The sequence below is a fragment of the Pseudoalteromonas sp. Of11M-6 genome (assembly GCF_022347905.1).
Taxonomy (GTDB): Bacteria; Pseudomonadota; Gammaproteobacteria; order Enterobacterales; family Alteromonadaceae; genus Pseudoalteromonas.
The window spans coordinates 1-57,671 of sequence record NZ_JAKRFW010000018.1 but is presented as its reverse complement, the minus strand read 5'-3'; the positions used below and the strand labels follow the sequence as shown (position 1 = coordinate 57,671).

At 42.1% G+C, this 57,671-nt stretch carries 51 protein-coding genes, 7 tRNA genes and 2 pseudogenes (1 of these 60 running past the window's edge); 54 read left to right on the top strand and 6 right to left on the bottom strand.

Features of this window, described 5'->3' with window-relative positions; genetic code table 11:
* From MHN32_RS11280 to MHN32_RS11245, 8 genes are all read left to right on the top strand, one after another.
* A protein-coding gene (locus tag MHN32_RS11280; RefSeq protein ID WP_239421733.1) for a TIGR03503 family protein crosses the window boundary here: on the top strand, positions 1-676 show its 3' end. The gene continues 695 nt to the left of window position 1, outside the view; 676 of the gene's 1,371 nt are visible here — the last part of the coding sequence; the start codon falls outside the window, past its left edge; it ends in the stop codon at positions 674-676.
* 110 nt (positions 677-786) lie between these two features.
* Positions 787-863 (top strand) — tRNA-Asp (locus MHN32_RS11275).
* A gap of 30 nt (positions 864-893) precedes the next feature.
* Positions 894-970: transfer RNA gene (locus MHN32_RS11270), tRNA-Asp, on the top strand.
* Between the two features lie 32 nt (positions 971-1,002).
* A tRNA-Asp gene (locus MHN32_RS11265) sits at positions 1,003-1,079 on the top strand.
* 32 nt (positions 1,080-1,111) lie between these two features.
* Positions 1,112-1,188: transfer RNA gene (locus tag MHN32_RS11260), tRNA-Asp, on the top strand.
* 49 nt (positions 1,189-1,237) lie between these two features.
* Positions 1,238-1,314: transfer RNA gene (locus MHN32_RS11255), tRNA-Asp, on the top strand.
* A 41-nt stretch (positions 1,315-1,355) separates the two neighbouring features.
* Positions 1,356-1,432 (top strand) — tRNA-Asp (locus MHN32_RS11250).
* A 29-nt stretch (positions 1,433-1,461) separates the two neighbouring features.
* Positions 1,462-1,538: transfer RNA gene (locus MHN32_RS11245), tRNA-Asp, on the top strand.
* Positions 1,539-1,797: 259 nt separating this feature from the next.
* Here the strand turns inward: MHN32_RS11245 and MHN32_RS11240 are convergent.
* Positions 1,798-2,358, bottom strand: a pseudogene (locus MHN32_RS11240) (IS30 family transposase); the annotation flags it as partial.
* 56 nt (positions 2,359-2,414) lie between these two features.
* On the opposite strand from MHN32_RS11240, the pseudogene MHN32_RS11235 reads away from it, so the two are divergent.
* From MHN32_RS11235 to MHN32_RS11115, 25 genes and pseudogenes are all read left to right on the top strand, one after another.
* Positions 2,415-2,831 (top strand): annotated as a pseudogene (locus tag MHN32_RS11235) (IS3 family transposase); the annotation flags it as partial.
* Between the two features lie 317 nt (positions 2,832-3,148).
* Positions 3,149-4,096: a polyprenyl synthetase family protein gene (locus MHN32_RS11230; protein ID WP_010606640.1), complete on the top strand. Its 948-nt coding sequence runs from the start codon at positions 3,149-3,151 to the stop codon at positions 4,094-4,096.
* A gap of 28 nt (positions 4,097-4,124) precedes the next feature.
* Complete coding sequence (locus tag MHN32_RS11225; protein ID WP_102057209.1) at positions 4,125-5,795, top strand: ABC transporter ATP-binding protein; 1,671 nt, start codon at positions 4,125-4,127, stop codon at positions 5,793-5,795.
* Complete coding sequence (locus tag MHN32_RS11220; protein WP_010606642.1) at positions 5,788-6,990, top strand: hypothetical protein; 1,203 nt, start codon at positions 5,788-5,790, stop codon at positions 6,988-6,990. The genes MHN32_RS11225 and MHN32_RS11220 overlap by 8 nt, the downstream gene beginning before the upstream one ends.
* A 27-nt stretch (positions 6,991-7,017) precedes the next feature.
* On the top strand, positions 7,018-7,881 hold the full coding sequence (locus MHN32_RS11215) for a hypothetical protein (RefSeq protein WP_102057208.1): 864 nt from the start codon (positions 7,018-7,020) through the stop codon (positions 7,879-7,881).
* 12 nt (positions 7,882-7,893) lie between these two features.
* Positions 7,894-9,351, top strand: a complete 1,458-nt coding sequence (locus MHN32_RS11210) for a hypothetical protein (protein ID WP_235366642.1) — start codon at positions 7,894-7,896, stop codon at positions 9,349-9,351.
* Positions 9,345-10,928: a carbamoyltransferase C-terminal domain-containing protein gene (locus MHN32_RS11205; protein ID WP_158299122.1), complete on the top strand. Its 1,584-nt coding sequence runs from the start codon at positions 9,345-9,347 to the stop codon at positions 10,926-10,928. The genes MHN32_RS11210 and MHN32_RS11205 overlap by 7 nt, the downstream gene beginning before the upstream one ends.
* Positions 10,921-11,823, top strand: a complete 903-nt coding sequence (locus MHN32_RS11200) for a phytanoyl-CoA dioxygenase family protein (RefSeq protein ID WP_237115882.1) — start codon at positions 10,921-10,923, stop codon at positions 11,821-11,823. The genes MHN32_RS11205 and MHN32_RS11200 overlap by 8 nt, the downstream gene beginning before the upstream one ends.
* Entirely contained in the window at positions 11,816-12,682 is an 867-nt protein-coding gene (locus MHN32_RS11195; RefSeq protein WP_239421732.1) for a phytanoyl-CoA dioxygenase family protein, read from the top strand. Before MHN32_RS11200 ends, MHN32_RS11195 begins: the two co-directional genes overlap by 8 nt.
* Positions 12,683-12,697: 15 nt before the next feature.
* Positions 12,698-13,918, top strand: coding sequence for a glycosyltransferase (locus tag MHN32_RS11190; protein WP_102057203.1), 1,221 nt, complete (start codon positions 12,698-12,700; stop codon positions 13,916-13,918).
* Positions 13,915-14,619: a hypothetical protein gene (locus MHN32_RS11185; RefSeq protein WP_010606649.1), complete on the top strand. Its 705-nt coding sequence runs from the start codon at positions 13,915-13,917 to the stop codon at positions 14,617-14,619. Before MHN32_RS11190 ends, MHN32_RS11185 begins: the two co-directional genes overlap by 4 nt.
* The gene (locus MHN32_RS11180) at positions 14,616-15,548 is read left to right on the top strand and encodes a glycerophosphodiester phosphodiesterase family protein (RefSeq protein WP_010606650.1); all 933 of its coding nucleotides are present in this window, start codon (positions 14,616-14,618) and stop codon (positions 15,546-15,548) included. Before MHN32_RS11185 ends, MHN32_RS11180 begins: the two co-directional genes overlap by 4 nt.
* Positions 15,549-15,562: 14 nt before the next feature.
* The gene (locus MHN32_RS11175) at positions 15,563-16,447 is read left to right on the top strand and encodes a glycosyltransferase (protein ID WP_239421731.1); all 885 of its coding nucleotides are present in this window, start codon (positions 15,563-15,565) and stop codon (positions 16,445-16,447) included.
* A gap of 3 nt (positions 16,448-16,450) precedes the next feature.
* Positions 16,451-17,485, top strand: a complete 1,035-nt coding sequence (locus MHN32_RS11170) for a hypothetical protein (protein ID WP_239421730.1) — start codon at positions 16,451-16,453, stop codon at positions 17,483-17,485.
* Positions 17,482-18,279, top strand: coding sequence for a glycosyltransferase family A protein (locus tag MHN32_RS11165; RefSeq protein WP_102057201.1), 798 nt, complete (start codon positions 17,482-17,484; stop codon positions 18,277-18,279). The genes MHN32_RS11170 and MHN32_RS11165 overlap by 4 nt, the downstream gene beginning before the upstream one ends.
* 11 nt (positions 18,280-18,290) lie before the next feature.
* Positions 18,291-19,289, top strand: a complete 999-nt coding sequence (locus tag MHN32_RS11160) for a hypothetical protein (protein WP_239421729.1) — start codon at positions 18,291-18,293, stop codon at positions 19,287-19,289.
* 3 nt (positions 19,290-19,292) lie between these two features.
* Positions 19,293-20,189 carry an RES family NAD+ phosphorylase gene (locus MHN32_RS11155; RefSeq protein WP_239421728.1) on the top strand — a complete coding sequence of 299 codons (897 nt, stop codon included), beginning with the start codon at positions 19,293-19,295 and terminating at the stop codon, positions 20,187-20,189.
* An 11-nt stretch (positions 20,190-20,200) separates the two neighbouring features.
* Positions 20,201-20,950 carry a nucleotidyltransferase domain-containing protein gene (locus MHN32_RS11150; protein ID WP_010606656.1) on the top strand — a complete coding sequence of 250 codons (750 nt, stop codon included), beginning with the start codon at positions 20,201-20,203 and terminating at the stop codon, positions 20,948-20,950.
* Between the two features lie 11 nt (positions 20,951-20,961).
* Entirely contained in the window at positions 20,962-21,597 is a 636-nt protein-coding gene (locus MHN32_RS11145; RefSeq protein WP_206473386.1) for a sulfotransferase family 2 domain-containing protein, read from the top strand.
* A complete protein-coding gene (gene idi, locus MHN32_RS11140; protein ID WP_010606658.1) occupies positions 21,590-22,156 on the top strand; it encodes an isopentenyl-diphosphate Delta-isomerase in 567 nt (188 codons plus the stop codon). The genes MHN32_RS11145 and idi overlap by 8 nt, the downstream gene beginning before the upstream one ends.
* The gene (locus tag MHN32_RS11135; protein ID WP_010606659.1) at positions 22,150-23,193 is read left to right on the top strand and encodes a hypothetical protein; all 1,044 of its coding nucleotides are present in this window, start codon (positions 22,150-22,152) and stop codon (positions 23,191-23,193) included. Before idi ends, MHN32_RS11135 begins: the two co-directional genes overlap by 7 nt.
* A 225-nt stretch (positions 23,194-23,418) precedes the next feature.
* Complete coding sequence (locus MHN32_RS11130) at positions 23,419-24,462, top strand: SidE phosphodiesterase domain-containing protein (RefSeq protein WP_239421727.1); 1,044 nt, start codon at positions 23,419-23,421, stop codon at positions 24,460-24,462.
* Between the two features lie 661 nt (positions 24,463-25,123).
* On the top strand, positions 25,124-25,810 hold the full coding sequence (gene imuA, locus MHN32_RS11125; protein ID WP_174169974.1) for a translesion DNA synthesis-associated protein ImuA: 687 nt from the start codon (positions 25,124-25,126) through the stop codon (positions 25,808-25,810).
* 2 nt (positions 25,811-25,812) lie between these two features.
* Positions 25,813-27,210 (top strand): DNA polymerase Y family protein, encoded by a 1,398-nt coding sequence (locus tag MHN32_RS11120; protein ID WP_235366645.1) that lies wholly within the window; start codon positions 25,813-25,815, stop codon positions 27,208-27,210.
* Positions 27,210-30,287, top strand: coding sequence for an error-prone DNA polymerase (locus tag MHN32_RS11115; RefSeq protein ID WP_102057193.1), 3,078 nt, complete (start codon positions 27,210-27,212; stop codon positions 30,285-30,287). Before MHN32_RS11120 ends, MHN32_RS11115 begins: the two co-directional genes overlap by 1 nt.
* 97 nt (positions 30,288-30,384) lie before the next feature.
* Here MHN32_RS11115 and MHN32_RS11110 read toward each other — a convergent pair whose 3' ends face one another.
* Positions 30,385-30,855, bottom strand: coding sequence for a hypothetical protein (locus tag MHN32_RS11110; RefSeq protein WP_227386976.1), 471 nt, complete (start codon positions 30,853-30,855; stop codon positions 30,385-30,387).
* A gap of 92 nt (positions 30,856-30,947) precedes the next feature.
* On the opposite strand from MHN32_RS11110, the gene MHN32_RS11105 reads away from it, so the two are divergent.
* The gene (locus MHN32_RS11105; RefSeq protein ID WP_010370975.1) at positions 30,948-31,331 is read left to right on the top strand and encodes a response regulator; all 384 of its coding nucleotides are present in this window, start codon (positions 30,948-30,950) and stop codon (positions 31,329-31,331) included.
* Between the two features lie 93 nt (positions 31,332-31,424).
* On the opposite strand, the gene rpsT is transcribed toward MHN32_RS11105, so the two are convergent.
* Positions 31,425-31,685, bottom strand: a complete 261-nt coding sequence (gene rpsT / locus MHN32_RS11100; RefSeq protein WP_010370978.1) for a 30S ribosomal protein S20 — start codon at positions 31,683-31,685, stop codon at positions 31,425-31,427.
* Between the two features lie 427 nt (positions 31,686-32,112).
* On the opposite strand from rpsT, the gene murJ reads away from it, so the two are divergent.
* The 13 genes from murJ to MHN32_RS11035 all read left to right on the top strand — a co-directional run bounded on the left by murJ (position 32,113) and on the right by MHN32_RS11035 (position 46,828).
* Positions 32,113-33,675 (top strand): murein biosynthesis integral membrane protein MurJ, encoded by a 1,563-nt coding sequence (gene murJ / locus MHN32_RS11095; protein ID WP_343224392.1) that lies wholly within the window; start codon positions 32,113-32,115, stop codon positions 33,673-33,675.
* 67 nt (positions 33,676-33,742) lie between these two features.
* On the top strand, positions 33,743-34,669 hold the full coding sequence (gene ribF, locus MHN32_RS11090; protein ID WP_010606667.1) for a bifunctional riboflavin kinase/FAD synthetase: 927 nt from the start codon (positions 33,743-33,745) through the stop codon (positions 34,667-34,669).
* A 21-nt stretch (positions 34,670-34,690) separates the two neighbouring features.
* The gene (gene ileS, locus MHN32_RS11085; RefSeq protein ID WP_239421726.1) at positions 34,691-37,519 is read left to right on the top strand and encodes an isoleucine--tRNA ligase; all 2,829 of its coding nucleotides are present in this window, start codon (positions 34,691-34,693) and stop codon (positions 37,517-37,519) included.
* Positions 37,520-37,528: 9 nt separating this feature from the next.
* Positions 37,529-38,032: a signal peptidase II gene (gene lspA / locus MHN32_RS11080; protein ID WP_010370991.1), complete on the top strand. Its 504-nt coding sequence runs from the start codon at positions 37,529-37,531 to the stop codon at positions 38,030-38,032.
* Positions 38,029-38,469 carry an FKBP-type peptidyl-prolyl cis-trans isomerase gene (fkpB, locus tag MHN32_RS11075; RefSeq protein WP_010370993.1) on the top strand — a complete coding sequence of 147 codons (441 nt, stop codon included), beginning with the start codon at positions 38,029-38,031 and terminating at the stop codon, positions 38,467-38,469. The genes lspA and fkpB overlap by 4 nt, the downstream gene beginning before the upstream one ends.
* Positions 38,469-39,398 (top strand): 4-hydroxy-3-methylbut-2-enyl diphosphate reductase, encoded by a 930-nt coding sequence (ispH, locus tag MHN32_RS11070; protein WP_010606669.1) that lies wholly within the window; start codon positions 38,469-38,471, stop codon positions 39,396-39,398. Before fkpB ends, ispH begins: the two co-directional genes overlap by 1 nt.
* A 13-nt stretch (positions 39,399-39,411) precedes the next feature.
* A complete protein-coding gene (locus tag MHN32_RS11065) occupies positions 39,412-40,416 on the top strand; it encodes a histidine kinase (RefSeq protein ID WP_102057188.1) in 1,005 nt (334 codons plus the stop codon).
* Entirely contained in the window at positions 40,413-41,099 is a 687-nt protein-coding gene (locus MHN32_RS11060) for a LytTR family DNA-binding domain-containing protein (RefSeq protein WP_102057187.1), read from the top strand. Before MHN32_RS11065 ends, MHN32_RS11060 begins: the two co-directional genes overlap by 4 nt.
* 122 nt (positions 41,100-41,221) lie before the next feature.
* On the top strand, positions 41,222-41,779 hold the full coding sequence (gene pilV / locus MHN32_RS11055; RefSeq protein ID WP_102057186.1) for a type IV pilus modification protein PilV: 558 nt from the start codon (positions 41,222-41,224) through the stop codon (positions 41,777-41,779).
* The gene (locus MHN32_RS11050) at positions 41,776-42,783 is read left to right on the top strand and encodes a PilW family protein (protein ID WP_102057185.1); all 1,008 of its coding nucleotides are present in this window, start codon (positions 41,776-41,778) and stop codon (positions 42,781-42,783) included. Before pilV ends, MHN32_RS11050 begins: the two co-directional genes overlap by 4 nt.
* Positions 42,771-43,232, top strand: coding sequence for a hypothetical protein (locus tag MHN32_RS11045; RefSeq protein ID WP_010606674.1), 462 nt, complete (start codon positions 42,771-42,773; stop codon positions 43,230-43,232). Before MHN32_RS11050 ends, MHN32_RS11045 begins: the two co-directional genes overlap by 13 nt.
* A gap of 25 nt (positions 43,233-43,257) precedes the next feature.
* The gene (locus MHN32_RS11040; protein ID WP_235366650.1) at positions 43,258-46,395 is read left to right on the top strand and encodes a PilC/PilY family type IV pilus protein; all 3,138 of its coding nucleotides are present in this window, start codon (positions 43,258-43,260) and stop codon (positions 46,393-46,395) included.
* A complete protein-coding gene (locus MHN32_RS11035) occupies positions 46,388-46,828 on the top strand; it encodes a type IV pilin protein (RefSeq protein WP_239421725.1) in 441 nt (146 codons plus the stop codon). The genes MHN32_RS11040 and MHN32_RS11035 overlap by 8 nt, the downstream gene beginning before the upstream one ends.
* A 63-nt stretch (positions 46,829-46,891) precedes the next feature.
* Here the strand turns inward: MHN32_RS11035 and MHN32_RS11030 are convergent, their stop codons facing one another.
* Both MHN32_RS11030 and MHN32_RS11025 read right to left on the bottom strand, forming a co-directional pair.
* Positions 46,892-47,398, bottom strand: a complete 507-nt coding sequence (locus MHN32_RS11030; protein WP_239421724.1) for a GspH/FimT family pseudopilin — start codon at positions 47,396-47,398, stop codon at positions 46,892-46,894.
* Between the two features lie 90 nt (positions 47,399-47,488).
* Positions 47,489-48,094, bottom strand: coding sequence for a GspH/FimT family pseudopilin (locus MHN32_RS11025; protein WP_343224390.1), 606 nt, complete (start codon positions 48,092-48,094; stop codon positions 47,489-47,491).
* Positions 48,095-48,162: 68 nt separating this feature from the next.
* Here MHN32_RS11025 and glnB point away from each other — a divergent pair, with 68 nt between their 5' ends.
* Complete coding sequence (gene glnB / locus MHN32_RS11020; RefSeq protein ID WP_010371023.1) at positions 48,163-48,501, top strand: nitrogen regulatory protein P-II; 339 nt, start codon at positions 48,163-48,165, stop codon at positions 48,499-48,501.
* Positions 48,502-48,719: 218 nt separating this feature from the next.
* Here glnB and MHN32_RS11015 read toward each other — a convergent pair whose 3' ends face one another.
* On the bottom strand, positions 48,720-49,484 hold the full coding sequence (locus MHN32_RS11015; protein ID WP_010371025.1) for an outer membrane protein assembly factor BamD: 765 nt from the start codon (positions 49,482-49,484) through the stop codon (positions 48,720-48,722).
* A gap of 123 nt (positions 49,485-49,607) precedes the next feature.
* Between MHN32_RS11015 and rluD the strand changes: the two genes are divergently transcribed.
* The 6 genes from rluD (at position 49,608) to MHN32_RS10985 (ending at position 57,463) form a co-directional block, all read left to right on the top strand.
* Positions 49,608-50,585 carry a 23S rRNA pseudouridine(1911/1915/1917) synthase RluD gene (rluD, locus tag MHN32_RS11010; protein ID WP_010371027.1) on the top strand — a complete coding sequence of 326 codons (978 nt, stop codon included), beginning with the start codon at positions 49,608-49,610 and terminating at the stop codon, positions 50,583-50,585.
* A gap of 1 nt (position 50,586) precedes the next feature.
* The gene (gene pgeF, locus MHN32_RS11005) at positions 50,587-51,303 is read left to right on the top strand and encodes a peptidoglycan editing factor PgeF (protein ID WP_206473404.1); all 717 of its coding nucleotides are present in this window, start codon (positions 50,587-50,589) and stop codon (positions 51,301-51,303) included.
* Between the two features lie 90 nt (positions 51,304-51,393).
* Positions 51,394-53,967, top strand: a complete 2,574-nt coding sequence (gene clpB / locus MHN32_RS11000; protein WP_130163731.1) for an ATP-dependent chaperone ClpB — start codon at positions 51,394-51,396, stop codon at positions 53,965-53,967.
* Positions 53,968-54,096: 129 nt separating this feature from the next.
* Positions 54,097-55,032 carry an NADP-dependent oxidoreductase gene (locus tag MHN32_RS10995; RefSeq protein WP_239421722.1) on the top strand — a complete coding sequence of 312 codons (936 nt, stop codon included), beginning with the start codon at positions 54,097-54,099 and terminating at the stop codon, positions 55,030-55,032.
* A gap of 115 nt (positions 55,033-55,147) precedes the next feature.
* Positions 55,148-56,725 (top strand): glutamate--cysteine ligase, encoded by a 1,578-nt coding sequence (gene gshA, locus MHN32_RS10990; protein ID WP_174169987.1) that lies wholly within the window; start codon positions 55,148-55,150, stop codon positions 56,723-56,725.
* Between the two features lie 129 nt (positions 56,726-56,854).
* Positions 56,855-57,463, top strand: a complete 609-nt coding sequence (locus MHN32_RS10985) for a transglycosylase SLT domain-containing protein (RefSeq protein ID WP_010606683.1) — start codon at positions 56,855-56,857, stop codon at positions 57,461-57,463.
* The last annotated feature ends 208 nt before the right edge of the window (positions 57,464-57,671 follow it).

Below are 57,671 nucleotides of genomic sequence, written 5' to 3'. Positions count from 1 at the left end.
AAAAAGAAGAGTGATCAAATCACCTATTGTTATCGCTGAGCCGCCATTCAACTTTGAATTGATGCTAGCGGGTGAAAACGAGCTTGAACATGGCCTTACTATTACGATAGACGACACGGTTGTGAAACCTGAGACCATATTGCTACAGGGTAAAATCTTTTACCCTAATGGTGAAGAGCAGATGTTTACCTTAGATGCAGAAGAACGGCTTTATCGTCAGCTGCCAATCAAGAATTATGATTGGGGGCGTTATAGTGTAGAAATCTCCGTATTTGGTGAAAATATCAATGGCCGTGAGTTTATGGCAACGTTGCCAAATTACAATTTTGAAATTGAAAGACCCATTGAAAAAGTGCCTGAATTGGAAGCTGCTGCGTTACCAGCAGTGAAACAACCTGAGCCAGAACCAGAGCCGACTATAAGTACAGCTCTTTTAGTCAGTATTATTGTTGCTGGTAACTTAGTTGTATTATTGCTCGGTTGGTTAGCCATTCGTATTCTGGTGCAAAAAAAGCCAATTAGACTAAAAGTACCAATGCCAAAGAATCCATTTAAGAAAACCGAAGAAGTCATTGATCTTGATGATTTAGGAGCATCTGAAAATAACGCAGCAGGGAATGGTTCAAAAAATGATAAATCAGGTGATATTTTGAACCTTTCAATGAAAGATAACTAAAAAACACGGTTTTTTTTCAAAAAACGGTTGACTCATGAGGGGGTCATTCGTATTATTCACGCCGCTGTCAGGGAGCACACCTTACAGCAAACACTGCAAGAATATGACGCGGAGTGGTAGTTCAGTTGGTTAGAATACCGGCCTGTCACGCCGGGGGTCGCGGGTTCGAGTCCCGTCCACTCCGCCAAATTTCTTCGTGGTATCAATAAGTCGCGCTGGAGTGGTAGTTCAGTTGGTTAGAATACCGGCCTGTCACGCCGGGGGTCGCGGGTTCGAGTCCCGTCCACTCCGCCAATACTTATTACAAACGTGCATTTGCTTCTTATGGAGTGGTAGTTCAGTTGGTTAGAATACCGGCCTGTCACGCCGGGGGTCGCGGGTTCGAGTCCCGTCCACTCCGCCAACACTTCGAAGCAAAAAATGCGAATACTCAGTGGAGTGGTAGTTCAGTTGGTTAGAATACCGGCCTGTCACGCCGGGGGTCGCGGGTTCGAGTCCCGTCCACTCCGCCAATGTATCGCATAACTATATTCAAGCTTTATGACAGCTTGTTTACTCGCTGGAGTGGTAGTTCAGTTGGTTAGAATACCGGCCTGTCACGCCGGGGGTCGCGGGTTCGAGTCCCGTCCACTCCGCCAACACTAAAACGAGTAAAATAATGTCATTAAGATATCTCTGCGGAGTGGTAGTTCAGTTGGTTAGAATACCGGCCTGTCACGCCGGGGGTCGCGGGTTCGAGTCCCGTCCACTCCGCCATTTAAGATATCTTGCAAATCTATCACTGCGGAGTGGTAGTTCAGTTGGTTAGAATACCGGCCTGTCACGCCGGGGGTCGCGGGTTCGAGTCCCGTCCACTCCGCCAGTTTGCAATTTCTCTTCTCATATTTCAATTACTTATCTCCTAATTTTCTTTTTCTATTGTATTGTTATTTGATCCTGTGATCAGACGATCACCATTTGGTGACCGTGGGCGTTTAAAAATGGTATTCATTGGTCACGAGAATGCGGTTTGGTTTTCATGATCAACTTTGTTTTTTCTTAGCATATCTATCTTTTATCTTTGTTTTATTTCTCTTCATTGCTACCCGCGAATTCAAGTCCGAAGTGCACCACTCGCTAAATTAGGCTGCTTTGCGTAATTCATTGAATATCACCACAGGTTGCCTAAACCCTATACATTTTCTCGGCCTCGCATTGATCGCCCGCTCTATATGCGCAATTTGCTTATCTGTCACCGTTCGTAAATCTGTTCCTTTGCAAATATATTGACGCAGCAGACCATTAAAGTTTTCATTCAACCCTCTCTCCCATGAGGAGTAGGGGTTAGCAAAATAGATATCGGTTTTTAGCTTATCTGAGACATATTCATGCTCGCAAAACTCACTCCCATTATCTGCGGTTATCGTATGAACATGACGTCGATAGCGCCACAGCATGCCTCTCATCGCTCTGCTCACTTGCGCTGCACTTTTTGCTGGAACTTTGCGTATCAGGTAAAACTTACTTGTACGTTCGACCAAACTAACGATTGCCCCCGTGCCATGCTTGCCAAGTACAGTATCCACTTCCCAATCACCAAACCGTGTTTTAATGTCAACAATCGCAGGTTTATGCTCAATGCCAACCCGATTTAGGATGATGACACGTTTGCTTCGGCAACCTTTACGATAACGTCTGTGTCCTTATTCGGGGAGGACTCAGGGGACGATTAACAGAGCTTGACCATAGGCAGCAATACATTGATTTAATTCAAGAAGCAAAACAATCGGGTTGCGCTGTAGAGAAAGCTTGCAGAGAAATAGATATCAGCTTGAGAACGTATAGACGATGGTATCAGCAAGGCATAGTACAAACAGACAAACGCCCAGAGGCAGAGCGTCCAGTGCCAAGTAATAAACTAACCGTGCATGAGCAACAAGCCATTGTTGATGTTTGTAATGAGCCTGAATTTGCTAGCTTACCGCCTTCACAGATAGTGCCTAGGTTGTTAGATAACAATATCTATCTTGGCTCAGTTTCAAGCTTCTATCGTGTGCTTAAGGCTGAAAACCAATTACATCATCGTGGTCGCAGCAAAGCACTGAGAAAAGTGGCTAAACCCACGAGTTTTACAGCTGCTACACCGAATGAAGTTTGGTCATGGGATATAACTTACCGTGTGCCCGGAGTTCAGAGCTAACAAGGATGTTTTAAATTGAACCACGAACCTGTCTGAAATCGATAAATATATTGGCCGGAGCGCTCGTAGTAGTGCGAGGTGGGGAAAGCCCACTACATGGCGAAGGGGCACAGTAAGCTCAATTTTGTTTTACCTTGAACTCTTGATTGTTTGACTGTTTATTTAGTTTGGTTGGTTGTTGTTTTTATGTTAAGCATGAGGGGTGAACTGAAAGTAAAATGTGATTTTTTAGTAGTAAAACTTAGAAAGTTGGGTATAATTCCGCGTCTCGAAAATTAAAAGGATATGCAAGCATGATGGATGATATGGACGTAGTTAAGCAACCAAATGATGTTTTGGAAGGGAAATCTTGGTTATCTTTTAGAAAAAGAATTGATGATGAAATCTTAAAAGAAATGGACAAGGTTCGTTTTTTAAATATCTATCAACCGATTTGTGATGCTCTTCAAGGTGGTAAACGTATTCGAGCGATTTTGGTTCTCATGGCTAACCAAGTATATGACGAACCTCAAGAATCTGCTTCTGATGCAATGAAAGTTGCTGTTGCTATTGAAATGTTACACGCGGCAGCGTTAGTACATGATGATATTATGGATAATTCTGATTATCGTCGTAATGAGCCAACAATTTACAAAAAATATGGTACCGATACTGCCATTTTGGCTGGTAACTTTCTTATTAGTCTGGCATTTAAATTGGCTAATTCCGTTAAGGCAAAATATGCTGCAGGTTGCAGTTTGTATTTGTGTGATATTTGCATGGAATTAGTTGATGGTCAGCTATTGGATATTAATTCTTTTGATACCGAAGATCTCGATAGTTATTATAAACTCATTGATGGTAAAACTTCCTCGATTATCTCTCTTCCGATGAAAATTCTTGGTGTGATTAATGAAAATGAACAGCTTAGTCAGCATTTGTTTGATTACGCCCGAGAAGTTGCTCGTATTTTGCAGATTCTAGATGATTTTTATGATGCCTTTATTGGTGATGAGAAAACAAGTAAAACGCCGGGGCTTGATCGGTTAAATGGTAAAAAGACTATTGTGGATTTGGTCAGTAACAAAGATGACTTAAAATCAATGACCAGAACACAAGTGAAAAAGGCGATTCAAGTGACTCTTGCTGAACATCGAGAGGCGGCACATGCTCTTCTTGCTCGAATCGATACTCCAAATACTCAAGCGCTGAGTGACTTAGATGCTTACGTTTGGCATATGTTGACTAAGTATACGATTTAGTTTGTGAGTATTATATCTGGTTTTGTCTATGCTTTTTAAACGTTTAAAACTTAGTTTTTCTTACTCCAAACATATTCGGGTATTGTTTGTTTTCGCTTTGCTAATTAGTTTAATTGGCTCGTTTACGGCGTTTTTTACCCAGTATCTTATCGATAGCGTTATTCCGTCGGGGGATATGCGATTTTTGCTAATCTTCTTAATGTTTTATGCTTGCTACGAAACTCTAAATTTGACTATCGGGTATTTGTCTAGAAGTTATCGAGTGGTGTTAGAAAAATTTCTCGATTACCATCATTTAGATAAGTATTTGGTGGCCTTACTTACGGCCAAAATCCCTGAATTAAACAGTTATAAGAAGGGCAGTTTGATTCAGAGGATTTATGATGCTCAGAATATCAAAAAGTATTATTTAACTTTGCAAGTTGATATCGCCGTTAGCTTTTTGACCATCTTTGTTCTTAGTTCGATTATTTTGTATATGAGCCCTCTGATAGGTTTGGTGATGGCTATCAGTTTGGGGTTGTTGGTGGTGATCTACCTTAAAGCCGTTCCTAAAACTGTTGAGTATGAAACCCAGCGTTTTCAAATTAAATCAGATTTTTTGTCTGTAGTCGATGATATTGTTGATGGGCGGGAAACTATCCGCGCTAATAATTATAAAAGTCAAGTCTTTAAACGATGTACTGCTCGTATGGAGGATTTTCTCAATCGTGAGCGGGATGTGTCGTTTTTACAGCAAAAAATTCAAACTAGTACTTCTGTCGTCCGTACTGTTAGCAGTATTGCTATCCGGGCAATTGTGGTGATAAGTATTTTGTCTTTAAATAAGTTCACTTTAGGTGAAATGTTGACTTTAATGGCATTTTCTGAAATTTCGATGAAAACCACAATGCAAATATTGATGTCTTTTATGCAATTGAAGCGCACTAGTATAACTCTAAAGCGTTATCGGGAGTTTTTGGATAGTGTCAGTATCAATGAAAAGGAGTTGAATGATAAGCCTGTTGAATGTCAGCCAATTGAGCAAGTAAGTGTTTGTGGTCTTAAGGTTGGGGTTAATGGTAAGGCTGTTTGTGATGTACCTGATACTACCTTTAAACTTAATCGAATTTATAAATTGGTTGGTGCTAATGGTGCAGGTAAAACGACTTTTTGTAAGTCGTTGGTCGGTTTGTTTGACCCCATTGATGGCGAATTTTCTTTTAAAATTGGCGAGCGTTTGGTTAACTCAAACCGTCGTATTAACCATTGTGCGGCGTACTTTCCCCATGACATTCTGTTTACTACTACGCTGTGGGAAAACATTACTTTAGGCCAAGCAATCGAACAAGAAACGGTCGTTGATTTACTTAAGAAAATAGGTCTATGGTCTGTAATTGCAGCTTTGCCGGAGCAATTGCATACGCAAATTAGTGATAGGGTGAATCCTTTTTCTGAGGGACAAAGACAGATTATCTTGTTTTTGAGGGTGTATTTGTCGAATAAGCCTATATTGGTGTTTGATGAGGTGTTTCGTGGTTTAGATAAGCACACTAGTAAGATTGTTGGTGAGCTTATTAATCAGAAAACAAACTGTATCATTCTTTATGTTGCCCATGATTTTACTATTGATAGTGAACGCAGTGAACTTCTGACCTTAACTAAACGTCTGTCGGATAGTAAACAGACTGATAAACGCAAGGATGTGGCATATGCATGAGGTCAATGACAATATTCACGGTGAATTGAGAAAAGCTCGCTCTAAGTTGTTAAAAGTGACTTTTTGGTTATTTTCTATTGCATTAGTGGCGTCATTGGCGGTAACGATTCAATTGCGAGTGGTGCTGGAAGAAGCGTTTATTTATATCGTTCCCGAACCTGTCCTTCATTATGCTGAGCGAGATATTATTATTGATCAATATCAGGTGCCTGATGGGAGTAAAGTGGTGTCCGATATGTCTATGTACCAAGCGGAAAATATTCAGCTTAAGGATCAGTTGGTTTTGCTTCGGCAAGAAGAGATCCGCGATCAAGTGCAAGCGCAGGCTTTAAAGCAGAAAATAGAGCAAACTCGAAGTTCGGTGGCTATGCTCAGTCAGTTTGAAGAGGTTGAAGTCAAAAGTATAAAGGCTGAGATTATCATGATCGAAGACCTGCTGGTTAGGTTGAAGCAAGAATTGACTTTACTTAATAAGGATTATCTTAAGCAATCGACCTTTGTCGAGGGAGTGACTAATTTAAGTCATATCTCTAAAGACCGCAAAATCCGCTATCAACAGGATTTATTCCATAAGCGAGCGGAAATCATTGAGATGGAGCAAGATATTCATCAACAACAGCTGAAATTGGCGCAATTAAAAAATCAACAAAGCCAACAACAGATAGGTTTAACCCGTCAACGCGATATGGCGGTGACTTTATCTGTATTGGAAAACGAAGCTAAAGTGTTTGCCGATAGCCTAAAACTTAAAGAATTAGAGTTAGCGCAATTGGAAAAAAATCATAACCGCTTGCAGGGCAAGGCTGAAGTTGATGGCCGAGTTGAGTTTGAAAGTCTCAATGGCATTCGCAAAACCCAATATAGAAAAGGCGAATTGGTTTACACCATCTACCCTGAAGGACAGCACTTTGTTACCAAAGGTTATGTCGATGAAAAGCACATTCTCGATATCGCCTTGGGTAAAGAGGTTGAAGTTAAACTCAGCGCATATAATTATCTTAAGTATGGTTCTATTAAAGGAAAGGTTAAAACCATTATGGGAGTAAAGGATGGTCGTGCTGAAGTGATTATTGATATTGTGGATATGAAAGACTTTAAGTTAGTTCATGGTAATTCAACTCAAGCCTTTATTACCCTTGAAGGGGTAAAACTCTATGAGTATGTGTTTGGGATTTTCTTCCCGTATATCGTTTAATTTGTCATTGATAATAAGGAATAGTCCATGGATAAATATGTTTCTGATGCGCTTGAGCGCATCTTGGATGCGACACCTGTCCGCAATCAAGTATCTCAACAGGTTTGTGAGCATTTGCAAGAATACGGCCCTCTTATTAGTTCTGTATTGGGTCAGTCGGCTCAATACTTTTCGTCAAAGTGCATGGGATACCCATCAATTTGGTTTTTATTTCGTGTTTGCGATATTCCTCAAGAGCAATGGCCTGAGCGCATTGAAAGTGTGATGCAAAGTTTACTGTTTAGCTTGTCTACTAGTATCGCCGACGACTTTATTGATGGCGACGAAAGGGTCGGCGATAAAGATATGTATGTCTTTTACATCATGATGTTAGCAATTGCTGAAAGAAGCTGCGGTGAGAAAAGTCGTTTAGATAATATTAAGCAGACTTGTAAAGGACTCTACGACTCCATTATTCAAAGTAAAATAGCCCAAGCAAAGGGGGAAAATGGTGACGAATATGTTTCTACTGACCGCATCGGTAGTTTCTTCGCGATGATTGCCAGAGATTTTGTTGATGCTTTACCACAACAAAATGACCATAACCTCATTGAAGCGACCCGTTATTTCGGTCGTATTTGTTGTTTGATTGATGATGCCATTGATTTTACTAAAGATGTCGAAATCCAAGGTGAGAATATTATTTTTGAAGTTATGGATAAGGCGACTTTTGAGCAATCTAAATCTGACGTTCAAATCCGCATTAATGCTGCTTTGCAAGTTCTTGATAGGGAATACAGTACTTTGAGCAAACTGCTTGAAAGCATATGGAGTCAAGACTGTCAGCAGCAATTTGCTCAAATTCGTTTGGATATAGTTGATTACATTACTACTACTATGAATGCACAATAAGAGGACTTGAGGATGATTTTAATTGTATGTATGAAGTCCTGGGGAGAATTTGGGAATTTTCTGGCTGCTAAACAGTTGCAGGCGTTTTTGACTAAGACCTCGGGTCAGCTTGTGGATTTGATTGCTGGTGATGATTATATTGACAATTTTGTTCAAGTGGGTCAAGACATTAAGATGGCGGTAAAGAGTGCCGCTAATAGTGATGAAGTATTTGATAATTATTTGAATATTGTTACCCGTTTAGATCATAGGGTGGCTAAGCAAACCGAAGAGCAAGATTTTTCTGAATATTTGCCTTTGCTTGAGGCGATTGAACAGCGTAAACCTACGACCGTTATCTGCACTAAAGGTGTGGTGGCTCGTATGTTAGCAGCCCAGAAAATTAAGAAAATGCCGGAACAATTATATAACTATGTGACTAATCACGGTCACTTTAGTATGGATGTTCACCGTAGTGCAATTGATAGCGGTATGAAATATCTGACTCGTTTACCTGCTGCAACTGAATATCTGCGCGATATAGTGAAAGTGCCTGCAACACAAATTCATGATTTTGGTTATATCTCTTCGGTGCAAATGGAAAATTTAGCTGATACGCAGCAAGTTAGTGAATTGACAGATGTGATTTTGGTAAGTAATCGCGGTGGGCGTAAATATACATTGTTGTATCAAGAGTTGTTGAAAAACACCAATTTAAACCTTCATTATATTGTGATCAATGATGCTGAAGAGCTGGCGGTAGCTGAACAAAGCGCCCGTGATTATCCGGGCCGTGCAAAAGTCCTTGATGGTCTGCAACAAAAGGATTTTTTAGCTTTAGTGGCCGAACTTGGTAAAAAAGGCACTGTGTATGTTGGTAAAGGTAGTATTAATACATTGATCGAAGCTGTACTTGGTAAGCAACCTGTGTTGGGTTTGCGTTCTGGATTGCCAATGGAAGAGTGGGGAGCACAGTACCTTGAGCAGCATCAACTTGGTTGTATCAGAGATGATTGGAAAGATATTTACAACAAGATTGCTGAGTTGGTTGACTCGCCACAGGCTTATTGTGAACTAAGAACCAATGTATTGAAGTATTTGGCTGGTGATTCGATTAATTTAAGGCCTAACTTAGCGTGGTTACAACTACCTACCGAAGAGCAAAAAGTTCTTGGGCAAATAGGTCAGTGCAAGGTTCAACTGATTGCTGGTCTTGAAGCTAAAATGTCTGAGCATCAAGTTGAGATGACAGATAGCGCTAAGGCAATGATGAATATGTTTGTTGATGCTCAGTTGACTGACAAAGTTGTTACTTCACCAGAGGATTTGGTGTTGCTGTTGCAAAAGCTCAATATCGAACAGATTAGTCAAATGTATATTGAGGAGTTTGGAGCTTTGCGCCTGACCACTAATCGGACTGTGCGTTTATTAGCAATGATGCATGAACAATGGGTTGCGGCCAAACAAGCGCAGGAAGCAGCATCATGTTGATTATGGGGGTTCACTCAATAGGTCATGACTCGGCTGTTAGCTTTGTTGAAAATGGAGAATTGATTTGGTCGATTGAAACCGAGCGATTATCTCGGGTCAAACACGATGGAAAAATTCAAACTACCCTGGATTATCTAAAAGAGCATAAGGCCGATTTGTTGCAAAGGGTCGATGTGGTGTCTTTTAGTACTCACGTTAGCAATAAAGTCGCAAAAATCGATGATTTTGAAACGTTGAATCAAGGTATTGACCAGCATAACTTCTATTTTGAGTCTAAAACTCTGATTACAGGTAAGTCAGTTAAATGTTTTGTTGTTGCCCATGAAATGTGCCATGCAATGGTTGGCTTTCAATATGCTAAACCAGCGGAAAAACAGCTGTGTTTTGTTAATGAAGGGCGGGGGCATTTTTCACGTAATTGTGTGGTTCGTCGTGATGGCAAACAATTAACTATTACTCATTGCAATGAATTGCCTTGGTTTGGCTCTGGTATGGGTTGGACTTCTCTTGCGGTTATGATGGGCATAGAAAAATCTCCTTCAGCTGCAGGCAAAGTGATGGGTATGGCGGCATATGGTGAATATGAACCGAGATATGCTGAGATGATTTTGGCTGCACCACATAATCTTTATGATTATTCAGTAGTTGAAAGACCTAAGTTTTTAGCTAAGTTGTTTAAACAATATATAGGGCAACCGACGTTTAAAGTTAAGGCTAATTTGGCGGCGACTTTACAACAATTGTTCGCTCAGACAGTGGTTGAGCATGTTAGTCACATTGTTACTGATGAGGACCTCTCAGTTTCCATGTCTGGTGGTTGCGCATTGAATCTTATGGTGAATACTCTGCTGTGGCAGCGCTATGGTGAACGTTATTCTGTACCTCCTGTTTGCAATGACTCAGGTCAAAGTTTGGGAGCGGCGATATTTGCCCAGTTACAATTGAAAGGTCATTTACTTGAGCCTGTGTCTGTATATAGCTGTGGTGAAAGCTATACAGTTGAGCGTGACTGGCTTGAAAAGCAAGGTTTTATTGTCGAGGACTATACAGCGCAAAAATTAGCAAAATATCTACACAATCATGAGGTTGTTGCTTGGTATCAGGGTAAATCTGAGATGGGACCAAGAGCTTTGGGTAATCGTTCATTATTTGCAAGTTGTCAGGCTCATGGAATGAAAGATAGACTCAATCACATGGTTAAGTCTCGTGAATGGTATCGCCCTTTAGCGGCGATAGTTGCTGAAGAGTCTTTGGCTAAAATCACCAATGATATATTTCCGTCAAAATATATGTTGTTTAATTATGATATTGACTCGGACTTAATCCCAGAGGCTACTCATGTTGACGGCACGTCGCGTTTGCAAATCGTTAGCTCAACAGATAATGCTAAAGTTCATGAGTTATTACTAGCATATGAAAAGTTTAGTGGTGTTGGGGCGTTGATTAATACTTCTCTTAATGGTCGTGGCAAGCCAATTTGTTTGACACCAGAAGATGTAATCAATGATTTTGCCGACAGAGATGTTGATGTTTATGTATTTGGTGATTTGATTGCAAGGAGGGGGCATTTTGTTTGAGTGCGAATATGATTTTAATCAAAAGCGGCAACATTATCTAGATAATGGTGTTGTTGGTTTCGAAAAATTAATAGGTGAAGATTTGCTTGAAAGACTTGAAGCTTGTTTTGACCGTATTATTGAAGGTAATTATCTAACAGGTGTGCCACCGACTAATCGCACTCATATGCCAAATGACTCATACGATAATTTGACCAGAATTTCTTGTCCGGCAATTGCAGATCCGCAAATGGTCAGCTTATTAATGGAAGCTGGAATTGGGGTTGTGGCCAATGCATTAAGCGAGAGTGATTTTGTTCAGGCTTGGGGTATTCAATTGATTAATAAGGTGCCCGGCGAGGGGCCTGAGTTTAATATCGGCTGGCATCAAGATGGACAATATTCTCCTTGGTTATTTGAAGGAGATTGGATCACCGCTCACATTACTTTATCTGATGTTAATGAAGATGATGCGCCAGTATTGTATATTGAAGATTCACATCATTTACCGACTTTCAAACAAGGTTTACATAAAGGACAAATTACTGGGCAGGCCTTTAAGGCTGATTTGTATGAGCATGGCTTGGTATTAGCTGAGCGTTTAAATGTACCTTGGAAGGTTAAGTATCATACTTCTAAGCGCGGTGATGTTAATTTTCATCACAGTCGTTTAATTCACGCTTCGGACAATCTACGCAGTGGTAAAACCCGTAAGACCTTTAGTATTCATATGCGTACTAGTCATAACCCGTTGGTGATCAACGAACCGTTTTTAATTCGGAATAATCCGCCACAAACTAGTTATTACTTGGACTTTGCCGATCAATTGATGTGTCCGGTAATTCATGGTGTTGCTACTGATTTGGTCGGTTTTGCTGCGCCTAAACAAACATTTGAGGAACTAAACTGTGTTTGATAAATACTATGATATGTCTGCTCATCAAAAGCAATTGAATGATACTGGCTTGGTAAAATTTGAAGGGCTACTTAACGAGCAAATGCTAGATAAGCTAGAGGCTTGTTATGACCGTATTATGTCTGGAGAATATGTTAGTGGTAATCCGCCGCCTCGTCGTACTCACCCTCCGAAAGATTCAGAAAAATACCTTACTCGTGTTTCTTATCCTACTGTGGCAGATCCTGCTTTGGTTGGTTTATTGATGGAAGCTGGGATTGGGGTATTGTCTAGTCGCTTGATGAATAGTGATTTTGCTCAGGCATTTTTTATTCACTTGGTTAACAAGGTGCCCGGTGAAGGTTTAGAGTACAACATAAGTTGGCATCAAGACGGTCAATACGGTAAACATTTGTTTAGTGGTCACTGGATTACAGCTCATATCGCTCTTGAAGATGTTAACAGTGATGATGCGCCAATTCTTTATGTTGAAAATTCTCACCGACTTGAGCCGCTGAATAAGCGCGAAGTGTCTGGATTCAGTTTCCGTAAACCGTTGGATGAATTGGGACAGCAGTTTGCCCAAAAGACAGGTATTAAGTGGAATGTGGTGGAATATCTATCTAAGCGTGGTGATGTGACTTTTCATGATAGTCGTTTGATCCATGCCACTGATAATTTACTCTCAGGTCGTACCCGTAAAACTTTTGTATTGCATTTGCGTTTTGAGCATAACAAGTTGCTGTTTAGCGATCCTATTCATGTTACAAACGAGCCGCCACAACCGAATTTTTATGTTGATATAGCCGATTCGATCATGTGTCCAGTTTTACACGGTGTTGCGACAGATTTACCAGAGCGTCGGTTAAAGGCTGGATAAATTTGGTTTAAACGGATGAAAATAGTCTATTTTCTCGAAAGATTTCCGGAGCTGAGTGAAACCTTTATTCGCCAAGAAATATTGGGTTTGTTGCAGCAGGGGATTAGCGTTCGAGTGGTCACAGTAGCTTGTTCAGAACAGAGTAATCATGTGGATTTGGCTAACGAGCATCCGCTGTTGGCTCGGTGTGAAGTCGATGTTATTGGTGAGCAAGATTTAGTTTATTCAAAAGGGCGTATGCTTCGTTGGTTATTACATCCTTATTCTCAAGGTAAGTTTAAACAGCGCTGGGATAATTTAAATGCTAAACATTACCGCACTAAGTTACTGTATAAAATTGTTTCAGGTCCTAAGCGTATTGCAGCTGATGAGATTGTCATCACTCATTTTGGGGGAGCAGGCGTTATGGCGGCACAGTTAAAGCAGTTTGGCTATATACAAGGGCCGTTAGTTAGTGTTTTACATGCCTATGAACTTACTAAGCTTCCAGCGTTTAAAGATTTAACACCACATTATCATAAGTTATTTACTCAAGCGGATAAGGTGTTATCGGTCTGCCGTTTTATGCAAGATAAGATCACGTCTTTGGGCTGCGCGCGAGAGAAAGTTGATGTTATGCATATGGGAGTGAATATTGAACAACTAGCTCAATTGGCTGAGTACCATAAAATGGATGCGGGGTTATTGCGTGTCCTGTTTGTTGGTCGCCTGACTCAAAAGAAGGGGATACTGGATGCTCTTGAAGCTTTGGCCAGAGTTTCTAATCGAGTCAATTTTCATTTTGATATTGTCGGTGATGGCGAGTTAAACCTAATTTGTGAAAATTCGGTTAGAGAACTAGAACTTGAGGATCGAGTGACATTACACGGTGCTTTGGCCCATCACAAAACTTTGCAGCTTATGGCGCAAACTGATGTTTTGTTGTTGCCTTCTAAGACTGCGGATAACGGTGATATGGAAGGGGTGCCAGTAGTGTTGATGGAAGCGATGGCCATGAAAAAAGTTGTGTTGTCGAGTTTTCATTCGGGGATTGGTGAGTTGGTCGATGATGGTGAGAATGGTTTTTTGGTTGCAGAAGGTGATATTGAAGGGCTTTCGTTGAAGATTGAACTAATAGCTAATTTTACATCTGATATGCGTCTTCATATTGGGCAACAGGCTGTAGCTAAAGTTAGTCAATTATTTAACCAAGGCAAGCAATCTCATGCCTTGGCTAGTTTATTGCGAGAATTATGATGCAGTACGATATTGTTTTTATTTCATATGATGAGCTGTGTGCTGAGGACAACTGGCTAAATTTACGCAGACGTTTTCCAAAAGTTAAGCGGGTTCATGGTGTTGATGGTATTCTCAATGCGCATAAATTAGCAGCTCAAGCGGTTAGTGGTGAGTGGTTTTTTGTTGTTGATGGTGATAATAAAATTCATTCTGAGTTTGATTTTGCCTTACCTGAATCACAGTTGTGTGACGACACCACTTATGTTTGGCGTTGTATCAATTCGGTCAATGGGTTGTGTTATGGCAATGGTGGGGTAAAACTGTTTAATAAACGAGTTTTTGCTACGGTCGATGAGTTTTGGGGCGATATGACAATGTCGCTAAGTAAGCGATACAAGCCAGTGGATGTGGTTGCTTCTACCACTATTATTAATGCTAGCGCTTTTCATGCGTGGCGTGCAGCGTTTCGCGAGTCGGTTAAATTGAGTGTGCCGCGAAAGCGAGTGCGGGAAGAATTTATACGTCAACAACGCTTAGGACAGTGGTCCAATGTTAAAGAGGATGTTGAATATGCGCAATGGGTTGCACGGGGTTGTGTTGAAGGTATAGAGTTTTATCGTCAATGTAGTGCAACAGGAGAAGATCACGCTAGCTTCATTAACAACTTTAATTGGTTGCAACAGCGCTTTAATGAAAAATATTCCGAGGATCAAAGATGAAGAAGCTTGCTAACATACTGCTGATATTGGCATTGGTTGGTACAGTCATTGTTGGTTTTTTTAAAAGCCCTGAGTTTCAATTGCGCCACCAAGGTGATGTTGTTGCTTATCGTGGCGGTGGTTTGGTGGTGGACTATCTTAAACTCAAGCAAACTGGTTGTATGGCTCAAAGTATTACGGCAAGTGAAAGTGGTTTAATCGAAAACACGCTGGCGGCGGTTGAGCAACAAATCAAAAACGGTGTACGTAATATTCATTTGAATGTGCAGTTAACTCGTGATAACCGTTTGGTGGCGTTTCATGATAATGACTTGAGCTGTGCTACTGATGGTGAAGGTAAAGTTCACCAATTGACTTGGGAGCAAATAAAAGATTTAGATGCTGGCTACGGTTATACCCTAGATGGCGGCAAAACTTTTCCTTATCGCAATCAAGGATTAAGAATAGCTTTGTTAGAGACTTTAGTTACAGATCCAGATGTTACTTACTGGTTGAATCTAAAAACCACCGCTAAACGTGCATCGCGTATTTTGTTGGAGTTTATCGATACTTTAGAGCCTCAAATGCAGCAACAAATTGTACATATCGGCAATGCTCAGGTTGTGGATTATATTCATAGCCTCAATCCGCAAGTGAACAGTATTACCCAACGGGATTTAAAGACTTGTCTGATTGATTACGCGCTGGTTGGTTGGAGTGAGTCTTATCCTAATTCGTGTAAAAACCGCATCATTATTGTGTCACCTGAATTTGCTGAATACTTGTGGGGGTGGCCTGAACAGTTTGCTGCCAGAGCGCAACAGCATGGTAGCCGAGTTTATTTATGGACTAAACATCAAAGCTATCAACACAGTGATAATTTGTTGCTGCATGGTATTGGTTTAATTAGTGGCAACGCGCCTGCTGCTTTGTCCCAAGGTAGTTTATAGCTAGTTGTATTGTGATGCATAAGGTAGCCATAGGAATTCCAACTTATCAACGGCCAAAGTCGTTGTTACGTTTGCTTGATTCAATTAATCAACTGAAATTTTCTGCACAATTTTGTGTTTTTGTCGTGGACAATGATAATCACAGTCAATCAGCAGTTAATTTGTTGGCTAGCAGGTTAGCCGATTATCGTTTTACTTTGCATACCCGTGCCGTTGCGCCTGCCAATATTTCTGTAGCTCGCAACATGTTGTTGCAGATGGTATTTGAAGAACATGACTTTAGTGTCATTGCTATGGTAGATGATGATGAAATAGTAGATTGTGATTGGCTTAACCAGTTGGTTAATTGTCAATTGCAAAGCGAAGCGGATATTGTCCAGGGTAATACACGTCCTAACTTTTTAGTTAAGGTTGAACCTTGGATGAGTCAAGTGCCTTTTTTCTATCGCCATCAATTGATGAGCAGTCATGATTCAATGGCGTTGAGTTCTTGCAATATTTTGATAACTAAGGCTATTTATCAAAAGATGCACGGGCAATTGTTCGATCTGCAATTTGGCATTTCAGGTGGTGAGGATACCGACTTTTTCCATCGGGCTAAAGCTTTAGGTGCTAAGTTTGCCTATGAGGGTAAGGCTTTGGCCTATGAAGATTATGATCAACTAAGAGCAACTAAAAGTTGGGTGCGTAAGCGTAGTTTTAGAGTCGGCCAAACTAATGTCAAAATTTTTCATCAAAATCGCAGTGGCTTCATTTTTAGCTTAAAAATTTTCGCCAGATTTTTGGTTAATTTAGTTAGATTGGCGCTGCTGTGTTGGCACCCTGCACACTCTATCCGTTATCAAATGAAAATTTGTCGCCAGTGGGGGATGTTGCTGGCCGCCTGTGGAAGTAGCTAATCAATGTCTTTTTTATTTAATCAAATGCGTAAGCTCATTGGGAAAACTTGGCAAGCTGATTTTGGCCGTTTTGATGCTCAAGTTGAATTCATCCGCGAAGGTGATACTGCCCAATTGAGTTTTTTACTACCTTTGGTATTGCCAAATGATAATATTGCCGCGTTTTATCGTTGTGTTTGTCAAGTGTGTGAACAATTGAATGCACAGCTTGAAAGTGGGTTGATCTCTAGTGCTCAGTTGATTTTAGGCATTCAGGGAAATTGGCAACAAAGTGTATACCAGCAAATTATTGCTGATTTATGCGCTAGATTGGCTAAATCTAATGTACATGTGACACTGATAAAGCAAAATAAAGCCAATAAAATCGCTATGATCAAAAGAGCAATTAAATGTGCTAAAGAAAAACAAAGTGAATTATTTGGTTGGTGTGATGGTGATTTGCTGTTGTCTGACAATATTATGGAAACATTAATTGGTAGTATTTATGTGCGACACAATTGCATCGTAGGTCCAGTGCATGTTCAAGTTAAAAATCCGCAAGATTTTATTGAGCAGCGTTACTTAAAACTTCCAAGGACTAAACCAAATAAATACCCCCAAGGCTGTGTGCTGTTTAAGCTCAATGCTGTTGAGCATGACTTTGATGAAAGAGATATCAGTGATGATGGCTATCTAACATTTGCCAATCTGTGTTTGGATGGTCAACCTATGAATGGAATACAGGTTATTGAAGCGGCCAAAATTTATTATTTGACCGATTTGAATCTTAAACAAAAGTTAATTCGTTTTCGCCGTATCAGTCTTAGTCATATGATCTTATTGCATAAGTTCGATAAGACTAAAGCTAAATATATTTATCACAATATTATGTTTGCACCATTGTTTGCACGGCCTTTGAAGTTTAATCGTCAACTGGTTGTAAAGTCTTTACTCTATTTTGGTTATTTGTTAGTGACCTTTGAATTACTTTTAAGAGTGCTGATAGACAAACCGTTAAAACGAATTGTGTGGTCTGCTTCATCCGGTGGTGACGAATGAGCCGTATCAGTATTGCTATTCCTCATTATAATCAACCTCATTTGATTAGTAGGGCTATTGAGTCATTGTCTTTGACGTGTCTTAAAGATATTCAATTATTGGTAATGGACGATGCCTCATCAGATGATGTCTTTGCTCAGTTGCAACAGCAGTTAGATAAAACTAAACAACTAAGCAAACATCCTATTCGTTTGTTTCGTGCCAGTAAAAATGTTGGTACTTATCGGATGAAAAATGCCATTATCCAGCAGTTGGATACTGAATATTTGGCCTTTCACGATGCTGATGACTTCAGTGTGGCTATGCGTTTAGACCGTTTATATGATGGGATGAGAGACAGCAATATCGATATACTTGGCTCTGCTTATATGGAAGTCATGTCGGATTTAGATAAAGGCGATAGTTATTACATTAAACGGTTTTATAAGATGCCTTATCTTGCCCATAAAGTGGGGATTAAATACATCAGTTATCAACCCTCTCAATTAGTGCGCTTTAGCTGTTTTGACACTTTAGGTGGATTTGATGGTTCTACTCGAATTGGTGCGGACGATGAGTTTACCTTACGTGCTGTACATTGCAAAAAGGTGCGTAATTTAAGTGAGCCTCTCTATGTAAAAATAGAACAAGCTAAGTCGTTGACTACCGATGAGACGACTGGCTATCAATCGCCTATACGTGCAGCTTATAAACAGAAAATGGCCGATTTGCGTAAGAAAATTAAAACTGGCTTAAGCCAAGAGTTTTATCGCAATACGCCTAATGATGAAGATTTTAGTTTGAAGGAATTTTAAAAGGGATACATATGACAACAGGAATTTCTACAACACAACTCAAAGATGCCTGCGAACAAGGGTTGGCTTATTTGCGTCAGCAACAAAAAGCCAATGGAGCAATTACAGCTGCTAATTACGGCACTTTTGATGTTTGGGAAACTATTGAAGCGGCTATGGCTATCACTTTGTGGGCTGAGCAGGAAAGTTTGCAAAATGATGCTGTGCTAAGTGCCGCTATGGCGTTTTTGGCCAGTAGCGAAACTGATGATGGTATGGTGCCAGACTCAGCAAAACGCACGGATTTATATTGCATTGAGACTTCCAGTGAATATCTACAATTATTAAAGACCTTGCTAGAACGACAATTTCCTCAGCGCACCGATGTGATAAATCAAGCGCAATATATCTGTGAGAAACAACTTAATGATGGTCGTTGGAGAATCGAAAATCCGGCGGTAAGCGAAGATGTACAGCACTTGCCTAGTGTCACCGCTTTTGCCATGTTGGCTTTGCTTAGGGTTGATACTGAGCCTAAATATTTTTTACAAGCACTGACATTTTTAACTGAAGGACAGTTGGCTAATGGTACTTGGGGTCAACATTGGCAATATTATGAAACGCCGTTTTATCTGATGGCTCCAATTTGCGAGTTGTTGCAGCGCTTAAATGATAATGGCCGTTTTGATAGTTATCTTGCTAAAGCGCAACGTTTTGTTTTATCTGAGCAACAAAGTGATGGACGTCTGGTTAGTGGCCAAACTGATGGTGAAAATCAGATCAGTGAGTCTTTGCATACGGTATTGGGGCTAAAAACTTTATTGGCGACGGGCATTCAATTAGATGATCCTAACGTTCAAAAAGCCCTTAAATGGTTGCTTAGCCAACAAAGTGAAAACGGTTGCTGGCATGGTGGGGTATTTCCTCATCCGAATGTCAAAATCAAGAAAAATGAAGACGTCTTTTGTAGTGCTCAGGTGCTGATGATGTTGAATCAATATTGGCAGTTGAGCCAAGGCTATAAGGTATAGCGGATGTCTGCTGTTGTATTGTGTTCTGATTGTTTTAACAATCCGGGTTTGAAAAGATATGTTGAGGAATTGTTTGTCGCTGATTTAGCTGGGTGCCCTCATTGCGATTCGACTGAAGGCCATTGTTTAAGTGGCGCTATGGTTATTGAATTGGCTGATAAGTGCTTTTTGCACGGGGAAATAGCTAAGGCTGCTTATTACAATGATAAGAATATAGAGCGCAATAAACAGCAAAAGTTGTCAAGCAGTCTGGGGAAAACCCTGAAACAGGATATATTGTGCATTGAAAATGCCATTAATGATGCCTATTTGGAGAATACTGATTCCCAGATACTACTGCGAGCGTTAGAGAGTTATCCGGTTCGGGTTTTAACCCCATCAGATCAATTTTACCGTATAAGAGTATCGCCAGAGCAGCCACAAAATTCAACAGAATATGATAGCCCTCCAGATGAATTGTTGGGTTCGGGACGACTTGATTCGGATAACATGCCTGTCATGTATGCATCGCAAAATCTTCAGATATGTATTCATGAGTGCCGGGCGGCGGCAAATGATAGCCTTTTTGTTGCGACATTGCGCCCGACGTCACATTTAAAATTGCTGGATTTGACTTGTATTGCAGCCGAACCGCTGCAAAAAGCTTTGCATATGGTATTTATGTTTAGTCGTTTTTCTTATCCTCTGACTCGCAGAATTGCGGTGTTGGCTAAACAGGCTGGTTTTGATGGCATTATCTATCCGGCTACATCTACTATTCTGGCAAAAATCGATCCTAAGGCTAAACAACAAAATAATTCGAAGGTGGTAGAGAATATTGCCATGTTCGGCAGACCCATACTCGACTCATTGGTCGAAGTGGTAACTATAGAAGCAATAACATCGAGTAACCAACTTTAGGGAAAATGAAGATGGGTTTAGAATTAGTGAATCAAAAATTCGATGCAGAAATCGAAAAACTTAAACAAGACGATGAAGTGCTTGCTGTGATGGGCTACGGCTCATATTTTAAAGGCAGATTTAAATCTGGCAGCGATATTGATTTGATTTTGATACGCGATGGCGAAGATATTTCATATAAAAAGAAAGTGTTTAATGAAGGGTTGGAATTTGAATTTCGTTATGTGACTGAAGATTTCTTACTTGAACTGCTTAGCCGAAGGCATGGTCCTACCATCAAACATATGTTGGAAGCCACTATTGTGTCAGATCCAAACGGCATAGCTGAAAAACTAAAGCAATACGCTATAGATATTACTGCCAAGTCTATTGATGAGACCTTTCCTCATGATGCCAGACGGGAAAAAGCGCTGGTGATTGAAAGCCTGCATCGCAAAATCCATCAGGTTAAAGATCATCCCGGCTTTTTTGAATTTGCTTGTTCAAAACTATTGCTTAATTTGGCTGATGCTTTTATTCGTCTGCATTGTCATTGGGGGCTACAGGGCTTTCGCGAATCAGCAAGACAACTCAAAGCGATAGATCCTAAAGTGCACCAGCAATTTGAATCTGCTATGGCACCTAATCCTCAAGAGCTGAGAATGGAAAACATTGATGCCTTGTATCATTTGGTGATTGATGCTCTTGGCGGTGTGGTGGCAGTGAAAGAGTCGGTGCTGTCTATGGGCGTTGAACAGGTGATCAATACCATTGAAAATTAAGGGATGATGTGATGGCTTTTTTTAAAAGTATAAAGCAACGGCAATTGTTGGTGACCAATAAAAAGGTGATGTATACCAGCTTAACGTGCGCGCAAACTCTTGAAGAGATTGACTTGGCCCAATTTAAGGCGCTGTTCGATGAAGGTTGGCCTATATTGCAACTGGTTAGAAATCCGGTGGATAGGGTCGTTTCTTTTTATAAAGATAAAATTATCGATGCTGGTAGACGTAATGATAATGGCAAAATTCAAATTCAAAATTGCCAATATATGTTGTTGGCCATGATGCAAATGGAACTTAGTTTAGAAACCACAGTAGCCGATATTTTGGCTGGATTGCGGGCGGTGCGTTTTGATGTTTTTGCTTTAAAAATGTTACCTCATTTGTATCCTCATACTAAACACTTAACTCCACAATATGCGATTTTGCCTGAAGAAATTCGAGAGGCTTTGAATGATAACAATTATCGTGTGGTAAAGATGGAAGATAGTGAACAATTGTCCAAGGAGTTGACGCCGCTTGGTGTTGATGTCGGAGTGATACACAATCAATCGAAAGTAAATATTCAAGTTGAGCTTGAGGAGCGTGTGAGTGTGTTTATCAAGAACCTCTATACTCAGGATTATGGAGAATATCAATATGAGTGATATTAATCCTCAGTTACTTTTAGTAGATGAAAATGATCAAGTTATTGGTCATCAGAGTAAATTGGCGGCCCATTTGGGTGAAGGTCAATTACATCGAGCTTACTCGGTGTTTATTTTTAATCGTCAAGGGCAGTTGTTATTGCAACAAAGGGCTGCGCCAAAACCACTTTGGCCGGGAAGTTGGTCTAATTCTTGTTGTTCTCATCCGTCAGTGGGTGTTGCTATTAAAGATTCTGCTCAGTGCCGTGTTCAAATGGAGCTAGGCTTAGAGGCATCAGTGGAATACTTGTATAAGTTCTTGTATCGCGCTAAATATTTGGATGTTGGTCATGAGCATGAGTTGTGTCACGTGTTTTGGGCTATTTGCGATGATTTGCCAAAACCAAATACCGATGAAGTGGCTGCATATCAGTATATTGATATTGATGGTGTCGCCGATTTTATTGCTGCTAATGAACAGCAAGTGACTCCTTGGTTTAAGATGGAATGGGCTTATTTGCAAGTTCATCATCTTGAGGCTATTAAACAACAATTATTCGGTGAGTTATCGCCATGTTAAACACAATTAGACGTGTCATTGGTGAAGTTTATCAATATGATGCGCCGAAAAATGGTTATCAAATAGAGTGGGGAGGAGTTGCTGAGTCTGCACAGTTAACTGTTTTAGTGCCTTGTTTACTTACTAGCGATAGTCTTATTGATTTGTATAAAACGCTTGAAAGTTTGTTTGCAGAAGTCGAGTTGGTGCTAGAAAAGAAAATTTGCTCAGATGTGCAGCTGGTCGTGGCTGCACAATATCATCCTGCTCATCAGCATGAAAGTGATATTTACATTGAATTGTTGCAAGGGTTATTGGCATCGAAGTCGATTGTAGGCCTAACTACATTACTCATTAGTATGGATTATCCAAATAAAATTGATGCGATAAATACTGCTGTGGAATTGGCACGTCAAGCTGGCTCATTGTTTTTCTGTTGGTGTGACGATGATATTAAAGTGTCTTCTGGAAGCTTGGGTATGTTGGTGGACAAAATTAAGTCGGATGATTGCCATCTTGCAGGCTGCCGTAAGGTGTTGATTGAGCAAAAAGGCCAAACCCTATGGAGTAGCATCCGAAATTCACATAATAAGGTTAATAAATATCCGCAAGCATATTTAGCGTTTAAATTAGATAAAATTGATCACCAATTCGATTCTGGGGTTATTAGTGATGATACCTATCTTACATTCGCTAATATTTTTATTGATGCCGAACCTATGAATAAAATTGCTATTGTTGAGCAGGCTGTGGGGGAGTTTCAATCGGGGGCGACACCTTTGTCTAATCTAAAACGCTTGCGTCGTTTGGTTCTGAGCAATTTTATTGTGTTATCTAGAGTGGATGAAAGCTCTGCAAAATACGCATTTAATCAGATTATTTTTAAAGAGTTGATGGATAAATCCCATCATAGCACTGCTAAAACTCGTTTGGTAAAACGTTGCTTATATGGTTTATATGGGCTGTTTCTAGCCGAGATCACTGTAAGATATTGGTTGAAAAAACCAATTCGGCAAGTTGGGTGGTATGGTCATTCTGGTAAAAGGCGGCCCACTTAAGTTTTATTTGCTATGGATATTATTGTAATGAACGAGAATCAATCCATTGTATTATTGGTTATTGTGCTGGTATCGCTATTTATTTTTAGCTGGTGGTATAGGCTGCGAGGCTCTGTTGTCCAAGTCAAACAGAGTCGATTACTTAAACAGCTTACACAGCGTTTAGGTACTCAATTGAATTGGTCGCGACTTGAGTTGCATTTAATTGAGCAGGCTCATCCGCAATTGACAGAACAAATTGGTAATATTAATAAGACTGATTTTGAGCTGTTTTTCCGTCGTACATTCGGCTCTGGCTATTTGTATGAGTTCCATTCAATAGAGCCTGATCGCAATGCAGTGACCGTTACCAGTCGTTATAGCCCTGAACAATTGCAGAAGATGAAACTCTACGCTGAACAAACGGGCAGAGCTAAGACTGAATGGGAGTTTGTTCGAACGTTACTGGATTTGATTAAGTTTCATTTTGGTCGGCCTTATTTGCTAAAACCTAATGACAAAATAAAAGCGTATGGTGTAGAAGTTTTTAGGCCTAATCATCCATTAGATCACGGTATTCGCCAAGGTCGTTTGTCTGGAGATATTATTCGCTTGGTGGGTAAGTACCCTGATGAGTTCCGACTAGATATTGTTCAATTGGTTGCGGCTCAAACAGACCTGTGTAAGTTTATCCGCCAAATGCAATTTACGGGGGCATTTCAGCGCTCGGGACGCGAAAGTGAGGGGAATGTTGCTGAAAACTATCAAGCTTATGCCCGTGCTGATGTTGGCTTTTTTCGTCAGGCTGCACGATATTCAAGTTTATTTGATGATCAACTACAAATAGATGATTTTGCCAACGCTTTGACTGCTGCTTGTGATTATCTTGCTGAGCCTCATGTGATGGGTGATATAATGGCAGCGGCCCATATGTTGGATTTACAAAGAATTGGTTTGTATGGTGAAAAAGATAGTATTATTGCTGCTCAATTACTTAATACTAATACACAATTAATGCATAATAGTGCGAATAAGGGAGGTACTGGTGGCTCACAAGTAATCAGGGAACTTAGACAGTTAACTGACTGCTATTTGGTTAATAATGGTGTTTTGGGTTTTTATCGTTTTGAGAAGAAATGGTATATGCAAAACAATGATTTAGATTTAATGGCGCAAGCTGTGGTGTTGGACTATTCAAAACCGTTGCCAGTATATTCACCGAGAAAGAAAAAAGTTGGAAAATTGGTAAAAGCTAGTCGTAAAATATTTAAACGATTGAAAAAATATTAGTCAAAAACTTACCAAATATTATAAGTGAAAATTTAATTTCGCAGTAAGTATACCCGAATTCAGATAATAATTGATAACTGTAATATTATGCCTTCCAAACTCTGATAAATAAAACTTTACAAAACTCGTGACCAAATAAAAGTTTTTATTCGGTGTTGCGCATTAAATTAAATAAAACCAATGAGTTATGGGTTGTACCTATTAAGCCCGATTAACAATATGAAGTGGGCACGGCCTGTCACGCTGGGGTTACGGCGGTTCGACGCTTCGATTCGAATCCCGACCACTGGGCTTGCTTGCATTTTCTCTTCTAAGCGAGCTTCCTTTACAAAAATCCAAAAAGCTCATTTACTTTAGCCCTTCCTTTGTCATCGCAATCAAACAGCTCACTTTTCAACATAAGCTTATAATAATGTCAACATAACTTTGCCTGTTGTGGCAAAGTGGCAGGCTCAGTTGGTTAGCTCCTGTTTTAGATAACTAGGTCTAAGACGATTATCTACGCGCCGTACTCATTGCAACTCTCATATCCTCTAAGCAAAACACGATTAACTTAAAGCGTAAACCATGGTTACTTTTTAACTCGTCTCTTTTCTAGCGATCTACTTGCGATCTGTCTTTATTTAAATATACTGTATGTATAAACAGTGTTTGGTGATGTATGGCGAATTATATAGATCTTCTTGAGCGTAAAAACTTGCTTTGGCGTGGGCGTGGAAAGGCCGTGCAGCATGATGTCGTCAGTACTCGCTTTGCTGCACTTGATGATGTGCTGTGTGGTGGTTGGCCGCAACAAGGTGTGATTGGTGTAAAAACTGCAATGGGAATAGGGGAGTTAAGGTTGATATTGCCCCACTTTGCGGATGATAACCGTTTGAAGGTATTAATTAATCCACCAGGACAAATACATGCCGCGGCATTGCATTATTTATCGTTAGACCTGAGTGAATTTATGATATTGCAGCCACCAAGTGAAAAAGAAGCACTGTGGGCTGCGGAGCAGTGTGTAAAAAGTGGTGCGTGTAGTGCGCTTGTACTTTGGCACGAAGCGCTTTCTATTGCCGCTGTAAAGCGTTTGCAGCTAGGTGCACAGACGGGAGGTTGTAGGTTATTTGTTTTACATCAAGCACAGTACGCTCAAACTCTACCATTTACGCTTTCAGTGGCTTTACAAGCACAGCACAGCGGCTTGGATGTGATAGTGAAGAAGCACAAGGGGCACTTGGCACATCGTAGTCTTAAACTAGAAAACCCCCACTATTGGCCAGAGCTTGAAAAGCCAAATCTACCTCATGTTAGCGATAATATAGTTGCATTTACAGGCTATGAGCGGCGTTTAACGAGCTAGTTATGTGGTTATATCTCTATTTTCCTATGCTGCAACTAGAGGGAATGACAAAGCAAACGGTTTCCGGTGATTTTGTTACACCCGTTGTTATTATTGATGGCCGCAAAAACCAGATAGTGCAGCTCAATGATGCAGCGCAGCAGCGAGGTATAAAAATAGGAATGGGCCTTGGGACTGCTTGTGCATTGTGTACACAGCTTCATGTTTTGCCCTACGACGACCTTCTAGAAAGACAGCAGCTATTAGAAATTGCCAATACGCTTTATCAAGTAAGTGCAGATATTGTAATCGATGAACCTAATGGCCTTGTGCTTAAAGTCGATTCTATGCTGTCGCTCTATCATGATTTGCCAAGTTACTGGCAAGTAATATCTGGACAATTAGCGCAACTTGGCAAGAGTTATTATTACGGCATGGGTGAGTCCACAATAATGGCTAAGCTCTTAGCGCGAGAGCATTGCAATGCGCTTATGTTAACGCAGTGCCAAAAGCGTCATTACTTGGGGAAGATAGGATTAACACGTACAAGTCTAGACAGTCAAGTGATTGAGTTGCTTGCTCGCACCGGAGTTAAAAACGTGGCGCAGTTAGAGCAGTTTTCACTCAGTGAACTGGCCAAACGTTTTGATACTGAACTCGTACATTATGTAGGCTGCTTGTTTGGAAAACTAAAGGAAACCCTTAACTATTACCAACCTGTGGAAACCTTTGAGCTTACTGCACCTTTACTTTACGAAGTCGAAGTAATGGCTTGGTTAGAAAAGCCAATCGAGCATTTGCTATCGCGTTTAGCGTTATTCCTACAGCAACGTAACTTAGTAACTCGAACGCTTTATTTTACCTTAGCACTTCGAGATAAAGAGGCTTTAGAGATCACATTAAACAGCGCGGAGCCTGAATATAAGGCGGCAAATTGGCAGCGCTTGTTAAACCTCAAGCTAGAATCCATAACCTTAGATGCACCCGTACAAAGTGTTTCACTCAAAGCTGATGCACTAGAAGCGCAGCATGCCACAATAAAAGATCTCTTCTCAACGCAGCAAAGTGCGATGTCTGCGCAAGGACTGCGGGCTATTCTATGTGCTAAGCTCGGTGAGCAGGCAGTGCAAGGTTTACAACTTACAGGCGATCCTCGTCCTGAAAAGGCCAGCACTTATAGCCACGAGCCACGTTTCACGACACTCAAGAGTAAATTAAGACCTACTATCCTATTTCCGAAGCCACAGCCGTTATGTGAAAGAGTCAATATTATTTCTGGTCCAGAGCGTATCGCTTCGGGGTGGTGGGACGGTGAGCCGGTCCAGCGAGATTATTTTATTGTACAAAATGAACAAGCGCAGCGGTTATGGGTATTTCGAGAGCAAAATAATCATTGGTATATTCATGGAGTATTTAGCTAATGTCTTATGCCGAGCTTTTTTGCCAGAGCAACTTTTCATTTTTGACTGGCGCATCGCGACCAGAAGAGTTGGTCAAACAAGCAGATTTTTTAGGTTACAGCGCAATAGCTATTACTGACGAATGCTCTTTGGCTGGTATTGTCCGTGCTCATGCTTATATTCGTGATCATAAACTCAAGATAAAACTGATAGTTGGGAGTTTACTGAAGTACAACAATATTGAGTTGGTTGCTCTTTGTCCTTGCCAGCTCGCTTATACAGAGTTATGTCGAGTGATCAGTAATGCTCGCCAGCGAACGGAGAAGGGACAATATCAGCTTAGTGAGTGGGATATTATGTCGCTTAAGCATGTCTTATTGTTATGGTTGCCAAAGGGGAACAGTCAAGATGTTCAATCATTGCAATGGCTGTGTAAATATCACCATAATAGAATATGGATTGGCTACCGACGTAACTTGAGTGCAAAAGATGTACATTATTTTACCCATTGTGTAAAACTGTCAAAAGCTTACCAAATACCTATTTGCGCTGTTGGTGGGGTGCTTATGCACTGCTCGTCTAGACTTGCGCTACAGCATACACTGACAGCCATTCGACAGAATCGTGTGATAAGCGAGATCCCTGAGAAAATGATTAGCAATAGCGAGTCGGCACTTAGATCTATCTCTAAGCTTAATAAGTTGTTTTCACCTACCTTTCTTGAAGAAAGTGCCAATATCGCGAAGCGATGTGTATTTAATTTAGACTCATTGCATTATCAATATCCTCAGGAGTTAGTGCCTAAAGGTTTTACTCCAATGACTTATTTACGCGCGTTGGTCGAAAAGGGTAAACAAGTTCGCTTTCCTGATGGCGTGCCGCCAGATATAGAAGCCATTATTGATAAAGAGCTAGCGCTTATCGAAGCGCTTGATTATCCGTTTTTCTTTATCACTATTCATGACATTGTGATGTATGCCAAACAGCATCAAATCTTATACCAAGGGCGAGGCTCAGCCGCTAACTCTGTGGTCTGTTATTGCTTAGAGATAACCGCGGTTGACCCTCGGCAAGTGGGTGTATTGTTCGAGCGTTTTATTAGTAAAGAGCGTAATGAGCCACCCGATATAGATGTGGATTTTGAACACCAACGTCGTGAAGAGGTGATCCAATATATCTACAAAAAATATGGTCGTAAACGCGCAGCATTAGCAGCAACGGTGATCACGTATCGTTTAAAAAGTGCCATGCGTGATGTTGGCAAAGCCTTGGGCATTGAAATGGCGCAAATAGAGTACTTTATTAAGCACCTCAACCGCCGTGATAAAGGGCTTAACTGGCAGGCCCAATTAGTGGAGTTAGGGTTAGAGCCAAACTCATTAAAAGGTCAGCATTTTATTCAGTTGGTTAATGACATTATGGGGTTTCCAAGGCATTTATCGCAGCATGTTGGTGGTTTTGTTATCTCAGAAAGTCCATTACATGAATTAGTGCCCGTAGAAAATGCAGCTATGCCAGAGCGCACCATTATTCAATGGGATAAAGATGACCTTGAAACCCTTAAGTTACTCAAAGTCGATATCTTGGCCTTGGGTATGCTAAGCGCTATCCGTAAGTGTTTTGGCTATATTGCAGCGCATACGAAGCGAAATCTGGATCTTGCCCAATTGACTCGTATGCAAGACGACCCTTTGGTCTATAAGATGTTGCAAAAAGGGGATAGTGTTGGCGTGTTTCAAGTAGAGTCTCGTGCACAAATGAGTATGTTGCCAAGGCTGAAACCCGCGAATTACTACGACTTAGTGATCCAAATAGCGATTGTACGTCCCGGCCCTATTCAAGGGGATATGGTGCATCCATTTTTAAAGCGACGGGATGGTGAAGAGCAAGTGACTTATCCATCCGAAGCGGTTAAATCGGTATTAGAGAGGACAATGGGGGTTCCTATTTTCCAAGAACAAGTGATAAAACTGGCTATGGTTGCTGCTGGGTTCACTGGAGGAGAAGCGGATAGCCTGCGCCGAGCCATGGCGTCATGGAAAAAAACCGGAGAGCTAATGCAGTTTAGAGAAAAGCTTATTCGAGGCATGCTGGATCGGGGCTATGAAGCACAATTTGCTGAGCGGATTTTTGAGCAGATCTGCGGCTTTGGTGAATATGGTTTTCCTGAAAGTCACTCAGCTTCTTTTGCAGTGCTGGCTTATGCCTCTGCGTGGTTGAAATACTACTACCCCGCAATGTTTTATACCGCTCTACTCAATAGCTTTCCAATGGGGTTTTATTCGGCTTCACAGCTGTTGCAAGATGCATCAAGGCATGAGGTTAGCATTTTACCTATCTGTGTTAACCAGTCCGATTACGAACATCAAGTCGTACAAGAGCCAAGACAAGCAACGTTTGCGATCCGCTTAGGACTTCGGCTTATAAAAGGGTTAAGTGAAGAAGAAGCACTGCAATTATTACAATGCAGACCTCAAGAGGGGTTTGGGAATATCGTGCAGTTACAGCAAGCTGGTATTACTAACAGCACTATTGAAAAGCTGATTTCCGCGGATGCTTTACATCACTTTGTAGATAGCCGTTATGCGGCTAGGTGGTCACTTGCAGATCAAAGTAAAACCTTGCCACTATTCAGCGATATTGAAGAGAAAGAGTCGCAATATAGTCACTTTAGCGCCACAGAGTTTGAAAACTTACAGGAAGATTACAATAGCACTAAGGTTTCTTTACGCACTCACCCAATCAAGCAACTTGAGCAAGAAAAGCTTATACACCGAACGGTTAAGGCCAATGAACTGCTTTATCGACCGCATAAATCGTTAGTAACAGTGATAGGGCTGGTGACAGGAAAGCAAGCCCCGGGTACCGCAAAAGGCGTGACCTTTTTTACTTTAGAAGATGAAACAGGCAACATCAATGTAATTGTGTGGTCTGGTACTGCTCGAGCACAAAAGCAAGCCTATATGGGCGCACAGCTATTAGAAATAAAGGGTATAGTAGAGAAAGAGGGTGAAGTGGTACATGTTATTGCTGGTAGGTTAATCGATAGAAGTGAATTACTAGCAGCGATGACAATTAAGGCTCGCGCTTTTCATTAATTGCTTGTGAGGTGCTCGGCCTTTCGTAAATGCGTTTCACATATGCGTATAAGGTTTAAATGCCCCAATAGAGAGGCATTTTCGTTGCTTTTTCGCTTTAGCCTTGGAGCAGCTTCATCATGGCTGCAATAAACCCTTCTTGCTTAACGATTTGGTACTTCTGACAGGAGTCAGGATTTTTCAAATCGTGGCATAGGTATAGTGTATTGCGCTCAAGCGCTGGCTTTGGATGTAAATTTGAGTCAAATAGCACAGGATCAATACCAGGAAGACCAGACCAATATACACTACTAGCCACTAGGCCTAATTTCTCATAAGTAATCAGTTGTGGTTTTGGCAAGACAACGAATAGTATCCCAATGACTGCAAGTGCTATCCACTTACCTTTTCCCTTAGGTCTATCATTATCTGTAGCAGTTTGTGCTTGCTGTGCTTGTGCGGTTTGCTGAGCCTTTATCGCTGCAATTTGTTGTGGCGATGGTCGACGGTTTTTTGTTGTACTAGTGCGTTTCTTTTGATTGGACTGTACTTGACCTAAAAGCGATTGTTTTTTTGATGGTTTTGCCATGCTTTAAGTAGCCTTTTAGTTGCAGGTCTCTATAATGCTTCTATGCTAAGTATAATAGCTTATTTTTACACTACAGCCTACGGGAAAGGACTATGGATCAAAACATCTCTATTTTAATCGTCGATGATGTAGGGACAGTTCGCAGCTTTTTACATCAAACCTTAATGCACTTAGGCATTGATCATGTAAGAGAAGCCTCCACTGCAACGCAATGCGTAAAGTCATGTGAAGAGCAACATTTTGATATTGTCTTTTTAGATATTGAGCTGCCCGATGGTGATGGTAAAGAGTTAATTGCAACCCTAAATGAAATAAACCCGAATATTAATGTCGTTATGGTGTCGGCACACTCAACGGTAGACAATGTTAAAGATGCGATTGAGCGCGGTGCTAAAGGTTTTGTTGTTAAGCCATTTTCGCCAAAGAAAATCGCGGCTATGCTGAAGAAGTTTTACCCAGATTTAGAATTGGTTTAAAACGGCACTGATTTTATCTTTTGATACCAAAGTATATAAATTACAGACATAAAAAAACCGACATAATGTCGGTTTTTTCAATCCAGCAACAAATTAAAGTGCTTTGATCTTAGCAACTAAACGGCTCTTATGACGAGCAGCTTTGTTTTTGTGGATTAGACCTTTAGTTGCGTAACGGTCTAGGATAGGTGCAGCAACAGCGAATGCTTGAGTTGCAGCTTCTTTATCACCAGCTTCAATTGCAGCGATTACTTTTTTGAAGTATGTACGCATCATTGAACGACGGCTTGCGTTGTGCTTACGACGCTTTTCGCTAGTGATAGCGCGTTTTTTTGCAGACTTGATGTTAGCCAAGGTTTGCTCCTAACAATCTTAAAATAAGCTTAATTTAAAGGCCGAGGAATATGCCTGTTTTAATCGCAAAAGTCAATATAAATTAACAAGCGCGGCCTAATGTTCAACACCCAAGACTCGACTTGGGCTATTCTCAATTCTTAACCTGTACAAATCAAAACGTTGCTATGCGACATTTTTACTTCTATAGCAGGCAAGTAAACCCGTAATATCCCAAGTTGCACTAATAATTTGCAAAGCGTAGCTTCACAAAGTGCCTTGAAAATCTCAGGTCTGAACCAAAGTAAACAGTCAAATTTCACAAGGTGAAACAGGCCTACCAAGGTTAATGGCGCGTATTGTATCAAAGCTGACAGGGCACGCCTAGTGCTAAATGCACAACGACTGTGGCATAATCTGCCGCGATTCACTGAATTTAGGAGTTAAGGTGGCAAAAGGGTTATTTAAATCGGGTATGATTGTCAGTGCCATGACTATGATTTCGCGGGTTCTGGGGCTAGTTCGAGATGCTGTCGTGGCAAACCTATTGGGCGCAGGATTGGCCGCCGATGTCTTTTTATTCGCCAACCGGATCCCTAATTTTTTGCGTAGGTTATTTGCAGAAGGCGCGTTTGCTCAGGCCTTTGTTCCTGTACTTTCAGAAATTAAAGAAAAGCATGGAGACGATAGAGTAAGGTTATTCGTTGCACAAGCCGCTGGGACACTCGGGACTGTATTGCTTATTGTTACTATTTTAGGGGTGATAGGCTCTCCTGTGATCGCCGCATTATTTGGCACAAGCTGGTTTCTCGACTGGTGGCAAGGTGGTGCAGATGCCGAAAAATTTGTGCTTGCAAGCGCACTATTAAAGCTCACCTTTCCTTACTTATTTTTTGTTTCATTAGTTGCACTTAGTGGGGCGGTACTGAATGTTTATAATCGCTTTGCCGCAGCGGCCTTTACGCCAGTTTTACTCAACGTGTCGATTATTGGCTGCGCTATTTTTCTCCATGATAAATTTGCACAAGGTGCGTACGCTCTAGCACTCGGTGTATTTATTGGTGGTATTGTTCAACTATTATTCCAGATCCCATTCTTGTTGCGCTTAAAAGTCTTGAGTCGCCCTCAATTTGCATGGCGGAGCCCTGAAATAACCAGAGTAAGAACTCTGATGATCCCAGCATTATTTGGTGTTTCTGTTAGCCAAATTAACTTACTACTGGATACCGTCATTGCCTCTTTTCTCGTGACGGGATCGATTGCTTGGCTTTATTATTCAGACAGATTAATTGAATTTCCACTCGGCCTATTTGGTATCGGTATTGCGACCGTGATACTGCCTGCACTTTCTAAATTACACGCAGGAGAAAAAAGTGAAGACTTTCAGAAAACTCTAGATTGGGGTGTACGTTTTGTCATCTTCTTGGGATTACCAGCGATGCTAGGGCTGATGGTGACAAGCCCACTTATTATTTCAGTATTGTTTGGACACGGTGAGTTTGTTTCTCAAAATGCAGACAATATAAATAAGGTAAGCTTAGGGGTAGCCGCATATTCCGTTGGCTTGTTAAGCTTTATGTTGATAAAAGTACTGGCGCCGGCCTTTTACGCCAGACAAGATACCAAAACGCCTGTTCGTATTGGTATTATTACCATGGCACTCAATATGGTTTTCAATCTTATCTTAGCACCGTTTATTGGTTATCTAGGCCTAGCATTGGCAACTTCATTGTCGGCGTCTTGTAATGCGTTTTTACTTTATCGTCAGCTGTCACATCAAGGTGTGTATCAGCTAAGCGCATTTTCTCTTGGTTTTACTGCCAAATGCTTTATTTCATCGGCCATGATGGCAGCATGCGTATACTTTCTCGGCGCCCGCTTTGAATGGCTAGAGTGGGGACTGATGGAGCAGGTGCTATTACTTTGCGGATTATTAGTAACCGCAATGGTGAGCTATTTTAGTTTACTATTTATACTAGGGGTAAGATTGAGCACAATCCGAGATGCTTGATTCGCATTTTTAAGCAACTTGGGTATAATCGGGCTCTTTGATATTTGCTGCACAAAGGCACGGCACTATGCAACTAATCCGAGGGATCCATAATATTCGACCACATCATTTTGGTTGTGTGTTGACGATTGGAAACTTTGACGGGGTTCATCTTGGACATGTAGAGGTTTTGAAGGGGCTGATTAGCGACGCAAAACACTATCAACTTCCAAGCACAGTGATGTTATTTGAACCGCAGCCCTTGGAGTTTTTTGCCAAAGATAAAGCTCCGGCTAGGCTGACGCGATTACGTGATAAGCTAGTCCTGTTGCAAGAGCTTGGCATAGAGCGAGTCATTTGCGTCAATTTTAATCGCAAATTTGCCTCGCAAGATGCAGAGCAATTTATCAAAGAAGTCCTAGTGACAAAGCTTGGAACCAAGGCGCTCACGGTCGGCGATGATTTTCGTTTTGGCCGTGAACGTGCTGGTGATTTTGCAATGTTAAAGCAAGTAGGCGAACCGCTAGGTATGCAAGTAAAAGACACGGCAAGTTTTCGCAAGCAAGATTGTCGTGTAAGTAGCACGTTGATCCGCACGGCACTTGCGGCTGGTGATTTACGTCAAGCACATGATATGTTGGGCCATACCTATGCCATTTCAGGCCGTGTTATTCACGGTTGGAAGAAAGGCAGAGAGCTTGGTTTCCATACTGCAAATATTGCGTTAAAGCGCCAAGTGAGTCCTGTACGCGGTGTGTATGCGGTCGAAGCGACTGTGAATCACAAAACACATTATGGCGTAGCGAATGTTGGCACTAAGCCAACCCTAAACGGAACGAAAGCCCTTTTAGAGGTGCATCTGTTTAATTTTAATGAGACCATCTACGGTCAGTTTATGAAAGTGGAGCTAATTGAAAAGCTTCGCGATGAGCAAAAATTCGAAACATTGTCGCAGTTAACAGAACAAATCAGTCGTGATGTTAGCAATGCAAAACAGTGTTTTTCTTTAACGTAGCCGATACGGAAAGTAGGATAAATGAGCGACTACAAACATACTTTAAATCTACCGGAAACCGAGTTTCCGATGCGTGGTAATTTGGCGCAACGCGAACCAAAGATGCTGAAAAAATGGTATGAAGAAGACCTATACGGTCAAATTCGCATTGCGAAAAAAGGTAAAAAGCCATTTATTTTGCATGACGGTCCTCCGTATGCAAATGGTGATATTCACCTAGGTCACTCAGTAAACAAAATCCTAAAAGATATTATTATTAAGTCAAAAACGCTTTCTGATTTTGATGCACCTTACGTACCTGGTTGGGACTGTCATGGTCTTCCAATTGAGCTACAGGTGGAAAAGAAAGTAGGCAAACCAGGTAAGAAAGTATCGGCTGCTGAATTCCGTGAAAAGTGCCGCGACTATGCTAAAAAGCAAGTTGATGGCCAAAAAACAGATTTCAAACGCCTTGGTGTGTTAGGTGACTGGGATAAGCCATACTTAACCATGAACTTTGATTTTGAAGCCAATGCTATTCGTGTGCTTGGTCGTATTATCAAAAATGGTCACCTGCACAAAGGTGCAAAGCCAGTTCACTGGTGTACGGATTGTGGTTCAGCGCTTGCAGAAGCGGAAGTTGAATACCAAGACAAACAATCGCCAGCAATCGACGTAAAATTTGTGTTTGCTGATCAAGCGGCAATCATTGGTGCGTTTGGCTTGGCCGAAGGCCATGAAGGTAAAGGCGAAGTAAGTACCGCAATTTGGACTACAACGCCTTGGACATTACCAGCAAACCGCGCTGTGGCAGTACACGGTGCGCTAGAGTATGCACTGGTACAAATTGAAGATGAAGGTCAAGAGCAGCGTATTGTGCTTGGTTCTGAATTAGTAAAAGACGCTGTTGATCGTTTTGGATTCAAGCACTTCCACGTACTAGGTTACGCGAAAGGCGCTGCGCTTGAGAATCTGCGCGTTGCACACCCATTCTTAGATTTCGATGTGCCTGTTATTTTAGGTGAGCACGTAACAACAGACTCAGGTACTGGTATCGTTCACACAGCACCTGGTCACGGTCAAGAAGACTTTGCAGCGGGTCAGGCTTACGGTCTAGAAGTTGCTAACCCGGTTGGTGCAAATGGTGTTTATCTACCAGATACGCCGATTTTTGCAGGTCAGCACGTATTTAAAGCAAATGACAGCATCATTGAGTTATTAACTGAGAAAGGTGTGTTGTTCCGTCATAAGGCATTAACGCATAGTTACCCTCATTGCTGGCGTCACAAAACTCCTATTATTTTCCGTGCGACGCCACAATGGTTCGTCAGCATGGATCAGGCTAACCTACGTGCTGATTCACTGAATGAAATCAAAAAGACAGAATGGTTACCAGAGTGGGGTGAAAGCCGCATCGCAAACATGGTTGAAGGTCGCCCTGACTGGTGTATTTCACGTCAGCGTACTTGGGGTGTACCAATCGCGTTATTTGTCGATAAAGACACCGGTAGCCTACATCCTGAAACGGAAGCCCTCATTGAAGCCGTTGCTAAATTAGTGGAAGAAAAGGGTATTCAGGCGTGGTACGACTTAGAGCCTAGCGCGCTATTAAGTGAAGCAGATGCTCAACAGTACGTAAAAGTACAAGATACGCTAGACGTATGGTTTGACTCAGGTGTAACGCATGCGTGTGTTGTTGATGCACGCGAAGATTTAACAGGTCCTGCAGATCTTTATCTTGAAGGCTCGGATCAGCACCGTGGTTGGTTTATGTCATCAATGATGACTTCAGTTGCTATCAATGGTCATGCACCTTATAAGCAAGTGTTAACGCACGGCTTCACGGTCGATGAAAAAGGCCACAAGATGTCTAAGTCATTAGGCAACGTGATCTCGCCGCAAGACATCATGAACAAGCTAGGTGCAGATATTTTACGTTTATGGGTAGCTTCTACCGATTATACGGCCGAAATGACTGTGTCTGATGAAATCTTTAAGCGCTCAGCTGACCGTTATCGTCGTATTCGTAACACAAGTCGTTATCTACTTGCGAACCTAAGCGGCTTTGATCCAAAAACGAATTTAGTAGCAATTGAAGATATGGTTGAGCTAGATCGCTGGATTGTTGCGCGTGCTGCACAGCTACAAACTGAGATCAAAACAGCGTACGACAAGTATCAAATGCTTCAAGTAACACAGAAGCTTATGAATTTCTGTACTGGTGAATTGGGTTCGTTCTATCTAGACGTGATTAAAGACCGTCAGTACACCGCGAAAAGTGATAGCCATGCGCGTCGTTCTTGTCAATCAGCGCTTTATCATATCGCCGAAGCGATGACACGTTGGATGGCGCCAATCATGAGCTTTACTGCGCAAGAAATCTGGGAAGTATTACCAGGTGAGCGTGGCCAGTTTGTATTCACGGATACTTGGTATGATGCAATTGAAGGGGCGACAGAAGGCTCGTTGAATAACGAGTACTGGCAAAACCTACTGGCGGTACGTGATGAAGTAAACCGTGTGCTTGAGAATGCACGTAAAGAAGAAGTGATCGGTGCGACGCTACAGGCTGAAGTAACGCTATATACAGGCGGGGACTTAGCTGAGCAGCTCAATGCCATTGGTGACGAATTACGCTTTGTTTTACTGACTTCGAAAGCAACGGTAGAAGTAGTCAACAGCAAGCCAGAAAATGCAATTTCATCAGAAATTGATGGTTTATACATTAGTGTAGCGGCAACATCGGCTAAAAAGTGTGATCGTTGTTGGCATTATACCGACGACGTAGGTACGGATGAGCAACATGCAGACATCTGTGGCCGTTGTATTAGTAACGTTGAAGGTGACGGCGAGCAGCGTCAATTCGCCTAGGAGTAAAACGTGACACAAACTACACAGAAAAGTGGTCTGGTGTGGTTGTGGCTTAGTCTACTGCTTTTTGCAGTAGACTATTTCACCAAAGCACTGGTTATGGCTGAAATGGAACTCTATGAGTCCATTGATATTTTGCCTATATTCAATCTCACCTATATGCATAACTATGGTGCGGCTTTTAGCTTCTTAAGTGAAGCTGGTGGCTGGCAGCGTTACTTTTTAAGTGGCATTGCCGTTGCTATTAGCACTTTATTGATTTTTTGGCTTCGTAAATTGCCAGCATCAAATTGGAAGTTGGGATTAGCTTATGCGCTGGTATTAGGTGGTGCGGTAGGAAATTTATACGACCGCATTATTCATGGTTATGTGATTGACTTCCTACATTTCTATTATCAGGATTGGCACTATCCAGCGTTTAATGTCGCAGACATGGCCATTGTCGGCGGTGCTGCCCTATTAATTTTCGATGCCTTTACCAGTGGCGATAAACCACAGGAGAAAAATGCGTGAGTGAGCAACTAATTGGAGCAAAGTCTGAAGTCTTGTTCCATTTTTCAATCAAGTTATCAGACGGTTCAGCAGCAGATTCTACCAAAGTTCATAATAAACCCGCTAAGTTGTTTATGGGTGATGGCAGCCTGACGGAAAATTTTGAAAAGTGTTTGCTTGGATTAAAAGCGGGCGATGAGAAATCTTTTGAGCTAGAGCCAGAAGACGCGTTTGGACAACCAAATCCTGACAATATCTACTATGTTGATAGAAGCAAATTTGGCGCAGAAACCCCCGCTCAAGTAGGTAGCATCATTGCATTTACGCAACCAGATGGTACTGACTTACCTGGATTGATCCGAGAAGTAGCTGGCGACTCGGTAACTGTCGATTTCAATCACCCGCTTGCAGGCCAAAAAGTAACGTTTGAAGTTGAAATTCTTGAGGTAAATAACTAATGGATATCTTGCTGGCAAACCCGAGAGGATTCTGTGCAGGTGTAGATAGAGCGATTAGCATTGTTGAGCGTGCACTCGATATTTTCGAAGCGCCTATTTACGTTCGCCATGAAGTTGTTCATAACAAATATGTTGTTGATGGTCTGAAGTCTCGTGGTGCGGTATTCGTTGAAGAGCTAAATGAAGTTCCAGACGACAGTATTGTTATTTTCAGCGCGCATGGTGTTTCTCAGCAAGTACGTAATGAAGCGAAGCGCCGAGAGTTAAAAGTCTTTGATGCAACTTGTCCGTTAGTGACAAAGGTGCATATGGAAGTGACGCGTGCTAGCCGCAGAGGTACAGAGTGTATTTTGATTGGGCACCATGGGCACCCTGAAGTTGAGGGTACTATGGGTCAGTATGACAATCCGAATGGTGGTATTTATCTCGTTGAAAAACCAGAGGATGTAGCAGCACTCGAAGTGAAAGATGCTGACAATGTGTTCTATTGCAGTCAAACAACATTATCGGTAGATGACACTGCGGATGTAATTGACGCACTGCGTAGCAAGTTTCCGAACATCAGTGGTCCTCGAAAAGATGATATCTGCTATGCTACGCAAAACCGCCAAGATGCGGTTCGCGACTTAGCGGACAAAGTTGATTTATTGCTTGTGGTGGGTGCGAAAAATAGTTCTAACTCTAACCGTTTAAGAGAACTTGCGGATAAAATGGGAACTAAAGCATTTCTTATCGATGATGCCTCTTCCATCGAAGAAACTTGGTTCGATGGGGTTGCAAAGGTAGGTGTAACTGCCGGCGCATCTGCACCTGAAGTGTTGGTTCAACAGGTTATCTCTCGACTTAAAGAACTTGGTGGGAAAACGGTAGTTGAGAACCCAGGACAAGAAGAAAATGTCGTGTTTGCCGTACCTGTAGAACTCAGATAAGAGAGTTAGCACGATGACACCGCGTATCAGGTTGTTGTCTGCACTATTGAGTGAGCGAGGTGTGCTAGCATTGCTAGTTGCCTCGCAAATCCTAGCCTTTTTATATACGTTGATTTCCGCGACTGCGTTTTGGCAATCCCTTGGGTTAACTAGCTTATTTATTCATTTCACTGCCTTTTTATCACTTGCCGTGATAGCGATTGTGCGCCACGCTGTTGAGAAGCGCTCAGATCTAGTTGAAGCAGGTATTCTCATTTCTGTCTTCGTGCTTTGTACTGTTGTTACTAGTACGGCTTTTCCCTATGGTTTTACACTGCTCGGTTGGATTGATGAGGCAAAAATTGAATTGAGCTTATGGCGTAACATCGCAATATGTCTTTGCATTATCACACTTTTCGCGCATTTCTTAGCTATCTTTACCGATAATATTCGTAAGGTGAAAGCGCTATCTCAAGCGGAACTTGAAGCGTTACATGCGAGAATTCGGCCGCACTTTTTATATAACTCACTCAATACCGTGGCCGAATTGACTCATATCGATCCAAGTGCAGCAGAAAAGTCAGCATTAGCCCTTGCCGATTTATCTCGCGCTGCGATGTCCACACAAAATATTGTTCCGCTGGAAAGTGAAATATCTTTATGCAAAGCGTATTTAGCACTTGAGCAGTGGCGCTTTGCAGAGCGTTTGAGGGTAGAGTGGGAATTAGACAATGTCTTGGGAAATGTTTTGATCCCTGCGTTGATATTACAGCCATTGGTGGAGAACGCGGTTAGCCATGGGGTAGAGCCAAACCCAAATGGAGCGGATATTCGTATTCATATTCACTGTAGTAAACGCACCTTAACGGTGGTAATTTTTAACAGCTATGACGCAAAATTAAAGCCGACGCACCAAGGGCATGGCATTGGGATAAGTAACATCAGACGCCGCTTGGCTTTACACTACAATCAGCCAATTGATTTTAAAACCGAAGCCAGTCAAGATAGCTATACCGTCAGTTTTTCGCTACCGCTATGAAAACAGTAATATCTTACCTTATTGTGGATGATGAGCCGTTGGCAAGAGCTCGCGTTAAACGATTAATGCAAAAGCACGCAAGCTTTCGTTGTATCGGTGAAGTTGACTGCGCTGACGGTGTGGAAGCGCTACTAAATCAGGAGCCTGTACAGCTAATTTTTCTTGATATTTCGATGCCGGGTCAGTCAGGTGTTGAGCTTGCGAGTCAATTACGCCTGCAATTTCCGAGGATGAAAATCGTGTTTCTAACGGCGCATCCGGAATATGCGTTAGAAGCATTTGAACTGCACGCCAATGGTTATCTAGTGAAGCCACTAGATAGTGATAAGCTTGATGCTTTATTGACTACTATCTTTCCGAGTATGGAGACGCTAAGCTATTACGTTGGCAGTGAGTTGCGTTACGTTCAGGTTTCGGATGTTATTGTTGCCGAGGCGGATGAAAAATATACGCGAGTAACCTTGAATTCCGGCCTACAAGCATTAATTGACATGTCACTCAAGTCACTGTTAGATAAGTTTCCAACACATTTTATTCAAATCCATCGCAGTACATTAGTTAAGCGAACAGAAATTTCAGCTTTAGAACTACATGAACAAAAGCACTATGTTTGCCTCAAGTCGCTGCCCAATCGCTATGAAGTTAGCCGTAGAGCTTACACCCAACTAAAAACATTATTTTGAGTGTTAAGCTAAGCGGTGAATAAACCGTTTATCGCCTCAATAGACCTTTCATACTATCCCGTATTGAGTTTCAAAGACGACTGCTTACACTGAAGCTAGGACAATTGAATTCTGGTTGAGATATGCATATTTCGCTAAAGCAACATGGCTTCACACTGTTAGAAGTGCTTATTGCGTTTATGATTTTAAGCTTTGGGCTGCTTGGTGCTGTGGCATTACAAGCAAAAGCTAAACAGGCAAGTTTTGATTCTATGCAGCGAGCAGCAGCGGTCGAGCTTGCCAGTGACATTATGCATCGTATTCGTAGTAATGATGCGGCAAATATAACCACACTTTACGATGTTGACTTTAATAGTACCGAAGACGTACAGGCAAACACCACGTGTTATACACAGCGCTGTAATGCAGAAACGCTTGCGAAAACAGATATTGCTAATTGGCGTCAAGCGATAAGAGCAAGGGAAAATACAGGCTCATTGGATAACGCGGTAGTGTGTATTAACCCCACCTCCGTTGCCGGTGATACATCAGGGGTAAATGTACAGGTCATTGTCACTTGGCGAGGTCGTCAAGCCATGACTGCCCTTGCGAATAATCCCGCGGGAGATTGTGGCACGGTTGATGATAGACGCAGAGCAGTAGTTATGGACACATTTGTCTTAATTAGGAGTGTGCCATGAAAAGGATGTTAGGGTTTACTTTATTAGAAATAATGATCGCCATGTTCATTGGTGTAATGTTATTGGCAGGTGTTATAGCAACATACATAGGTATGAAGGCGACCACCAATGACACGATGCAAATTGGAGAGTTACAAGAAAAGGGTCGCTTGGCTCTATCAATAATGCGCCGTGATATTGAGCAAGTAGGTTTCTGGGGAACTTTTTACGACAAGGGTTTCACTGCTACTAATCAAAGTGCACCGGCAAACCCCGGGAACGATTGTTCTGGCGGACCTAACAACGGAAGTTTCCCTAACAATGACCCAACAAATTTTAGGCCTATATGGGCAACAGTCACAAATGGTGCATCAGCACTAGGGTGTATCTCTCGAGCTGTGCCTCAGTCTGAGGTGTTGCAAATGAAATTTCTTGAAGGTAACCCTGTAGGTATCACGGGATTAGTTCCGAATGCAGGGGAGGTACAGAAGACTAGGTACTATTTTATTGCACAGCAGGAGCAAGCAGAGTTTATTGCTGGTAATAGCATTGTCGATATGCCAAGTGTAAATGCCACATTATGGCCCTATAGCCATCATGTTTACTATGTGAGTGAAGAAGAGCAAGTTATTAATAATCGTACGATTACTGTTCCAGTGTTGAGGCGGAAGAGGCTATTAATTAGCGGTGGAATGGTTGATGAGCTAGTGATTGAAGGTGTTGAACAGATACGGTTTGTGTTTGGTTTAGATACCGACTATGACGGCCGCGTAGACAGATACAGGCATACTGCGAATATGTCTGAGGCTGATTGGAGCGGAACACGAGGCATTTTGTCTTTGCAGCTGTTTGTTTTAGTTAGAGTATTACAGCCTGATGCAGATTTCGGGGTGCAAAAGCGAACATATTATCTTGGTAATGATCCTGCTCGTCGAGAGCTAACTTATACAGATGCGGTTCGCAGAACGGTTTTCTCAACCACGATTTCGATGTACAACATGGGAGGCTCAGCATGGGAAATGTAAAGCAACGAGGTGTAGTGCTGATCATGGCGATGGTGATGGTGGTTGCTGTTATGGCGGTTGCAGTGACTTTAATGAGCACAAGTACCTTGGATATTAAAATGACGCATGCGGTGATGGAACGAGAAGAAGCCGAGAGCTTACTGTTTGGTGAAATGCAGAGATTAATACGACAAGAGCAGCGAGCCCCCAATAATGTGTTTTTACGCTCACGGCAGCAGCTAGCAGACGATGGGGCAACAGTACAAACACCCAATGGCTTACAAGCGACCGTAACGAACTTAAACAATGGAGAGCTTGAGTTATTTTGTCCTCGGCAATTTGATTACACGGATGGATTCGTCTGTAACATGACGGAAGTCCAGGCGACGGTGGATTACGGCGATAGAGGTCGTCACAATGTAACTATTGTGATGGGTATTGGGCAAGAAATAGTCAGTGTTTCAAATTAATTATAGACTTCTTCGGATATAAATTATGAAAAAGTTATTTTGTATTTTAATTACTTGGTCCGCGTTGACACAAATCGCTCAGGCCGAAGATATCGAGCTTTACGTTAAACATAATGTCTCTACCCGTGAGCAGCCCAGAGTATTAATGTTATTTGATACATCGGGCAGTATGGCGTGGGACTCACAAAATGGTAAGGCGTGTTATGAGCGTTACTCATATCGCGTGTGGACTGGCTGGCGTTATGAAACACGTTATGGATACCGAGAAACAGAGTGCTTTAACGGTAGTAACTGTTATCAAGCAAATGAGTACAATCAAGCTGTACAGGGCTGTGCTGATAGCCGCCTCAAAGTTGCACAAAATGCGATGCGTAAACTGGTGAGAGACAACGCAGATATCCAATTTGGTTTATCTCGCCTATATTCTTCAAGTGGCGGTTATATATTAAATGGTATTGGTAGTAGTAGTGATGACATTGTAGAAAAAATAAATGCATTACCAGCGTCTGGCTCAACGCCGTTATCTGAAACCTTATGGGAGTTGTATAACTACCTTAAAGGTGGAGATGTCTACTGGGGCGAAAACGGTGGCAACGATAGAGATAAGAGTATAGAGCGTCGTGGTAATTATATCTCCGCGTTTACTCCAGCCCGTGGCGCGGATGAACGCTGCGATACCTCAATTAATTTAATTTTAATGACAGATGGAGATCCAACCAGTGACACTAGCTCTAACAATAGCATAGTGAATGAATATTTTTCAGTCTATGGCTCTTATCCCAATTACTTTGATATAAATGAAGGTTCTGGTGTCACTAAAAATTATTTACCTGCATTAGCTAAAACAATGCGCGGTACGTCTCAAGTTAAAGTTGACTTATATCCTTCTACACCTGATGAACACGATTTTGCACGGGTCTTCACGATTGGTTTTGGTAATGGTATGTCGGGTACAGGCATAGATCTGCTTAAAGAAACCGCGACGCAAGGTGGTGGGCAATATCTTCATGCGCATACCGCAAACGACTTGTCGGACGTGCTCAAAACCACGATTACCAATATCAGAAATGTGAGTGCAAGCTTTAGTTCACCAACCGTGTCTGCCAACGCACAAGACCCGACACAAACTGGAAACGCTTTATACTACACTCAGTTTAAGCCGGAAACTCATACTCGCTGGCGCGGTAACCTTAAAAAATTAAAATTTGAAAATAAAAAAGTGGTGGGCCAAGAAGGTACCCCCGCGATAGATGAAAAAGGCGCAATCTCAAACAGTATTACCACCTTTTGGTCAGCTGGAGGCTCGAAGGATGGCAATAATATTGAAAAGGGTGGTGTTAACTACGCTTTGGAAAATCAACTAACGAGAAAAGTGCTGTCGGATTTTGACGGCGGCTCGTTAGTTGAATTTACTTATGATAATGCAGAGAGTGCATACGGTGGCCGAACACAATTAGCGGATGCGATGGGCCTAAGTGGTGCCAGTAAAAGCCAGTTACAAGAAGTCTTCAACTGGGTAATTGGCAAAGATGTAGATGATGACGATGGAGATGGTTTTTCTTCGGATAGAAGAGCCGATATATTTGCAGATCCGCTTCATTCAAAGCCAGCATCAATTGACTATGGGAATGGTGACGTTCGCATCTTAGTAGGCACCAATGCTGGTGTGTTACACATGTTCAAAGACAATGGTAACAGTGTAAGCGAAAGTTGGGCATTTATTCCGAAGTCGCTTTTATCTATCTTAAACCCAGTGAAAACGGAAAAAGCAGAAACCAAGTTATATGGCATGGATGGCCCAATTACTGTCTATTTTCATGATATCAATAAAAACCGAAAAGTAGAGTCTGGTGACAAGGTGTGGGCCTTTGTTGGTATGCGCCGTGGTGGAAACAAGTACTATGGTTTCGATATCACTAACCCTGATTCGCCATCATTACTTTGGGGTGGGCCTATTTCTGGTGATTCAAATAAGTTTAAAGATTTGGGACAAACGTGGTCTAAGCCTGTCGTCAGCTTTATTGAAAAGCAAAAGAATAGACCCGTATTGATTTTTGCTGCAGGTTATAACACCAACAAAGATAATGTATCGCGCTCAGTCGATGAGAATAACAAAGGTGTTGGTATTTACATGGTCGATATCATGTCAAACAATGCTGATATCGTTTGGTCGCTTACTGGAGATGCGTTTAAGGGGGAGCATAGCATCGTTGCGCAACCTGCATTGACGGATTCGGACTACGATGGCTTTAGCGACCGAATATATTTAGCGGATACCGCCGGCAGTATATGGCGAATAGATATGCCTGGACCAAACCCTAATGATCCTACGGAGCCGTGGACACACTTTGAGCTTGCACAACTGGGTAGTACAGCCGCTGATCAGGATAGACGTTTTTTCTATAAACCTACGATAGCAAGAACCTTCTATAGCCAAGTAACGAAAACTATCTTTGGCACAGGAAAGGATGATTATCGAATGGATAGAAAAGATACGCCGTTTGATGCCATTGTAATAGGGAGCGGAAATCGCGCAAAGCCAATAGATTCAAGCGTAACGGATTATCTCTTTATGGTTAGGGATATGAATACCAAGACAAAATCCTTTGTTGAGGATATCCCGGAACCGATAGTAATCAGCGATTTAATGGAAATGAAAGATGATCCTTTTGGTAATGCGGTAAATGACTTGGAAAAATTCGTTAAAGAAGAGGCTAAGCTGGCTCAATTTAAAGGTTGGAAGTATCAATTGTCTGGTGGAGAAAAGTCGCTAGCAGAATCAACAGTGATTGGTGGGGTCGCTTATTTTACGTCATTTACCCCAGCAGACCAGACTACTCAGCAATGTACGCTCACAGGCGGTAAGGGGCAGCTCTATATGTTTCACCTACACTATGGAACAGGAAAAACCTATATTACATCACAAGACTTACCAGATAAGCCCTCGATCATAGTAAGAGACAATATTGTGTATATTCCAGGTCCTGGGATTGAAGCAGGACCTGATGCAAGTACTCCTTTTGCACCACCGAGTATTCCTAGTGAACCAGTACCTTCTAAAGAGCCGGTCGAAATATTCACAACCAAAAGTACAAAGATAAAGACTAAACAGCTTTATATCTATAAGAGAGAAGATAGCGATGAGAAAGGGAAAGATGAATAGAAATAACTCCGCAGGTTGTTTAGTCGAAAGAGGGTTTACCTTAATTGAAGTAATGATAGTGGTGGTGATCATCGGTATTCTCTCTGCGATTGCGTACCCTAATTACACTGAGTATGTGAGAAGGGGGGCAAGGGCTGATGCCATGACTTTGTTACTTGACGCTGCGAATAAGCAAGAGCAATTTTTTGTGGACAACAGAGCATATTCGAATGATCTTGAAGCAATCGGTGTACCAACAGCAACAGAAAATGGCTACTTCAACGTGACACTTGAAAACGTCACTGCCGATACCTTTAGAATCGTTGCAACAGCTGCAGCAGGGCCTGTACAAGGTGATGAGCAGTGTCCTGCTTTAACCATCGATGAACTTGGGATCCGTGGTGTGACTGGGACAACGAATCAAGACGCTATAGACAGGTGTTGGGAGCGCTAGTTTTCTGGGGAAGTAGTTAACTTCCCTTTTTATTAATACTAACTATCCCCGAGCTTAGGTTATTTACTTTTGACACTCATCAGTATCTTTTAGAGTGCTTTTCCCTGTGTAGCTAACTGACAACGACAATCCCACAGTAGAACTTGCGTTACAGTAGACAAAAGTACCGTTATAGAGTCCTGCGAGATGACCAAAATGACGAAATATAATGGCGTTTCTTGGGTAGGTGAGCTTGTCACCTGAGTCTACTGAGTCTACAACCGCTAACTTATAATCATCGTCTGAAAACTCACCTTGGGGGCGGTAGTCGATAAAAACCGTTAACTGAGTGTGCCACTCTTTGTCGTCGCAGCGATTGTTTTTCAGTGGGCATAAAGTAACGGTTGCACCGCTTGCAACAGCCTGAATACGAGCAAAATTGATGGCTCGCCGCAATGCTTCAAGTTTCATTTTTGGTTTATCAAACTGAAATAAAGCCGTAAGACTGGGAAGAGAAAATAAACTGACGATGGTGATAATCGCCAAACACACTAAAGATTCCAATAGGGAAAAACCCATGTGACGATGCATATCCTTTGCCTCGTATTATATTTTCTTTAAGCCTAGTCGTTTATATATTAAAGGCAAGATTGGCACTTCGAGATATTAGTATTTTTGTGGCTATTCACAGGTATCTGTCGTATTCCCTCGGTATAATGCTGTGCCGGCAGTTGAAACACTCAATTGCTGATTGTTGTCGTCACTACCAGGACAATAGGTAAAATTACCAGCGCTTGAATCACTTAAGAGTCCACTTGAATCAAACCTTAGACGATTGTCACCAGAGAATACCATAGTGTCGTTATCGTCTACGACCTCCATCGTACGATGGATAGTATCACCATTACTAAATGTGCCATTTTTATCTCTGTCAACAAACACGCTAATTCTGTTCGTTGCCCAATTATCTTGGCAAGTAAATGCGGTTCTAGCTTGAATATTTGCTGGTGGGGCCGGGCAGAGAATGACAATTTCGTCCGCGGCGGTTGCTTTTACACGAGCAAAAGCGATATTGCGCTGTAACTCTTGTAAGAAGGACTCTGCTCGGTTACGTTGCAGCAGGTTGCCATCAAAGCTAAATGAAATGGCCAACACGATAGCCAATATAGCGATGGTTATCATCAGTTCTAGTAGATTGAATCCTGCTGATTGTTTCATTACCGCCTCACAACCAAAAAGTAATAATTTATGATTAATATTATTGCGTGAAATCACTTCAACTTTCAATGTCTTTGTTTGCCTTGGGCAAGCGGATTGTCTAAAATCGACGCTATACCAAAGGAATCGAGATAGTCATGAAGAAAATAGAAGCAATAATTAAACCGTTTAAACTTGATGATGTCCGAGAAGCGCTTTCGGATGTGGGGATCACGGGTATGACGGTATGTGAAGTAAAAGGTTTTGGTCGTCAGAAAGGTCATACTGAGTTATATCGCGGTGCTGAATATATGGTAGATTTCTTGCCTAAAGTAAAACTTGATATTGTTACCGCAGATGAAGACGTTGACAGAGCCATTGAAGTTATCCTAAAAACTGCGCAAACGGGCAAAATTGGTGACGGTAAAATCTTTGTGACCGATGTTGAGCGTGTGGTTCGGATCCGTACAGGTGAAGAGGACGAAGAAGCAATTTAATACGCTGCTCAGTCAAATGCTTACCTTTTAAGGCTGCTTACCTTCTATTATGGGCAGCCTAAATCCTTCCTTATTACAACTACAATCAAAAAAAACACGCTGACGGCTGATGTCTATGTACAGGAAACAAGTATTTTTTACTGCTGTAGAATGCTTGAAGGCGAGTACTGGTGAAAGAGGCGTCACGACATTGGTGATATCGTGACTTAGCACTCTTTTTATTTGTTACGTGCGTTAACCGATTTGGCTTTTTTCACGTTATCTGCAAGGTCAGGAAGACCAAGCTTTCGGTAGCTTTTTTCCATAATGTCAAAAGCTTGGGTCAGATAACTACTTTGAGAGTAGTGCTCTACTACATATTTGCCACGGTTTGCTGCGGCAAGATATGCTTCACGTTCGAAGTAATATTCAGCGACTCTCAGTTCGTAACGAGCCATTTTGTTTAGTAACCATACTAAGCGTTTTTTCGCCTCTGGTGCATATGGACTGTTTGGGTAGTTTTTAACCAGCGTGGTTAAGTCCTGAAAAGCAACGCGGGTGCGATTGGCATCGCGGTCGGCTCTGTCTACACCGAAATATTCTTGGAATGCGTTTTCGTCAGCTTTAATACTTACCAGACCTCGCATGTAGTACATGTAGTCTAGGTCTTTATGATTTGGATTTAAGCGAATAAAACGATCAATAGTGGCAAGTGCTTGGTCAGTGTTACCTGTTTGATAATATGCATAGACTAAGTCCATTTGAACTTGTCTTGCATAAGGGCCAAACGGGTAACGAGCATTAATCGCGCCCAATAATTCAATGGCGCGGGCATATAAACCTGAATCTAATGTTTGTTTAGCATCTTCATAAAGCGCTTGGGCGGATTTGTTTGGTACGCGCTCAATATCTTCTTGTTCTGGTGCGGATGAACAGGCTGCCAAACCCAAAACAGACGCGGCTAACGCCAGCCTAAAGGCGTGTGTCCTTAAGTTTTTAATCATTTTATTTTACTACCTTTGTTTTCTTCGGCTAGGCCAACTCGGCAAAACCGAGTAAACTATGCATTAATACGATTCTAACCCAGTCGAGCACGGCTTGCACTGGTAAATTAGGTAAAGTTTCAGATGTCAGAGCAAATTTCCCTCCAAGCGGAGGTTCCAGTCGAACTCGGTGGTAAACGTCTAGACCAAATATTGGCGCAATTGTTCCCGGATTTTTCTCGTTCAAGAATAAAAACTTGGATCCTTGAAGATAAAGTCACCGTAGATGGCGAAGTATTCAACACCCCTCGTGAAAAGTTACTTGGTGGTGAAAGTGTCGCTATCGAGACGGTTATCGAAGCACAACGTGAATACGAAGCGCAAGATATAGAGTTAGACATTGTTTACGAAGATGATGACATTCTTGTGATAAACAAGCCGATGGGGCTGGTGGTTCACCCCGGTGCCGGTAACCCAGATGGCACAGTGTTAAATGCTCTGTTGCACCATCACCCAGAAATCATTAACGTGCCACGTGCTGGCATCGTACACCGTCTAGACAAAGACACGACTGGTCTAATGGTCGTAGCGAAAACTATTCAAGCACAAACGCACTTGGTGAAGAATCTGCAAGCGCGTGAAAACTTCACACGTGAATACGAAGCTGTCTGTAATGGCACGATGACCGCAGGTGGCATGATTGAAAAGCCAATCGGTCGTCACGCAACCAAGCGTACACATATGGCAGTACATGAGATGGGTAAGCCAGCTATCACTCATTACCGTGTTGCTGAAAAGTTCAGAGCACACACGCGATTGCGCCTGCGCCTAGAAACCGGTAGAACGCACCAAATTCGTGTACACATGGCGTATTTGAATCACCCACTAATTGGCGATCAGCTCTATGGCGGCCGTCCTCGTCCACCAAGAAATGCAACTCAAGGATTAACCGAGCAATTAAGAGAGTTTAAACGTCAGGCATTGCATGCTATAAAATTGAGTATCGCTCACCCTATTACTGGCGAGAAGATGACATGGGAAGCGCCTGTGCCTGAAGATATGATTAAGTTGGTGGCAGCGCTCAGAGAAGACACCAAAGAAAACCCGGATTTAACGTTATAAGATGCAACTTGCTCAGTGGCCATTAACCCAATTAGTTGGGACATTATCAACAACGCGTAAGGGCGGTGTTTCAGCGCCGCCGTATGATAGCTTCAATCTAGCCTTTCATGTTGGTGATAATGCTGAACATGTAGCCGAAAACCGTCGAATTTTACATGGTTATGTGGCCAACCCGATTGTATGGCTTGAGCAAGTACATGGCGCAGAAGTGGTGGTGGTCGACGAGCAGTTTGAAATCGCACAGGTCCATCAAGCCGATGCCTTATACACTCGATTGCGTCAAACACCACTGGCTATCATGACAGCAGACTGCTTACCCATTCTGCTTGCATCAAAAGATGGTGAAGAGGTGGCCGCTATCCATGGTGGTTGGAAGCCTCTTGCGGCTGGAATTATCTCGCAAACACTGGCTAAGTTTAACTGTGCACCTGAAGAGATCTGTGTATGGTTTGGCCCTGCGATTGGGCCTAGAGCATTCGAGGTGGGCGAAGACGTAGTAGAGGCTTTTGAGGCGCAACGAAATACGGCATTTGTTGCCAAAAAAGACGGTAAATATATTGCGGATATTTTCGAGCTTGCACAATCGTTACTACGCGAGCAAGGTGTAAAAAATTTTTACGGCGATAAACACTGTACAGTAACTATGTCCGAGCAGTATTTTTCCTATCGTAGAGACAAAACAACGGGCCGTATGGCAACTTTGATTTGGCGCAAATAATCAGGGTAAATTATTACTTTTACGCTTGATCTTCGTTCAGTTAATACCCATAAATAAGGTAATTCGATATTTTATATGGGTAAATAAATCATGCGTTTAGATAGATTTACAAGCAAATTCCAAGCTGCGCTTTCCGATGCGCAGTCATTAGCGCTTGGGCGCGATCACCAATTTATTGAACCTGTTCATTTAATGTATGCTTTGCTCCAACAGAGCGGATCGAGTGTGCGCGCATTATTAGCACAAGCAGGTGTGAGCGCCGACGAGCTTAATACTAAGTTGTCACAAGCCATTGAAAAGCTATTTAAAGTAGAAGGTGTAGGTGGTGATGTACAGCTTTCAAATAACCTTATTTCGCTGATCAATCTGTGTGATAAATATGCACAAAAGCGTAAAGATAAATATATCTCCAGCGAGCTATTTGTTTTTGCTGCGTGCGAAGATAAAGGCCCATTAGGCGAGATTTTCAAAGCGCTTAACATCACCCAGCCAAAGATTGAGCAAGCCATTAAGGCTATTCGAGGGGGTCAAAAAGTGGATGACCCTAATGCCGAAGACACTCGCCAAGCTCTTGAGAAATTTACCATCGATCTCACTGAGCGTGCTGAGCAAGGTAAGCTTGATCCTGTTATTGGCCGTGACGACGAAATTCGCCGCACTATTCAAGTGCTACAGCGCCGTACTAAAAACAACCCTGTACTTATCGGTGAACCGGGCGTTGGTAAAACCGCCATCGTTGAGGGGCTCGCGCAGCGTATTATCAACGGTGAAGTTCCTGAAGGTTTGAAAAGTAAGCGCGTACTATCGCTGGATATGGGCGCATTGGTGGCAGGAGCCAAATACCGTGGTGAATTTGAAGAGCGCCTAAAGTCGGTATTGAACGAGTTGGCTAAAGAAGAAGGTCAAGTTATTCTCTTTATTGATGAAATCCATACTATGGTAGGGGCTGGCAAGACCGACGGTGCAATGGATGCAGGTAACATGCTAAAACCCGCACTTGCTCGTGGTGAGCTTCACTGTGTGGGGGCGACCACGCTCGATGAATATCGTCAGTATATTGAAAAGGACGCGGCACTTGAGCGTCGTTTCCAAAAAGTATTTGTTGCAGAGCCAACCGTAGAGGACACCATCGCGATTCTACGTGGCTTAAAAGAGCGTTACGAATTGCACCACTCGGTGGATATTACCGATCCCGCGATTGTCGCTGCGGCTAATTTATCACATCGTTATATCTCAGATCGGCAGCTTCCAGATAAAGCTATCGATTTGATAGACGAGGCAGGGTCTTCAATTCGGCTGCAAATTGACTCAAAGCCGGAGCAATTAGATAGACTAGAGCGCCGTATCATCCAACTAAAATTGGAAGATAACGCGCTGGCAAAAGAGAAAGATGAAGCGAGTCAAAAGCGTCGCACTGAGATGCAAACGCTCATCAATGAATTAGAAGCTGAGTATCGTGAGCTTGATGAGGTGTGGAATGCCGAAAAAGCCTCACTACAAGGCACACAAGTGATTAAGGCTGAGCTTGAGCAAGCGCGTTTAGATCTAGAAGTCGCGCGTCGAGCAAGTGACTTGCAACGCATGTCCGAACTGCAATACGGTCGGATCCCTGAGCTTGAGCGAAAACTAGACCTTGCTTCTCAGGCTGAAATGCAGGAAATGAGCCTTTTAAAAAATCAGGTGGGTGAAGATGAAATTGCAGAAATTTTATCTCGCTGGACTGGGATCCCGGTAGCAAAAATGCTTCAAGGTGAGCGTGAAAAGTTACTGCAAATGGAAGACGAGCTCCATAAAAAAGTGATTGGGCAAGACGAAGCCGTTAATGCGGTTGCCAACGCTATCCGTCGCTCACGAGCCGGGCTTGCAGACCCAAATCGCCCAATTGGTTCGTTTTTGTTCTTAGGTCCAACAGGGGTCGGTAAAACGGAGCTGACCAAAGCGTTAGCCAACTTTATGTTTGATACAGAAGACGCCATGGTGCGCATTGATATGTCCGAGTTTATGGAAAAACACTCAGTTGCGCGCTTGGTTGGTGCACCTCCTGGCTATGTTGGCTACGAGGAAGGCGGTTATTTGACAGAAGCGGTAAGGCGTCGTCCTTATTCTGTGATTTTGCTTGATGAGGTCGAAAAAGCGCATCCAGATGTATTTAATATCTTATTGCAGGTCTTGGACGATGGTCGCTTGACCGATGGTCAAGGTCGCACGGTTGATTTTAAAAATGCGGTGATCATCATGACCTCGAACTTGGGGTCGGATGTCATTCAAGAGCAAGCAGGAAATAACGACTACGCGACACTCAAAGAGCGTGTTATGGGCGTGCTCGCTAGTCAGTTTAGACCTGAATTTATTAACCGTATTGATGAAACTGTGGTGTTCCACCCGCTTATCAATGAACATATTAAAGAAATTGCGAGTATTCAATTAGATAGATTGAGTAAACGCTTAACTGAAAAAGGCTTTGCGCTTGAGCTCAGTGACGCCGCGCTTGATAAAATCGCTGCAAGCGGATTTGATCCTGTATATGGTGCCCGTCCTCTAAAACGAGCCGTGCAACAATACATTGAAAACCCGTTGGCGCAGGACTTGTTACAAGGTAAGTTTGTGACTGGCGATACCATTAAAGTCGAGGTTGTCGACGATCAGATAGTGTTCAATCACTAATATAGCTAAACGCTCTTACAGTCATACTGTAAGAGCGTTTTTCCTTCCCATACTGTAAATTTCTTCAAACTCCTTACCCTTTCGCGTATTCTACAAAGATAACAAACTGTCTTCTAATGAAAGCCGCACATGATAAATAAGTCAACCACTTACGGTATCTACGAATTTGGTGATAGCAATCAACTGTGTAGTACCACCATTTCTTTGCCAGCACTTACTTCAGACCAAGTGCGCATAAAAGTAAACAGCACCAGTATTAATCCTATTGAAGTGAAAACCAGACAAGGCCTTGGTTATGTTGCGGCGCAAAAAGGCGCAGGTGCCTTTTTGCCGCTCGGATATGATCTTTATGGTGAGGTGGTTGAGGTTTATGGCCCAGATAACCAATTTAAAGTAGGCGACCTTGTCATCGGTATGATTGGGTTTGCGAGTAACCCCGGAACCTATAGTGATTATGTCGTGGCGCTTGAGTCAGAGCTCATCAAGGTTTCTTTGCAAGAAAATCCAGATATTGCAGGTCTTTGTCTTGCGGGTCTTACTGCAAAACAAGCGCTAGATAAATTTTCGAATCATAATCGTCCACTATATGTATTGGCACCAACTGGTGGCGTGGGGCATTTAGCAATTCAACTAGCACAGCTCCAAGGGCGAAAAGTTATTGCTGTCTCGACCCGCCCTGAGCACGAATTGTTGTCGAAGCTCAAGGTAACGGCAATAAGTTATAACGAATTTTATCAACACCAAGTTGAATGCGATTTACTGGACTTAATTGGTGGCGATATTGCATTACAGTGTGTCGACTCGATGAAGCCGGATTCGCACCTAGTGACTATTCCCAGCGTCACCAAAGAAATCGTCTGTGAGCGAGCCACGACAAGGGGTGTAAGGGCTGAGGGGATGTTGGTTGCGAGTAATTTAGACGATCTTAAATATTTGTATCAGGCGTACCAAGCTGGCAAAATCAGCATAAACGTAAGTCATTACTTTGCGATGGCGGATATTGCGCTGGCTCATCACTGTATGGAAAGTGGTAAGCATGTTGGCAAAGTTATTATTAAGGCCTAAGTGTACTAAAAGTAGCCATATTTAAATTAAATCACTCATTTAATGAATACACTTGGTATAATTTGGTTTCGACCCCATAAACTTGAAATTGGCCTGTAGGTTCGAGGAAGAATTTTTGAAACAATTAGACTTAAACACTAAGCTGGACTTATTGTCTGACGGCGCGCATCGCGGCGTTTTCAAAGGTATCAAAAGAGGTATCGAACGTGAGGCATTGCGGATCCAAGGGTCGGGAAAAATAGCGAAAACACCGCATCCAGAAAAGACGGGCCACGCACTGACCAATGGTCATATCACCACTGATTTTTCTGAGTCGCTACTCGAATTTATCACTCCAGTGAGTGAAGACCCACAAGAGACATTAGCGCAACTTTCTGATCTACAGAAGTTTACTTTGGCTAACATGGGTGATGAGTTACTGTGGCCTTTGTCGATGCCATGCTTTATTGAGGACGAAGAAGATATTGTCCTAGCACAGTTTGGCACTTCTAATATCGGCAAAATGAAAACCCTATATCGTGAAGGGCTAAAAAACCGTTACGGCAGCATGATGCAGGCCATTGCGGGTGTGCACTTCAATATTTCGTTTCCAGAGACCGTATGGCAAAGCCTGCAAGTGATGTCTGAAGATGATAACCCTCAACAATCATTTATCTCCCAGCAGTATTTAGGCCTAATTCGTAATTTCAAACGTGAAATGTGGCTGATAAGCTACCTGTTTGGCGCATCTCCTGCGCTTTGTCCGTCATTTTTGCAAGGCAAAAAGAGCGACTTGCCATTTAGTAAACTAGAAAATGGCTCCATCTACCTTGAATATGGCACGGCGCTTAGACTGGGTGATTTAGGTTATACCAATAGCGCACAAAGCTCGCTTAAGGTGATGTATAACGATCTGGATGAGTATATTGCGGGCTTGCGACAAGCCATTCGTTGTCGCTCCGACTTATATCATGAAATTCCAGACTATCGAGCAGCAGAGCCAAAACAGCTGAATCGCAACATTTTACAAATTGAAAATGAGTTCTACTCGCCAATTAGACCAAAGCGCAATGCCAAGTCTGGTGAAACGCCGACTCAGGCACTTGAACGTGGTGGTATCGAATATATCGAAATTCGTGCGCTGGATGTTAACCCATTCGAGCATACTGGTGTCAGTCTTGAGCAAATCCACTTCCTCGATGTGTTCTTAACCTATTGTTTGTTAAAGCCAAGCCCTGAACTTTCGTTTGAAGCGCAGAAGCTCGCTGGTAAGAATTTACATCAGGTGGTTAACCAAGGTCGCTGCACAGCACTCGAACTGAGTAAAGCGGGTGAGCCTGTGAGTGTGAAACAGTGGGGCACAGAGATTTTTACAGACTTACTCAAAGTCGCAAAAATGTTAGATGCGAGTACTGAACAATCAGTCTATGTGGCGACGGTGGAAAAATTAATGTTGTCAATTGAAACGCCTGCACTTACTTTTTCTGGGCAGTTGCTATCTCAACTGAAGAGTCGTACCTTAGAACAAGGCTCAATGGGCATTGAACTTGCGAAAAAATATAAGCAACTTCATCAAGATATCAAATATGGTTATTACGATGAAGATACGCTGAAGTCATTTGCACGTCAGTCTTTCGAAGATGAGGCTGCGGTTAGAGCTGCGGATACGGTAGACTTCACGGCTTTCCTTGACGATTATTTTTCAAGGGCATAATGCACAAGGCAAAAAAAAGCGCAGCCATAAGGCTGCGCAAATAAATTTCAGGGATGAAACAATGCTAAACTGCTGCATTCATAAGTTCAGACCAATGCAAATTGTAAAAGTTCATTAGGTTTCGAAAAAATGCAAAAAAAATTAATTTTAATTAGCCTCGTCGCCGTTTTATCCGGATGTGCTACTGCACCACCTAAACAACCTCATGATATTTGTAAAATTTTTGAGGAAAAAGAAGATTGGTATTATGATGCTCGTGATGCTCAAGAAAAATGGGGCTCACCAAAGCATGTACTGATGAGCATGATGTACCAAGAAAGCTCTTTTCGTCACGATGCGGCTCCTCCTATGGAATATTTCCTGTGGTTTATTCCTGTTGGCAGAGTGAGCTCTGCTTATGGCTACTCTCAAGCCAAAACTCCGACTTGGTCTGATTATATTCGTGAAACTGGAAACTCAGGTGCAGATCGCGATGACTTTGAAGACGCCATCGATTTTATGGCTTGGTTCGTATACAAAACTCACAAGGTAAACGGCGTGTCAAAATGGGACGCTTATGCACAATACCTCAATTATCATGAAGGCTGGGGCGGTTATCGTCGTGGCACTTATAAAAATAAGAAATGGTTAATGCAAGTCGCAAATAAGGTAAAGCATCGAGCTGCGCGCTATGCCGTTCAACTTAAACGCTGTGAAGATGATTTAGATAAGAACTGGTTCGAGCGAATTTTTTCTTGAGGAAATTGCGGTGTTACTTTCAACACCGCAATTGAGTTTACTTGCTTAAGAGTTATACCAATTAGTCTTAATACTTGCTCAATTTGAAGGATAAAATCTGACGCTAACTGCGTTAAAAATTTCTCATTTAGAACAACTAAATAACCTGAGCTGCGGATAATTAATGCCTTTCTAGCAGCCAGTTTTAGCGCTAACTGCGTTGAATTCA

Bases quoted from the DNA above. Each gene is read 5' to 3' on its own strand.
- MHN32_RS11230 (WP_010606640.1), top strand. From the start codon at position 3,149: ATGATGGATGATATGGACGTAGTTAAGCAACCAAATGATGTTTTGGAA.
- MHN32_RS11225 (WP_102057209.1), top strand. From the start codon at position 4,125: ATGCTTTTTAAACGTTTAAAACTTAGTTTTTCTTACTCCAAACATATT.
- MHN32_RS11220 (WP_010606642.1), top strand. From the start codon at position 5,788: ATGCATGAGGTCAATGACAATATTCACGGTGAATTGAGAAAAGCTCGC.
- MHN32_RS11215 (WP_102057208.1), top strand. From the start codon at position 7,018: ATGGATAAATATGTTTCTGATGCGCTTGAGCGCATCTTGGATGCGACA.
- MHN32_RS11210 (WP_235366642.1), top strand. From the start codon at position 7,894: ATGATTTTAATTGTATGTATGAAGTCCTGGGGAGAATTTGGGAATTTT.
- MHN32_RS11205 (WP_158299122.1), top strand. From the start codon at position 9,345: ATGTTGATTATGGGGGTTCACTCAATAGGTCATGACTCGGCTGTTAGC.
- MHN32_RS11190 (WP_102057203.1), top strand. From the start codon at position 12,698: ATGAAAATAGTCTATTTTCTCGAAAGATTTCCGGAGCTGAGTGAAACC.
- MHN32_RS11185 (WP_010606649.1), top strand. From the start codon at position 13,915: ATGATGCAGTACGATATTGTTTTTATTTCATATGATGAGCTGTGTGCT.
- MHN32_RS11180 (WP_010606650.1), top strand. From the start codon at position 14,616: ATGAAGAAGCTTGCTAACATACTGCTGATATTGGCATTGGTTGGTACA.
- MHN32_RS11175 (WP_239421731.1), top strand. From the start codon at position 15,563: ATGCATAAGGTAGCCATAGGAATTCCAACTTATCAACGGCCAAAGTCG.
- MHN32_RS11170 (WP_239421730.1), top strand. From the start codon at position 16,451: ATGTCTTTTTTATTTAATCAAATGCGTAAGCTCATTGGGAAAACTTGG.
- MHN32_RS11165 (WP_102057201.1), top strand. From the start codon at position 17,482: ATGAGCCGTATCAGTATTGCTATTCCTCATTATAATCAACCTCATTTG.
- MHN32_RS11160 (WP_239421729.1), top strand. From the start codon at position 18,291: ATGACAACAGGAATTTCTACAACACAACTCAAAGATGCCTGCGAACAA.
- MHN32_RS11155 (WP_239421728.1), top strand. From the start codon at position 19,293: ATGTCTGCTGTTGTATTGTGTTCTGATTGTTTTAACAATCCGGGTTTG.
- MHN32_RS11150 (WP_010606656.1), top strand. From the start codon at position 20,201: ATGGGTTTAGAATTAGTGAATCAAAAATTCGATGCAGAAATCGAAAAA.
- MHN32_RS11145 (WP_206473386.1), top strand. From the start codon at position 20,962: ATGGCTTTTTTTAAAAGTATAAAGCAACGGCAATTGTTGGTGACCAAT.
- idi (WP_010606658.1), top strand. From the start codon at position 21,590: ATGAGTGATATTAATCCTCAGTTACTTTTAGTAGATGAAAATGATCAA.
- MHN32_RS11135 (WP_010606659.1), top strand. From the start codon at position 22,150: ATGTTAAACACAATTAGACGTGTCATTGGTGAAGTTTATCAATATGAT.
- imuA (WP_174169974.1), top strand. From the start codon at position 25,124: ATGGCGAATTATATAGATCTTCTTGAGCGTAAAAACTTGCTTTGGCGT.
- MHN32_RS11120 (WP_235366645.1), top strand. From the start codon at position 25,813: ATGTGGTTATATCTCTATTTTCCTATGCTGCAACTAGAGGGAATGACA.
- MHN32_RS11115 (WP_102057193.1), top strand. From the start codon at position 27,210: ATGTCTTATGCCGAGCTTTTTTGCCAGAGCAACTTTTCATTTTTGACT.
- MHN32_RS11110 (WP_227386976.1), bottom strand. From the start codon at position 30,855: ATGGCAAAACCATCAAAAAAACAATCGCTTTTAGGTCAAGTACAGTCC.
- MHN32_RS11105 (WP_010370975.1), top strand. From the start codon at position 30,948: ATGGATCAAAACATCTCTATTTTAATCGTCGATGATGTAGGGACAGTT.
- ribF (WP_010606667.1), top strand. From the start codon at position 33,743: ATGCAACTAATCCGAGGGATCCATAATATTCGACCACATCATTTTGGT.
- ileS (WP_239421726.1), top strand. From the start codon at position 34,691: ATGAGCGACTACAAACATACTTTAAATCTACCGGAAACCGAGTTTCCG.
- ispH (WP_010606669.1), top strand. From the start codon at position 38,469: ATGGATATCTTGCTGGCAAACCCGAGAGGATTCTGTGCAGGTGTAGAT.
- MHN32_RS11065 (WP_102057188.1), top strand. From the start codon at position 39,412: ATGACACCGCGTATCAGGTTGTTGTCTGCACTATTGAGTGAGCGAGGT.
- MHN32_RS11060 (WP_102057187.1), top strand. From the start codon at position 40,413: ATGAAAACAGTAATATCTTACCTTATTGTGGATGATGAGCCGTTGGCA.
- pilV (WP_102057186.1), top strand. From the start codon at position 41,222: ATGCATATTTCGCTAAAGCAACATGGCTTCACACTGTTAGAAGTGCTT.
- MHN32_RS11050 (WP_102057185.1), top strand. From the start codon at position 41,776: ATGAAAAGGATGTTAGGGTTTACTTTATTAGAAATAATGATCGCCATG.
- MHN32_RS11045 (WP_010606674.1), top strand. From the start codon at position 42,771: ATGGGAAATGTAAAGCAACGAGGTGTAGTGCTGATCATGGCGATGGTG.
- MHN32_RS11040 (WP_235366650.1), top strand. From the start codon at position 43,258: ATGAAAAAGTTATTTTGTATTTTAATTACTTGGTCCGCGTTGACACAA.
- MHN32_RS11035 (WP_239421725.1), top strand. From the start codon at position 46,388: ATGAATAGAAATAACTCCGCAGGTTGTTTAGTCGAAAGAGGGTTTACC.
- MHN32_RS11030 (WP_239421724.1), bottom strand. From the start codon at position 47,398: ATGCATCGTCACATGGGTTTTTCCCTATTGGAATCTTTAGTGTGTTTG.
- glnB (WP_010371023.1), top strand. From the start codon at position 48,163: ATGAAGAAAATAGAAGCAATAATTAAACCGTTTAAACTTGATGATGTC.
- MHN32_RS11015 (WP_010371025.1), bottom strand. From the start codon at position 49,484: ATGATTAAAAACTTAAGGACACACGCCTTTAGGCTGGCGTTAGCCGCG.
- rluD (WP_010371027.1), top strand. From the start codon at position 49,608: ATGTCAGAGCAAATTTCCCTCCAAGCGGAGGTTCCAGTCGAACTCGGT.
- pgeF (WP_206473404.1), top strand. From the start codon at position 50,587: ATGCAACTTGCTCAGTGGCCATTAACCCAATTAGTTGGGACATTATCA.
- clpB (WP_130163731.1), top strand. From the start codon at position 51,394: ATGCGTTTAGATAGATTTACAAGCAAATTCCAAGCTGCGCTTTCCGAT.
- MHN32_RS10995 (WP_239421722.1), top strand. From the start codon at position 54,097: ATGATAAATAAGTCAACCACTTACGGTATCTACGAATTTGGTGATAGC.
- MHN32_RS10985 (WP_010606683.1), top strand. From the start codon at position 56,855: ATGCAAAAAAAATTAATTTTAATTAGCCTCGTCGCCGTTTTATCCGGA.